Genomic DNA, 57,671 nt, shown 5'->3' on the forward strand with positions numbered 1-57,671 from the left:
GCGCAGCGGCACGGGCGCGGCTGGGCGTGGCGCGGCTCGCGGAGCCGAAGGCACGGAACGCGCGGCGGGCTCGCGCGGCAGCGCAGGCGCGGCTGAGCGTGCCCCGGCCGCAGGCGCTAGCGGCGCAAAGCGCGCGAGCGCCGGTTCTGGCGCGGCCGCCGCAAGCGAAGGTGCGACCAGCGCCAACGGCGCCAAGCTAGCCGGCGGCGGTGCGAGCGCGGGCGAGCGCACCAGCGCCGCAGGCACGGCGCTGCGCGAAGTCGTCGCGGCATGCCCGCGCCCCGGTTGCGGCGGCGACATCATCGTCGGCCACAAGGGCTATGGCTGCTCCCGCTTTCGCGAAGGCTGCAAGTTCGTCATCTGGAAAGAAAGTTTAGGCAAGTCCTTAACACCTACGATGGCGCGTAGCCTAATCCAGAAAGGTCAGACGAGCAAGCTGAAGCTGACAGACGGTTCGGGCCAGCCCATTGAAGGAAGGATCATACTGAAGGATTCCACATCAGGAGCATTAGCGATTGAGCCCAGTTAGCACCGGAATGTCCTCAGTTGCTCTTCCGGGAGCCTAGCTACACGGAGCGCACATGAACATTTGATCCAATCGTCTAAATTCGTAACCTTGTTTGCGGGCATAATCAATGATTTCCCCCATCGCTTCTGCATTGTCCTTGGATACGGAATGCAACAGGATAACGGCTCCCGGATGGAGCTGGCTGACTACTTGATCGTATGCATATTTCCAGCCATTTTGCTTTTTCGTATCCCAGTCGAGATAAGCGATTGACCAAAAAGCGTTAATATAGCCGAGTTGCTCGCTAACGGCCAAGGTGCGTTTGTTAAAAATCCCCTGAGGCGGACGCAAGAAAAGCATTTCCTTTTGTCCCGTCACCGTTGAAATTTTCTCTTTTACCTGATTCAGTTCGTCGATCATGCGCTCGTCGGAAATCTGCGTAAGATTCGGGTGACTCCACGTATGGTTGCCGATTATATGCCCTTCACGAACCATTCGCTTCAAAAGTTCCGGCTGATCTTGAATGTAATGTCCCGTAACAAAAAAGACGGCCGGTACCCTCTTCTCTTTCAATACATCCAATATTTTCGCGGTGTGCCCATTCTCGTATCCGTTGTCGAAAGTCAGATATAGTTCCTTCCGTGACCCGTCCCCGATAAAAATGGCATGATGCTTTTCCAAAATGTCTTTAAAGCCCTCCTCGTTAATGGAGGCTGCCAAACCGTTCTTGCTTTTCTTAAAACCAAAATGGAACGGTCGGTCATCGAAAGCCATGGCGGATAGCAGGATCAAACTCGCTAGAAGTGTCAAAAACACCGCTATATGGATACCTTTATTCTTGAAACGCATCGTTTCAAACAAGCTCCTTCCAACTACGTATTGGTTTATGTAGTATCCTACCTATTTTTCCTTATCGTACACTTCTTAATCCTGTAATCATTTCCCTCGTTTGGTGCTGGAACGTTGTGCAAAGGATATACATTATTGCCAACTCAGGAAGAGGGTATCACGATGGGAATCAAAATAAAGCTTCTCTGTATATGCACAATTACTGTGCTTTTCCAGTTCTCGACACTCCCTATCTTCGCGTACGATGAAACCGAGTTCCGTGACCGAAGAGCGGCGATTGTGATCGACGATTTTGGCAATAATATGGCAGGTACGGAAGCGATGATGAACTTGCCTTTTCAAATAACGGTCGCCGTCATGCCGTTTTTGCGGACAACGAAGAAAGATGCGGACACGGCGCATCGGAACGGACACGATGTAATCGTACATCTGCCAATGGAACCTTTGAAAAGCAAAAGAAGCTGGTTGGGGCCGGGAACGATCACTTGCGATTTGCCTGACGATGAAATCCGCAGACGGGTGAATGCCGCGATCGAGGATGTCCCGCATGCGATTGGGATTAATAATCATATGGGATCGAAAGCGACTGTCGACGAGCGAGTGATGCGAGTTGTACTGGAAGTTTGTCGGGAGAGAGGAATGTTTTTTTTGGACAGCCATACGAACTATAGGAGCATCGTTTCGAAGATTGCTAAAGAAGTCGGGGTCCCATCCATCGAAAATCATATTTTTTTGGATGACATCAAAAGCAAAATGCATGTGTGGAATCAGATCAAATTGTTGCAGACGCATTTGAACGAGCACGAAACGTGCGTGGTCATTGGCCATGTCGGCGGGGGTGGTAAGATAACTGCGGAGGTACTAAGACAGTTACCTGCCACGACTAGTGGAATCCGCTTCGTCGGCGTTTCGAAGCTTCTGCCTTGATCCCAACCCCCATGAGGCTCCCAGGAACGATCAGATCTGTTTTCTTATTTCTCTGACTTTAATAACGAGGTAACACACGCCGGCACAATAAACGATAGCCATTTGAATGATTTCCCACAACCTCCCTGATCCAAACCATGCACCTAAAGTATGAATTGAATAATGAACGATGATCAGACACACCAACAATTGCGTGGTTTCAATTAAGGTTTGTATGGGTGGAACTGTGATACGGTGTGCCTTTGTCAGCATAATCGAGTTCCACAAAGCGGCAATCAACTCTAAGCTTAGAATACCAATAACTGCCCCGGCGTAGCCGAATCCCGGAATCGCAATCAACATATAGTTGCATAATACCGATCCGATGATTGCCAATACCAGCCCTTGAAGAGGCCTAATCTTGTCTCCTCCTGACCACAGGATGATAGTGGTTACCTCCCGGAGCCCGGCTAAAATCGGAATGAAGGCCATATAACGGATCGCATTCGCAGCTGAACTATTGTAGAAAAATAGCGAGGATAATGGTTCGGCGTATGTATACAAAAACCATGCCGAGGCGCAGCCCCATAACCAACTGAAGCGAAGTGCGAATTCAGAGCGAACCCTAAACGTATGGTGCCTAAGAGCGATCCGATCTGCAACCAGTTTCGTCGACAACGTATAGGCAAGAGCCGAAGTAATCAATGTAGGCATATAAACGACCAGCGCCCCCATTCCTGCAAGCTCCCCGAATATGGAGACCGCTTCGGACAAACTGTATCCTGAGGCTTGCAACCGGTTCGGAACGATGTAGGCGTCGAGAAAATCCGAGAGCGGAACGATGTACCGGGTTGCGGATACGGTCAATGAGGAATATAAGAATAACGCGATCTCTCTCTGTGCCTTGATCCCCGGCATTTCCGGCAATTTCCCGGATTCGACAAAGGCAAACACACGGGTCGATGCAAGCAGAAATACGACCGCACCGACCGCACCCGCAAACGCCCCGATCATAGCCCCTCCAATTGCATGGGATAGTCCCAAAGGGAGCCACGCGAATACAAGTAAAATCATGAAGGTTAACCGGACTGTCTGCTCGACAAGTTCAGATATGGCAATCGAACCGTGGCTGTTCCTGCCTTGCAAATATCCTCGTACGAGGCCGAGCAGCGGCACGATGACGATCGCCGGTGCGACACAACGAATGGGAAAAGCCAGTTGATCGTTGCCTAGCGACCTCGCCAAGCTGTCGGAAAACCGATAACAAAACCACCCTGCCCCCAATCCCAAAATAAGAAGAAGGACAGCCAATCGCTTAAACAACCGACGGCCTAGTGAAAGATCTTCCGCCGTGGTCAGAGCAAGCGAAGTAGGGAGCCCTCCTGAAATAACCGTTAAGCTGAATCCGTAAAATGCATAAGCCATTTGGTACAGTCCAATCCCTTCCGGCCCCAGGATCCGGATAAGTGGGATTCTTGCAACGATTCCCAGCAACTTCACCAGAAACAGAATACCCGATCGTGTAATCATATGTTTCATTAGCGAACCGGAACTCACACCTTCACCCCATTGCTGGTCTTGTCCTTTTCCTCCTTTCATTGTATTAGTTTTTGTTCTCCATTATGAACGAGTTTCGATTTTTCAGTTATTTGATGTGGATCAGCCAATACCGTGTTGTTTTGTCCCAGCCCAAATCGAATGGGGCACGGAAGCGGTCAACCGTATGGCAGTTAACGAGAGGATAGCCGTTGTTGTCAAAACCCATGAATATGGCGAAATGGTCGATGTCTCCCGCCAATTCGTAGGCAATCAAATCGCCGGGAAGCAATCCATTAAAAGCCCCTTGCGGATTGTGTTCCATCGGTTTCATGATTTCGGAATAAGTTCCCTTAGCGACGAGACGGCCGTACCCGCTGTACAAGATGAATTGTTTGAACTTATCGGTTCGTACCCAATGTACGCTTCCACTACCTTTCAAATACCGCCAACCATGCGTCATCGGTATTCCCCCGCCTTCCGGGTCTCCGAGGACCTGTGAAACGAAGTTGGTGCAGTCCCCCCCCGAACCGGTGTAATCACGGTATTTGCGGTTATACCGATTCTCATTGCCGGCCCCCCAGGCTGCGCCGGCATAATTGTTGGCATAATCGATCGCTTGTTCCCGGTTGAAATGTCGCACAGATTTTTTTCCTAATGAGGGTACGTCGGGGGAACGTAGTGCGCTGGTATCCGGGTCGTTAGACTTCCGTTCTTGGGCCGGGATAAGATCTGGATTTTCGTCGAATGGGTCCAAATACCATTCGTTCAGAACGAACCATCCGTCACCGTTTTTTTGCAGTTTCAGCGAATGCCGGGTTCCAACTCCAAAGTGCTGCGGTGCAACTCCTGATTCGTTGTACTGGTACGTCAGCTTCAAGGATTGGACTACCGATGCCCGAACGAAGCCTCCTTCCTTTTTGATGCGGCTGATGCGGATCGAAGGTTCCGCTGCAATGAATTTCAGATTTCTTCGTTCCGCCCACATGCGAACATATTTGCTTCGATGCAGTTCAAGGCCTTTGGCGTATTGGCTTGTCCTTCCTTGTTCCAGGTAATACCCGGATAATAATCGTTCATCCCCGTTCAGCAAAAAATCAGCTCTAACGTCATACAATTTTTGCAGAAAACTGCGGATTTCCTGTTCTTCGTCTGATTGTTTTGCAAAAACCGAAGAAGAGCTACAAATCATTAAAAGAACAAAAATGATCCCTATTGCCTTGGCCTTCAAACGTATCACTCCAAATACCTAAGTAATTTTCTACAAATACAGGGGTAATGTTTCCCTTAAGGGCGTTTTTTATGTATGTGTTTAAAAGCGATGGTTTCTTGGAAATCTTAACAACGAGGTGACAAAATGAAACGAAATAAATTATGGATAAAAGTATTGATTCTGTGTTTAAGCAGTGGTTTCCTTGCCAAATCCCCTGCAACTGCAATGCAAACTAACCAACCGGAACAATCAAATCTAATGAAGCTAATCACTGATGAAGCTTCAAAAAGAAAAATCGCCCCTATAGATGCGAGAACGGATAAGGTATGGGGTGGGATTCCTGGGTATAATGGAATTGAGGTTGACGTTAATAAGACTTATGAATTGAATAAAGGACTTACAGATCTAAACTCCATTCAATACGAGTATCAGGAAATTCAACCGAAAATTCATTTGGAGGATCTAGGGGCTCAACCTATTTTTATGGGAAATCCTTCAAAACCAATGGTTTCTTTGATGATCAATGTTGCTTGGGGTAACGAGTATATTCCCCAGATGCTTGACATATTAAAGAAGCATCATATAAAAACGACCTTTTTCTTTGATGGTTCTTGGCTTAGTAAAAATGGCGATTTGGCCAATCAAATAGCCGAACAAGGACATGAGTTATCCAATCACGCCTATTCCCATAAAAACATGAGTAGACTAAGTAAAAGTCAAGCCGTTCAGGAAATAACCAAAACCGAACATCTGCTCAGTTCCACTTTTCGTATCCAAAATACGTTGTTTGCTCCTCCTTCTGGCGATTATGACATGACAACTGTGAATATCGCAAAGGAATTGCATTTAAAAACCATACTTTGGACGTTGGATACCGTAGATTGGAAAAACCCTCCCCCTCAAGCTATTATTGAAAAAATGGACAGGAAAGTTAAGGCAGGTTATCTAATTCTAATGCATCCAACCAAATCATCAAGTCAAGCTCTCGATGGAATGATTCAAGTTATTGAACGAAAAGGATTGAAGGTTGGAACCGTAAGTGAGGTTATATCGGAAAAGCGGGTTAAGAACGAAGACCAATCGGGTCGATAATACATATTCGCCTTGATCGAGCCGGAACAACAAACAGGCTGCCCTTCTAACGACCGAAGTCGCTGGAAGGGCAGCCTTCTACTACAAATGGCTTATGATACACCCACTGGCATCATGTTGCGGGCTAGTCATTATTTCTTCGTTGCAGCATAGATGGCGTTGGCTTCTGCTGTTGCTTTTTCCAGACCAATCTTATTCATCTCAGCAACGAAGCTGTCGAAACCCTTATCAAGATCGACTTCGCCGACAATGAATTTAAGTTCGAATTCTTTCAGCATTTTCGTCAGTGCGTCTTTGTTCGCATCAAAGCTTGGGATAATGCGCAATTGCATAGCATCCGTTATATTCGTAATGCCTTTATCATTGATCTTCTCTTTGAAAGCTTGCTTCTCTGTCGGATACTCAAGCTTCAACAATGCAGGGTTGCCCTGGATCATGAAGAAATTGGAACCAATTGAGGAAGCAGCTTTGATCGGATCTATATATTCCGCCTTCCGCACCGGACCACCGTCAACGATATCGTAATGCGTACCCTTCTCACCAAACAGAGTCATCATGTAAGGCTCTTGATCCGTCGCTATTGCGTCAACCATTTTCAGAATCGCTTCCACCTTCTTCTCATCCTTGACGGCATCCGCACCAATCGCGAATGGTGACTGCTTGAAGCCTTGGGCGATACCCATCATTTTACCCGCAGGGCCGACAACCGGCTTGCCAACGACCAACTTCATGTTCGCTTTGGCAGCGTCTGCACCGACTTGCCCCGAGATGTGGTTGTGATACCATGCCGCCTGATCTAGCATCCCCATCTTGCCATTAACGAACTTGGCGCGATAGGAATTCCAATCATCGGTAACAAATTCAGGATCGATGATGCCCGCTTTGTACCATTTGTTAAGCACTTTTAGCGCAGTGCGCGATTGCTCGCTCGTGAAGCCAAATTGAACCTTGCCGTCCACAATAATCCAAGCAGAAGGATGCACGCCGTGAGCAGCAAATACCGTGTTGAATATTTGATTGCTGCCCAGTGTGTCCTTGCCGCGTGCGGAAATGCCGTACGTGTCCTTCTTACCGTTGCCATCGGGATCGTCGTTGCGGAACTTCGTCATCACATCTTCCAGCTCTGCAAACGTTTTCGGAGGTTCGTTGTAGCCAATCTTCTTCAGCCATGCCTCGTTATAAGCTGGAATGAACGGAGAGCCGCCCTCACCGAAAAACTTCGGTATCCCATAATTTTTACCGTCAACGACACCTACATCCCATGCTGTCTTATCTGTCTCGTCAACCATCTTGGAATAGTTCGGCGCATACTTACGGATCTTCTCCACCGGAATCTCGCCGACTACCCCTTGCTTGACATAGTTCAAGAAGTCACCAAATCCACCGTCTACGGTCGCGAAGAAATCCGGTTTCTCGCCGGAGGCCAGCTTAATGTTAACCTGCTGCTGCCAATTGGAGCGATCGATGCCGATTGGTTTGAGCTTGACATTGAACTTCTTTTCCAAATATTTCTGAATAATCGTGTCCGTACCAGGCACGTAACCGCTCATCCACGAAAATTCAATCGGTTTCGCAGGTGTAATGGGTGCTGCCGTTGCGCCGTTCGGTGATGCCGCAGGTGCTGTTGTTGCACCTTTTGTTTCTTCTTTAGCGCCACCGCAACCAGCAAGTACGATCGTAAGCGCAAGAGCTGAGGCTGAAGCTTTGAACATTTTCCCCTTCATTGTAGAATCCTCCCTATTGTGATCTATTATATCAAACGGGCGTATGTTGCCTCCGTCCAATAACGAAGTTGGTGCGCCGAATCAGCCTTTGACCGAACCGACCAATATGCCTTTGGTAAAATGCTTCTGCAGGAACGGGTACACAACCAGAATCGGAAATGTAGTGAAGACGAGCACGGCGGCCTTGAGCGATTCCTTCGGTGGCGCAATCGTACTCATCATCGCAGTCGCAATCATCGATTCGTCCTGACTAATAATCAACCGCCGCAAATACATCTGCAGTACGATCAAATCCTGTTTCTGCGCATACATCAGGGCATCGAACCATGCGTTCCAATGCATCACCGCACAGAACAATGCCATCGTCGCCATAATCGGTTTCGACACCGGCAACACAATTTGAGCAAAAATGCGGATATCGTTTGCGCCATCGATTCGAGCCGACTCCTCGATTTCCTCGGACAACTCCATGAAGAAATTACGGATGATGATCAGCCAGAACGTATTGATCATACTCGGAATAATGAGCGCCCAGCGCGTATCGAACAGACCTATACTCTTGATTAACATGTAGCTGGGAAGTAACCCTCCGCTGAAAAACATCGTAATGATGATGAACATCGTAATTGTGGTTCGGTGCGGCAACCCTTTCTTGGACAACGCATACGCTGCCGAAGACATGATCGTAAGCATCAGAACCGTGCCTACAACGGTGCGAAATACAGAGTTGCCAAGTGCTCTCCAAATTTCCTTCGTCTTGAATAGTTCCGTATAGGACCCCGTACTGAAGTCTCTCGGAATAAGGCTTACACCCAGACTTGGTGCGCCAGCGCTCAGCGACAGCGTGATTTGATGCAAGAATGGATACGTCATGGTCACGCACATAAGCAATAGTACGAGCAGCAAGAACACTTGAAACAATTTCTCAGGTAACGTCAATTTCATAAGGGCGCCACCTCCCTAAAGCTGACAATCCTCATACCAGCCCCTCCTGTCCCGCACGCTTCACGATATAATTCGTGAACAGTACAAGTATCAAGGCGATGACATTCTTGAACAGACCGACCGCCGTTGCGAAGCTGAATTGCATTTGCTCCAGACCTACACGGTACACATAGGTATCGAGAATATCGGCAACCTTATAAGTGGCCGGCGAGTACATGTTCAGTACCTGATCGAAGCCAGCGTCAAGCACGTGGCCGATCCGCAGAATGAACATGATCGAGATTACCGGGATGAGTGAAGGCAGCGTAATGTACAGCATCTGCTTGAACCGTCCAGCGCCGTCGACAACGGCAGCCTCATACATTTGAGGATTGATCCCTGCAAGCGCTGCCAAATAAATAATCGCTCCCCAGCCAATTTCTTTCCAGATCGCAGTGGAGATGAGGGTGAACCGGAAGTATTCGGACTTGCCGACAAAATAGATCGGTTCAAAGCCAAACCAGCCGATTATAGAATTGACGATCCCGCTAGATGGCGATAGTACCGTGAACATGAATCCTGCTACGACTACCCAGGACAAGAAATGAGGTAGATATGAAAGCGTTTGCGCAAATCGTTTAAAAAATTCAACACGAACCTCATTAATCAGTAGAGCTAGCACAATGGGTGCCGGAAACCCGAATACAATGTGGTAGAAGCTAATCACGAGTGTATTGCGGATGATCAAGTGAAAATCCTGCGCCCCGTTGATCATGCTATGGAAATGTTTGAGCCCAACCCAGGGGCTTCCGTTAATTCCCTTGGAGATGACAAAATCTTTGAACGCAAGTTGGATTCCGTATAGCGGACCGTATGAGAAGATGATGTACCATACGATCGCGGGGGCAAGCAGCAGGAACATGTACTTGTATCGTTTGTACAATCTCCACCTTCGCTGCCAACTCGACGGTTCCTTTAATGCGGCAGGCGTTATTCGGCTGCTTCCCGGCTTCTGATCCGTTGTTTGATTTCCAGTAGATGTCACATGCTGCATTGGGCACTTCTTCCTTTCGTTATTATGATTGACATGATTCAAATTTATTATGGGAGACTCGTCCACGTCCATTCCAATTCTCTCGAAACCGTTGCGATAATTTCCGATTGGAACTCGATTCGAGAAATTTGTAAGAAAAAGAAAACCCGTAGCACCTAGGCAGGCGTTTCGGGTTGTCAGGTAATACTTATTATTCGGCTAATCGTTCCCGCATCTTCTCGGAATTCCGGTACTGCAGCGGGGTAATGCCGAACTTCACTTTGAATTTGGTACAGAAATATTGCGAGTTTCGGTACCCAACGGATGTAGCAATTTCGGCTACGGCTAACCTTGGTCTAGAAACCAGCATCAGTGCTGCGTGCTCCAAGCGAATTCGGTTCAAATATTCGGTGAACGACTCGCCCGTAATCGTGCCGAATAGCGTGGAGACATAGTTGGGCGATAGATTGACGCGTGCGGCTAGTTCGTCCAACGACAGATCCTCGGCCATATGGTCCGTGATGAACGATTTCAGCCGGCTGATTTTCTCCAGATGAACATCATTCCGGCTTTCGTGAATATGCTTAGCCACTTCGATAGCCTGTTCCTTAAGTAATGCCAACGTCTCTTCCATTGTGCTTTGCTTAATTTTGTCGTGCGCGCTAAACACGGGAAACATCTCATGCAACTTCTGTTCGACGACGACCTGCGATAGCACCGTACCCAGCCTCAGACAGATGAGCTCGATTGTCTCCACGCTCAACGGCTCCGCGCGCAGCCGCGCGGCTAGATTATCCATCCATTGCTCCGCTTCGTTCGCGGTGCCCGCCTGTACTTTATGCTGCAACAAATCGTAACTGATGTCCGGGGTAAGCAGCGTTTGCCGATAGCTGGAAATATCCTCATACATGATGATAGCATCCTTGCCACGAACGAACGAATATTTATACGCTTGCATCGCTTCCTGGTACGAACGGTGAATCGCCTCTACGGAATCGACTACCGTGCCAACGCCTGCGCCAAATGGCAGATCGCTCGTGGAAGGTGGTATCGAAGCAAACGCTTTGGCAATCATGCTGGCGGCTTCTTCCGGGTTGCCGTAAATGAAAATAAGCACAACCAATTCATGCGGACTCAGACTGACGATTTCTGCGGCTAGACCCAAGTGTTCGCTCACATTTCGGCTCAACTGCTCGATACCGTCCGGTTCCACTGACAGATAAGCAACCGCGTACCGGCACTCGAGCGGGATGGTCGGCAAATCGCCGAACCCCGCATCCGTCTGCTGCCCTGTAATAAGTCCGGTTATCTGCTTGATCCTTACCTGATCCTTCATCCTCAACATACTTAAGTCGATGAACATCAGCATGTGGTTAATGGCGGCGTATTCGGTTCCCTCCGTGACCTGCACCGGCCCCGTGTACAGATTACGGATCGAATACAGCAGCTTCTTGAGCGGCATATAGAAATGCCGTGACATCAGGAAGGATACGATAATGCCACCGAGCAGCGCTAACAAGCTGGCGGTCCACACTTGCCGTTTCATCTTGTCTGCAGCTAGCAGGAACGACTCCATCGGACGAACGATGACGTACGTCCATTTGTTGGAGGATTCTGTAGCTGGCAGCAAGGAAATGACGTTATGGCCTAATCGCAAAGAGACATCAGACGCCGTCACATTGCTGCTGGAAGATGAGAAGCTCTTGACGAGGCCGCCCACTGTCTCCATTTCTTCCGGACTGGCCTTCTCGCCACCCAACAGCAATTTCCCATTCTCGTCAAACAAATACAAGTTGGACTCGGGAAAATTAAGCGCATTACGCATTGTCTTGTTCAAATAGTCTATATTAATGTCCAGATACAGGAACCCGGAAGCTTTTGACGGTTCGGCCCTATAGGGGAGCGTATACACATACGTCATGACTTTGTGGTCAGTCGTTCCTGGCTTCTCTCGCATAAACCAGTGGTGAGCAGGGGTCGATTCGAGCGAGCGTATGAAGGCGGCGTCTGAGGAATTGCCAGGCTTCTCGTAATAACGCTCATCATCAATCACATATTGCCCCTTGCCAAAATAAATGGTGATGCCGTCTATTCCTTTGGTCATCTCCTTGATGATCCCGATATCTTTTCGGAACGTGACAATCTTATACATGTTGCCGCTGGCAGGCTGGTCGAGCAAATAATTGATCGCCTCCGCGCTGTCCGGGCTTAGAGTGGAAAGCACCTTATTAAAGAAAGCGTCTTCATATAATCGCAAAAAACTATTTTCCACGACATCCCTTACATTCAACAAGCCGTACCGGGCATCCTTGGACACTTCGCTCGTCACCATACGGTTCGCATTGGTTAGCAAATAGCCGCCCGTGATCCCGATTAAGACAAGCGCCAGAATCGTATACGAGAGCACCAATCGATAGTAATAACTGCTTCGCCATTTCGTAATCACCGAAGAACCCCCTTCCCCGTTGATCCGTTTCTCGCCTATCGTCTCTCTATTATACTTGGAATTCACCAAGCGACAAGCCACAGATCCATCCATTCTTCGCGGCCCCAAATAAATGCAAATAGGCCGGAGTGATACGAATAATCGTACCTCTCCGACACAAGGGATTGCCATTATAAATTTCACGAATGCTTTATAAATATTTCGAACAGCCTGAATCGGACTAGATGCCGAGCACGGTCTCGCGATACGATTCCATCCCTATCAGTACTCATCTTCCTGTCTCTGTTAGCTCCGTCTTCCAAGTCAGCTCTTCACCCGCCTGCAGAGGACCTGATACGAGCAGCGACAGGCTGGCCGAAACACCGGAAACAGAGTGGAACGAACGCTCATACGACAGATTATTCTGAACCGAGTAGACGGCATCCGGCGTGCGGATCACATTGTCACAGGCATCGCAGTCGATCTTATACGACCTGCCGGCATACGACAGCTCCCACCCATGCTCCATCCGGCGCTCGATTCGAGTTCCATGGCGCCCGTCGGTCATCAGCAGCGGTAATATATGTTCGCAGGAGACGAATGCTTGTTTCGCCTGAAGCGCGTATGTCCATTCTACACCCGATCCGGTGAGGCGGATGGACTTACGGCATACGAGCTTCTCAGTCTCCACGGTCATCACAATCCCATTGTCCACCCATTCCACGGCTGCCGTTTCTGTCATGTCGGGATAGACAGCCTGGCCCTCGGCATCGCGAAGCAAGAAGCCTTCCCATGCGCCCAGATCATACCCTTGATAATAAGGCTGCGCAGCCACCCGGCTCGGGTTAAGCCGTGGCTCGGCCAGTGGAAGCTGGTTGCCGCCAATCCGGTAATGGAACCCGCATAGAGCAGGGGAGTATTTGCCATGATGCATCCGCAGACTGACTGCGAAGAAGTCGTCACCGTTGCGCACGAACGCATATCCGCTGCGCGTGTCGACGTAGCTGTTGCGAACAGGCAGCGGCTTGCGTTCATTGGCGCGCGGCATGTGCAGCTTCCGATTGATAATGCGCTCTGCAACAGAAATGCCGGTCATGCCGAGAATGCCGTAGCAGTTCACTAGCGTGTACCATTCATAGCCGGTGCGGAGCTCATGCGGCAAGTAGTTCGGTGTCAAGCTGTAAGTACCGTCTTCTTTTTTATACGGCAGCCACGCTTGAAACGCTTTGGCGAACAAGTCGGCGTCAGCCATCCCCGCATACGCCTGATAGGCAACAAACGAGCCCCATGTGAACTTTTGGTGCCGGCTGCGCTCTGTCATAGCGAATGTGCCATCGAACGATGTCGCATGGTTGAACCATTGCTGCCCTTTCTCCAGCAAAGTCTCCACCCGCTCGCGCATAGCGGCATGTTCTGGCTTCCACTGCTCGATCGCGGACATGACACTGGTTAAGATCAGCATGATGAAAGCCGAATAGGCGATCGGCATCCCGTCGTGTTCGCGGAAATTAACCTGGTCTTTGAGATCGAATGCATCGTTCAAAAATCCGTCGTGTTCGCGTTCTTCCATCAGTTGCATCAATTTCTCCATAAAGGCCACATCTGCAGCACGGTAGCCCAACTGCTCAAGGAATAGCTCATTGCCAAGCTGCAGCGCGGCGCAGTTCAAATTGATCGTGCCGCAATCTTGCGGCTCGCCATGCAGGAACTCGTCGGCAAATTCACCCTTATACTTGTTCCGCTCCTCTTCCGGTAGCATCAGTAGTGCCATCATCCCATAATGATAGATGAACATTCGGGCGAACGGCGCGACCTTCATGTCTTTAATCCGTACCGTTGCGCGGCGGACAAGCTTCAGGGCAGCGTCGAGAAACTCCTGCTTGCCAGAGAAATTGTAGCCGTTGGCAAAAATAACAGCGGCCGTGCCAGCGGTATAATTCTCGCTGTAAATCGTATCACAGCGGTCCTCGATCGCCCCGGTTTCTTCATCCATCCAAGTGGTGATTACTTTCATATAATCGTTCAGCACCTGCTGCATCTGAGCATGTACGTTTTCACGTTGTTGTGTAAACATGGAAGTTCCTCTCCTTCATGATGAACAATTGTTAAGCTTCGTCTTCGTCGTATTCGCGATAGGCGCCGAATACGAACAAGTCATCTTCCCCAAGCGACGCAGGAACGGCGGTATCGTCTTCACCGAGCGCCTTGGCTGCCCGCTTCCACAGCCGGGTTCGCGCATAGCGCTGATGAATGAGCTGGAACGGTGTCGTTTCAAGCAGCCGCTTCGCTTCAGTGTAATTGCCCTTATCCGCAGCAAGTGCGGCCCGGCGCTCTATCAGCCACTCATCCTGCAGCGCCGCTGTCTCGGTGAGCCAACGCTCACGCTCCGCAAGCGTCTCCGTCCCGAGCATCGCAAGCGCTACATCGCGCTCGAAGACGACCTGCGGATGCAAGGCGAATGCCCGCGAGGCAATACGGCGATAGCAAGCCACCGCAGTGCGGGCTTCTCCCTTGACGCGCCGGTACAGCCGCGCCGCAAGTGCGGCAGCGCGATCGTCGGCGGATACGGTGAGCACGGCTAGCGATTCATCGATGCGGTCATTGCCTGCGTACCAGGAGCCGAGCTGGAACAGCCAGCGGTCCCGCTCCTGCCCCGTGGAGCCTGCGGAAGCCCAGCGCAGAGCCGCCTCCAACTCCTCCATGCCGCTTGGCGCCCAGCGATTGTCGCCTTCGTCTGGCGGCGCCGGCAAGGACGACCGATCTTCGCGCCTGTAAGCGTCGACCACTTGCAACCATACATCCCCCTCCGCGTCGCGGTAAGAAAACAGCGGCACCTGCTCCAGCGGAATCAATTCCGGCGCCGGAAGCGCGATGTCATAAATCGATAGACGCCGATCGGTCGGAATCCAGTACTCGGTGTGGGACCGTTGTTGCTGCGGCTGCAGCTCCTGCTTGATCGATTGATCCACGATCGGCCCCGCCTGGATTTCCAAACACTGCTCGCCGTCCAGCGTATACTGCGTAATGAACGCTTCGTGAGGCCCGATGCCGTCGGTCCACAGCTTCATGCCCGGCACTTCGTCCAGCTTAGCCGCATGATATAGACCGCTGCCAAGGCTTGGCGTATACGCGCCGAATGCCCCGCAATCCGGCTCCCGCCAGAAAAAACCGGCCATCCGTGGCATGTCCGACTGCCGCTTCGGTCCGTCTTGCTCCCAATCGATCATATCCATCTTCTCGCCGTGATACAGCACCTGGCCGCGTGGATAATGAAATTCGGTATCTTCTCGCGCAGGGACACCGGCGTTCGACCAAGACATCCACGGATGCGCCGCCGATGTAGGATTGTAGAAGACGGTTCGCTGCGTCAAGAAGTCATCGTGTTCCCCTAGCGAATATTCCACCGTCCACTGCATGCCGAAGCGCAGCTCACGCTCCCCGCACCAGACGTAGCAGCGGTCACCGATTCGTTCCGTACGGACATAGAGCGGTACAATCTGCACCGGTGTATGCGAGATCGGGAAGCTGACCTCGATGCCTCCGCCAATGAAGAAGTGTCGTGGCAGTACTCGAATGGGTCTAACGATCGGGGCATGATGCAGCACCTCACGGCCGGAAGGCCGGTGCTGCAGCGAGTACACCTTGCCGCCAAGATCGGGACAGATTACCGCCTGAACATGATCGTTAGCAAGCGATACGAACCGATAGCTCCGCAACGTGGCGCGACGGCTCGTCTCAACAAAGCTTTCGTATGGATAGACACCGTCGGGATCCTGCGCCGTCGGGATCGGTCCCGCAGGTGTCAGTTGATGCTCCAACATAGTGCTCGTGTAAGATTTCAGTTCCAGCATCTTGCCAGCTCCTTTATTTTCACAAGGTTATTGAATGGGTGGTGCTGCGGAACAAGCCCGCTACTTCTCGCCGCCCTGATCATCATCGGCTGCCGGATGCATCAACAAATCATGGTATTCCGCCGTCAAACCAGCCTTCGCTTCCACTTCTTCCGGAAATTCGGCATAATTGGCGATCACATTGTCGCCGGTACGGTGCAGATGAATATCCTCCGGCGTCGAGTAGCGACTGTAGTTGCCGCTGATGCGGAAGCCTGCGCTGCCTTCATCCAAGTAAATCGCCGATACCGGGAACGAACCGGCCCACTTGGAACGCTTGATATCGACAATCAGATTGCCGCTGATCTCCGAATCCGGTTGTTTCGATAACGTATAAATCCCGGCCCCGTCGCATAGCAAATTCATGGAGCGAACGATGCGATTGTGCACGATCCGGTTGTTCGCCGCAGCCGAATCGACATGCAGCCAGCCCCATCCAAGGCTGATGCCGGAATAAGGCAAATCGCGCAAATCGTTGTTTTCGATAGTGATGTGGCGCACATACCCAGCAGCAATGCCGATGCTCCCGTAATAATCTTGCCCTATACGGCGGACAACGTTGCTCGCAATGCGATCGCCAGTCGACACCTCACGAGAGTCGAGCGGTAGATAGGGCTCATGAAATTCGACATCTGGCGCAGAAAAGGTCCCGACTGAGATCCCGTTGCCCGCAACGTCGGTAATGATGTTCCCCTCTGCCTCACACTCGAGCGTGCCGTAATGAAAATCAAGCGCAGTTGCGCCCATATGCCGAAACTCGTTGCGCTCGAATCGGACATGCTGCGCGCAAGCGACGTACACACCTGCGGGCGGACGGTCAACACGCTGGTTGTTCTGCTCGTCCGCGAACACGTTGTACTGTCCCGCCTGCGCGGTCAAATTGCCCTGCTCGCTTGGCCGCAGCCAGTTCGTATGGGCGAAGCTGATGCCGCGGAACGTCAGATTGCGCACCGGGCGGTCAAGCGTGCCCACAATGCTCACAAGCGTCTCCGCGACAGGCGCTATCGTCTCCGCAGTCATCATGTCCTCGCCCGGTCTCGGGATGTAGTGCAATTCCCCAGCCGCACGATCCGCATACCATTCTCCTTCGGCATCGACGAACTCATGTGCGTTCTCGAAGTGGTAGTATTGACCGTCCTTCTTCGGAGCGAAGGGACGCGCGAACAGCATCGACCCCTCAGGCTCCTGTAGCTTGATGCGAGCCTCGTCGCCATCCAAGGTATAGCGTTCCAGCCGGACCGTCGATTCACCCCAATATTGCTGTATGATCATTTCCACATCGCGAAACTGCCGCCAATCGGCAATTTCTTCGCGGTTTACTACGATTTCCTTCGTTTCGTTGTCCCAACTTAACAGGCTGAAGTACAGCCCCTTGTCCGGTCTCCGCGCACGGATCGCGCGTTGTCCATTCACATACAATTGACGGAATTGTCGTCCGCCTAGGTCGCATTTGTACATCAAGTTTCCGCTCTTGCTCCAGCCTGTAAGCGGCACACCGCCACTGAAGACTGGCTTCTCGCCGGGATAGGCACAATAGATGATGCGGAAACCGTTCGTCCCAGAATCACGCTCTTCGAATGTGGTCGCTTCCGTTACCCGGTATGTTCCACCGCGCAAATACACGATGATGTCTCCGCTCATGGCTTGATTCAGCCCTCGCACCGCGTCTCTTGCTCGCGCAAGCGTACGGAACGGACTTGCCCCCGTTCCGTCTCCTCCATCGTCGCCTTCAGGCGAGACATAGAGGATGCGGTCGTCCGAACGCTGACTCTCCTTTTGCATGAAAGCACCTCATATCGATTGTCATATAAGCCATAACCATCGCATTGCGACAATGTAATTGTAAGGGCTCGCGGTCAATCCGTTCAATTTCAATTTTTATCAAAACGTTACAATTACTTCTCGATGGTACCCACAACGAAAGTGACCTCGGATACTACCCGTGCTTCAGGGGTTCTCGCCGTAAGGAGGACACGGTATACCGTCTTCACCGCACCTGTGATCGTTTGGATGCGCTGCGGATCGATCGTCGCCTCATAGGCGTCACCATCAAACGTCATATCGACCGTCTCGAGCCGGATCAGCCCAGGAGCGACTGCATGGGGTTCGACTGCACTGACGAATACTTCGACGAACGAACGCGGTATCTCGCCGAATAAGGCCTCATCGCGGACCGTCAGCTTATAACCGCCGCTAACAGGCCGATCCCACAAGAATTCGCGAGTCAAGTTGGTCAACTTGGCGCACCCGTATGCAGCAGTCAAATCGAGCGTGAACCTCACCTGCTCCGGTGTCGCATCATAAGCAAGCACGCTGGCGCGGTAATCGCGGCCGACACTTTGCCTACATCCGTCCACGATCGGCACCGAGTGGCCGTGCGACCCGGCCTGCAGCATCTCGTAGCGGGTGTCCCGCTGAAAATACTGGCGCGTATACATCCCCGCTCCCAAGTCGGCGAGTACCGTTGTACCGTTGACATGCAGCAGGAAGTGACCCAAATCGTTATGATTGTGCGGCTCCTCATTGTGCCCGCCCTTCGCTGCAAAGGCGACGAGGCCGTCACGGGTACGGCTTTTGGCAATGGCCCACTGGTGACCGGCGAAATAGAAATCGCCGTGATCGCTGTGTCCTTTCCTTGTTCCGCTCCCGGCTGCAGCGGCCATGCTTCCAGCAGCCGCTCTTTCCCCGCTCGCGCCTCCCTCCGCCCACAGCAGCAGGCGGCTTGTATTAGCCCAGTTGCGAAACAGCTGCCCGTCCGGTTGCGGCTGCCCATCCGGTACGATCACCTCGGGGAATCGACGCTGCAGCCGACCGAACAACCCGATGTTGAAATCAATTTCGTCGGGAGCGTCAGAGAAATTGATGACCTTGCCTCCGGATAAGAGGCAGACATTCGGGAATCGGGCAATTGCCGCGGTTCGTTCCCCTTCCAGTAGGTCGACTCGCCCTCCCGTACGCTCCCGCAGCAGCTCGGAGAAATAGACGTAGAAGCCAAAGCCGAACTGCCAATAGGCAATTCCTTCTGAAGTCGCGCCTTCCTCGTCGAACCCGCTGAGATGACTGCGCATAGCAGCGATGATCCGCCAGAGCATGCCGGCCAGACGCTCGCTGTTCTTCTCTTCATAGATCGCCGCTGCACCGATACCCGCTGCGCAGACGGCTGGCCAATTGTTCGTCTTCATCTCCCAGTTTTGCGGAGACGGATCCTCGAAGAATACTTGAAATACGCGTCGTTCCAGTTCCTTACGCACGCGGTCCGCTATCCAAGGATGCAGCGTATCGCCCGCGAGGCTGATAATCTCAGCAAGCGCGTGGGCAGTAATCGCCGAGAAGAGATCGACCGTTTCCCGCGGAGGGAGCAATCGATCCCAGATGCCCTCCGGATATTCGTTAACGTACAATCCAACGTGCGCGGGCAATACCCAGGTTGCTTCATCGCATATGGCCCAGATGGTATCTTCCAGTGCGCCCCGCCATTTCTCTCCGCCTTCCGTCAAATGCAGCAACGCCAGCACCGACAATCGCGTCCGTCGGTCAAAATATTTAGCCTCATAGGCCTGTCTGTCACCAGTTGCGCCGAATAGGATAAATTCACTGAACGGCAACGTTGTAAGCAGCGAGGAGCCGTACTGCTCGCCCTGCTTATGTACTTCTTCCCATAACCCGGCGAATCGCGGGGCTGCAAGCGGATTGCTCCATCCGTCCGCCTCCCTTGCTTCCGGGAATAGCGTATATCCATCCCGCTCGGCATCTTCCAGAGCCGTCTTCAATTGCCGTAGCGTAAGCTTCTCGATACAGATCCCCATTCCGCTCATCCCTCCGTTTGGATTTCCTTGTTATCAGTCACGATATTCGTCTCGATACAAGCCGATCCGTTTGAACGGGATGGCCTCGAAGTCCGGTATTTCCCGATATACAGGCGAATCCTTACACAACGTGAAGTCTCCACCCGCTTCGTCAGCGAACTTCAAATCTTCGTTGGTTACGAAATTGTCCCGGATCGTCCCGAACTCTCTACCAGTCGAATCGATCCACATCGTGTCCCCATGCTCCGACATCACGCCTCCGTGGTACCAGGTCGTCCCCGTCTGGTAAAGCACATTGCGCTCCACCGTATTGTATTTCGGGTACGACGGCACATCGTCCCACAGCGTCAGCAGCGCCGGATACTTGCTGGGCCACGGCTCATCCCGATACGGCATCGCCTGCAGCCGCACGTGCATGACCTGACCTTCCATGGAGTGCCGCTCTGCCCATTCTCCCGGCTTGGAGCGGGCGTCGAGCTGCAGCGATCGGCTGCAATTCAGGATCAGGTTGTCGCGCAGAACATTGCTCCGTCCACCGCCGATCATAACCGCCAAGTCGATGTCGTGCAGCACATTGCCGTACATTTCCAAGCCAGACGCCATATCGTCCAAATAAATGCCTATATGCAGTTGTGACACGTCGTTATGAATCTTGTGAATATAGTTATAGCGAATGACATTCCCTTGCTCCGTCCAATCACGTCCGATATAGATAGCACCGGCATCACCTGTCTCCGTGAGCACGTTGTGAATGTCGTTGTATTCGATGAGATGGTCGTTTCCGTAGATCAGAATGCCGACATGAGGCGCGTCGTGAATATAGTTGTTCGCCACTATCTGGTTGACACCGCAGAGCTGCACGGCGGCGCTGTAAGTCAGCTTCAACCGACTGTAGCGGCTGATGTCGTTATTGCTTGCATAGTTACCTCCAGGCGTCAGCGTACGACGATTCCCGCCGGCGAGCAGCACACCGCCAATCCCCGTGTCGTAAATATCACAGCTGACGACGCCGTTTCGCACGCCTCCCTCCACGAATGGATCCTCACGCCCGCCATCTGCCGACGATCCTTCGGTAATGCTGATTTCTTTCCCAATGAGGACGCCATAGCCGGCGAGTCTGCGCAGCGTGCAGCCTATAACCAGATTGTCCGCGCCGCCAACGATCTGTACCCCCGTCCCGCGGGATACTTCGAAGGTGAGCTTGCGGAACGTCACATGTGCGGTGTTCTGCAGCAGCGCCAGCGGACCGCCCAGAAGTGACAGCTGTACGCTGCCAGGCCCGAGCTGACCCGGCGGGTAGAAGTAAAGTACGCCCTTCGCCCGATCCAGATACCATTCACCTGGTACGTCGAGCTCCTCCAGCACGTTGTAGTAATAATAGCGCTGCCCGTCGCGTATGGAATAGAAGCTGGCGGTATCTGTGACAATCCGGCCGCCAGCCGTGTCGATCGAAGCGATGCGCACATTACCGTCCGCCCAATCCCAGTACCAATAACCGTACATCCAAAGATCGCCGCTGTTGTGCCATCCGGCAGGACGATCGTCTGCAAACTCGAACGTCGCTCCCTTAGCGAGCTCCTCCGCTGCTCCCGCACTGTCACCGTCATACTCACGCGGATTTCCGCCTGGATCAACTACATGCTTGATCTGGACATAGCCTTCGTTCGGATACCGAGCGAGCGTCATGGTGTTGCCCTCATAGAACAGTTCCGGCGGTGATACGTGATTCGCCGATGACGGCAGCCCAAAGCCTGTCTGCGTGATCGAGCCGTATTCGTTCATGCCGAGCGCCCGCATGTCGAGCTGCAGGACATGATCGCGAACCCCGTCCTGCAACCGCTTTCGAATCGACTCATCTGTAACGGGTGTGAATCGGTCCACCGGCAGATCGATACCGCCGCTCAGCCGAACATCCTCGCCTTCCCAGGCGGTATATAAGATCGGCGCATCCGCCTCTCCCGAATCGCGCTCGTCCAGCAGGAAGGATTCCGCCAACCGGTAAGTGCCGCCGCGCAAACGCACCGTTACGCCTCCTGGCGGCAATCTGCCCGCCTGCTTCAGCTGGCGTATCGCGTCCCGCGCTCCGGCAAGCGTGGCCATCGGCGCCTCTACCGTCCCTGGGTTGCGATCGTCTCCCGCAGTATCAACAACAATTGAATAGTTTTCACTCATCATGGGGCTCTCCCTTTGAACCGTTCGCAATAGCAGCGGTTATAGTTGTTGTATCATGACAGTGCGATTATAGAGGATGGCCGCCGAGCGTTCAATTTCAATTTCAATCAAATCGTTATAATTATTTCTCCCCGGATGAAATCGCGCTCTTTATCACTAGCCCTAGGGTCGCGATTAACGCGGAATAAGAGGCTGTCCCTGCGGCGTAGCCCTAACAATCCGAATATGTTCATTAACTGAAGTTTCCAACTTCAGTATCGTTCCTTCCACCACTTGCTCACCTGTCGATCGAATGATCTTGGCTCCCTCGCTCCAAGGACTATATATACATAAAGTCGTCCCCGCTTCGCTTCTCACTTCGATCCACTGCACGTCTCCGTCTTCTGAAGCAGCACTCACGAGAAAACCACCCACTGCACGCAGTGTATGGAACTGGGCACGCTTCTCCATAGGCCAGTTGGGAAACAGTCGGATGACTCCGTTGTAGCTCTGCATCAAGCACTCGTTGACCACGACGGGAAGGGCAAAGTTCTCGAACCAGATCCCCAATCCTCCCATATAATCGTATTTCGTTGTGTCCGAATATCTCCCGCCCGTCTGCAGCACTTTATCCGTACATGTGCCATTCGGGAGCATACAGTATTCAATCTGCCGCTTGAATCGTTCCAGATCGAGCAGTCCCAGACGAGCCCCGGCCAGATTAAGGAAGACAAGCTCATTGCCGCCCTCATTCCGATGATTGCGATAAGAATTGGCCGCGATTTCATATTCCTCCGCCGGTGAGTGCAAACCGTGATCCTCACCTGGGAATATGGTCGTAATCCCATTCGGAACGTTGTACACGACCTCCGGGTCTTCACCTGGCACCGATACGAACACTGTACCGCGCTGTGACATGGCGGTTGGATATGCTGGGAAGCGGTGCAATATGTCCTGCACGCTCTGAAGCAGCTCCTCCTCCACTCCCGTTGTTTCCAGCACATCGCATGCCTGTATAAATGCGTTAAAGAGGAATTTCGTCAATGTTAAATCGACCAGACAGTCGTAATTTTTATCGAAACCCGGCGTCAATTGGTAGAGCTCAGGCGGGACTGTAGGGAATATATGGTATTTGTCATCTCCCCACTGTTCACCGTGCGCCTCTGGACGTTGCATATAATCGACCATGAACAGCACCGCTTCTTTCATCAGCGGGTAGGCGTGATCGTTCAGGAATTTCTTGTCCAACGTATAAGTATAGTGCCACCAAAGACTTTGCACAGCCCAAGGCGTTTCACATACCTCCCAGCCCCAATGCGGAACGGGATACGGATTCATATTCATTTCCACCGGATATGCAGTATGCGGATAGAACGCTCCACGTAACCCGTAATACTGCTCAGCCCACTTCTTGCTCATCGGCAGGATGTGGTGAATCATGTTCACGTAGGCGATATGCTTATCTACATGATTACTGGAGAAGGACAGCCAGAACGGCTGCTGCGTATTGTAATTCATATGGTAGTCGCCATGCCAAGAGGATCCGATGGATTGATAGCTCCAGTTGGCATACAACCCTGGACATGTGCTGTCAGGGCTAATCGAGCAGTTAAAGAAATATAGATTCCGGTACCATATTCGTTCCAACAACTCATCTTCCAACACTACACCAGAACAATCCCAATAAGCTTTCCAGCGCTCTCTTGTTTCCCTCAAATCATGTTCTGCTGCCTCCACAACAGGGATGGGCAGTTCTGCAGGAAGTTCGGAGACTACCGATTGCAGCCCTTCCTCCAGCTGAACACATGCGATAAAGGGCGCCCCGGTTGATAACCTGGCCTCCAAAGCTCGAGACATTTCTTGAATGTCGATATGGTCTGTAATTCGGACTGTCACCCGAAAAGCTTTATTGCGCGAATCAGGCTCTAGCGGTCTATCATGACGAAATGGAAGAGTCTGCTGGAAAAACAACTGACGAAGCTCGGGATCAATCCCGTGCTCGAACGGCGGTATGTCCTTCGGTGTATCCGAGTCAGGCAACAGCCTGATCCGCTCGAAGAATGAGGGGAAATCCCCTTTATGATACGTATCGATCAAGTTCATCCATACGGTATCGCAGCGAAGATCTACGAATAGCTGAAGAGTCGCATAGGAATCTCCGACCTGGAAATACACTTCACATAATCCATCTGCAATGTGTAACGTATGGCCCAACAACTCCGCCTTGCGCCGATCAAATGCGAGTATCAACGAGCCACAAGGCATGGGTCGAGGATAAGGTTTCGCATAATTTTCACGTGTCATAGTGAGATAATCGCGATACCAAGCATCTTCCTTTAATGAATCGTAATCCGTTGGAATCGCTTTTACTTTCTCGAATACTTCCGCGAATGTCCCGATCTTCTCTTGATTGTCTTCCGCCACACGGACATCCCATACGTTGTTATGGCCAAAATGGAGGACGACCGAATCCGGGCGGGTTGTGACGACAACACCCATGCCACCATTCCCAAGCAATGCCCCTTCAAAAAAATTAGGGGCCGGTTTCGGATACTCTAAGGCATGCTTGCGAGCTTGCTCCACTACATTCATCGACAGTTAACACCTCTACTCTAGTTTCATTTGTCTTCACGCTCAACCAGGTGTTGCCAATGTTCGGGGTTGCGATATTTCACGGTCTGCAGATGTTCACAATATAAGACAAGCTCCCCTTCGTTCTTATACACCTCATAACTAACCTTAACTAGTCCCATTTCCTTGTACTTCGGCCTTTTCTCCATATGTGTCCGTACTGTATAGATCGTATCTCCGATAAATACGGGTTTGATAAAGCGCAGTCGATCATAGCCGTAACTAAATGTATGGATGTTGTTATGAGCCATCAGCCCTAATCCCATACTGAATACGAGTGCCCCGGCAACTAGTCTGCGCCCAAACAACCCTTCTTCTTGTGCAAAAATCTCATCAGCAACATAGGGATGCATATCCATGACCAGTGCATTAAACTGCATGCTTTCGCCTTCCGATATCGTACGACGAATGGAGCGCATCTTCTGCCCCACTTCAAACTCTTCATACATCCAGGTCTCAGTGTTGAATTGCCGAATATCTTGGTGCGGACGAGTTGGTTGTCCATTGTCGCTTACCATTATGACACCTCTATTCCTGGTACTACCAGAGTACCATAACCTACACTTACTTTAGCAGATGATCATGTACGGATCAACGAATTATTTCTATATCCCCGACATCAGTCGAACCTCCACCAGCGTCCCTACTCCTTCCTCCGATTAATGGAAGTGAACGGTGCTTATGCGCGGTTGTACAATGTGCAGAACCTATGAGCCTTTCGCCACCAAAAACGAAACAGCGGAGCCATGGACAAGAAAATAATGTCCTAGACTACCGCTGTTTGATTGAACTATCGTGGTAAGTACCTATAAGAGCTTTGAACTGATAGGACCGATTAGACTCACCACCGTGGCAACTTGTGCAACGTTGTTCAAACTATCAAAAAAAGCGCCGCCACCTGCCACCCCATCGAGTTCGTCATCCGATAGCTCTCTTCCGGACGCCAAAAACTGCCGTGCGAATTCCTCCGGGTTATTCTTGATCCATTCGAGAAATGCCGGGTCTTGCTCGGACTTGGAACGAATGTATTGCTCCAATTGCGCCTTTTGCTCTTCTGTCATGAGAGGAATACCTCCTTTAGAGTTTGAAGTCAATCGTCTGGATGTATCGTCTACACCTATTGTAACTGTCAAAGTCGCGTCCTGTATAGTGAAAAAATGAGCTGCTGCAGCTTGCTTCCGCCGGCAAAGGCCATGGAGAAGGCAGAAAACATAGAGGTCCCTTATACTGCAGGTCGAACGCTATGAGTAATTGTCATTTCCGGCTAACGATACAAGTTGTTGTCCTTCGGTTTGGTAAAATGTCGAAATAGCGGAATGTCGTTCTCTTTCGTCCCTCTTTTTGTACAAATATGCTAATATAGCGGACTCAGGTTCACCAAAGCCAAGTCAAACCGTCCGGTTCCCAAAAAAACCTCCTCTGGCGCAGACATTTCATTAGGAGCGTGGGGACCGCTGGCTATGGATTCCATCGGCTCTACATCCGGCTATTCCAAGCCTCGGTCAGCAGCTCGGTATTCATGCCCATGCCGGCCAATGCTCCCAACGAAGCGGCTGTTATCGCCTGATACAGTTCTGTTGCAGCGTCTCCGGCACTGTATACACCTGGTACATTCGTCTTACCGAAGGCATCTACGATAACGGTTCCTGCTCCAGTCATCTTACAGCCTAGTGCTTGAGGCAAGTCTGATCCTGCAGCCAGCTTCGGGGCAAAGAACATCCCGGTGCACGGAATGATGGAGCCGTCTTGCAGAACAACTTGCTCCACCATACCTTCGCTGGAATCGATACGCTCAATTGGGGAATCGAACACAGGAATGTGATGCTGCTTAAGCTCCTCGCGCTGTTCATCCGTCATTTCATCAGGCCCATCGGTGCAGATTGTATAATGACTCGTCCATCCGGACAGCATCTTGGCCATATGCAGCGCTCTTGCACCCTTGGCGATCAAGACAAGGGCTTGGTCTCTTAGTTCCCAGCCATCGCAATAAGGGCATACGAAGGCGCTTGTCCCATATACTTCGGTCAACCCGTTAATATCTAGAGGGAGGTCCTTCATCCCGACTGCAAAGAGTAGCTTCTTACACCGATAGGACTTGCCCTGTGCGGTCGTAATACGAAAATCACCATCCGTCCCGATCACCGTCACGGCTGTATCCGCCACAAACCGGACAGAGGGGTACGCGCTGATCTCCTCCACCGCAATTGTACGAAATTCGCCCGGAGCGATGCCGTCTCTGGTCAGAAAACCGTGTGACTCCCGAGTAACTCGGTTACGCGGACGCCCTTCGTCAAGTACCACTACGCTTTTCCTTGCTCTGCCTAGCACTAGCGCTGCATTCATACCCGCAGGCCCGCCGCCAATTATTCCTACATCACTCAGTTGTTCCACTATGATCACTCTCCTTGATTGTTAAAGGAAGCTGCATCCAGCACCGATTGGATCGTGTGCTGCTGTAAGTATTGATTCATCTGCAGCTCCGCCTCACACATGACCTTCTTAACCAGGCATTCCTTGCCACTCTGGTCAGGGGGATTCGACTCCACAGCTTCTGCTTCATAAAATAACTGATGCTTCTGCGTGTTCATATTGAAGCATTCATACAGCTGCTGTCGACCTTCGACAACCTGGATGACCTCTAAGAACGAAATTTGATCCGCCGCACGTGCAAGCTCGTAACCGCCACTCGCTCCCGTCACTGCACGTACGATGCCATCCTGACGCAGCTTCGACATGATTTTGGACAAGTAGCTCTCTGAAACTCCGAGCAGCGCGGATAATTCCTTAATTCCTACGTTGTGCCCGCGCTCCGAATGCGCTAAGTGAATTAAAGCATGTAGAGCATAACCCGTGCTCTTGGAAAATTGCATGAGATTCTTCTCCTCTCAGTACGTTATAATTAACATTATGGATCTGTAATATCCATTATAGACAAGTAGACTCCATAATTCAACCTGATTGTGCGCAAAATGACGATCTGAACGTCAAATACCCATGCAACAGACTAGACGTTAGTCTGCTCTATTGCATGGGTATGGCAGTAACAACTTGCTATTATCCGTTTAATGAATCGTGATTTGCCCTTGCTCGCCTACAGTCGCTTTAGCCTGCAAGATGTCGGTGAAGAATGTCAACGGCACGTACATCGTGCCTTCCTTATTAATCGCGGAGCCTTTCAGTGTAACAGCATCCTTCTTATTCAGGATATTGTCTTTCCCCTCGAATACCGTAAAGACCTGATCGCCCTGGATCAGTTCCACCGAACGGGTAGTCTCGTGCCACGTAAGGTTGAAGCCCAATCTCTCGCTCACGAAGCGCAGCGGAACCATAGTGAAGCCGTCCTGCTTATACGATTGGTCCGCATTCAAAACAATCGGCGGCACTGCAGGCTTCGTCTCATTACTCCCTCCATCGATCGGCGACAGGGCAATTCGGAATTCCGGCGTTCCTGTCGAGCCTGGTGCAATCGCATATTTGGGGAACACGATTACAACGTCGTCTCCTTCAACGTAGAACGATTGGGTTTCGGTAATGCCTTTGAAATCTCCCTTGAAATATTGATCCGGATTCGCGTTGATCTTGTCATTCACTTCCTTGTCCACGATCGCCTTGTAGTTGTCTCCCAACAAATCCTTCAGCGTAATACGTTTGGCTTCGGCCGTATCGAGGAAGCTATAGTTGTCGATCCGCGGACCCATTGTACCGCCTGTCGCGAGGTAGGTCACGATTGATAGGGACACCCGGTCCGCATTGGCCGCTCCTCCATTCGACTTCAACTCACCCTTGATGATCAGCTCGTAAGGACGAACCTCGAAGCCGCCTTTCTTCGCCACATCCGCAGCATCTAGTGCATTTTTCTTGGCGTTGTCCAGATCTTCCATCGCATGGCGTTCGATGATGTCGTTCAACTGTGCCTCATATTTGGCATCCTTCATGCCTTCCACGACCGGAATGCTCATTTTCACAAGCAATTCAGCACTCGTGGTGTTGATTTCTTTGGAAGAGAGCTTTACCGTACTTGATGGCTTAACCGCATTAGGAAGCGCGATCCGGAATTCAGGCGTTCCAGTCGAACCTGGAGCAATCGCATACTTGGGGAACACTACGACTACTTCATTGCCTTGCACATAGAACGACTGCGTTTCACTAATGCCCTTGAACTCGTCTTTGAAGTATTTGTCCGCGTTGGCCGCGATCTGGGTCTTCACTTCTTGGTCTACTATCGCTTTATAGTCTGCACCGAGTATATCCTGCAACGTAACTTGTTTCGCTTCGGCGTTGTCCAACACGTTGTACGTATCCACACGCGGATTACCCGTTCCGCCTGTCATCAAGTAAGTCGTAATCGTGAAGGAGATGCGGTCTGCATTCGACGTACCTCCATCCGCTTTCACATCCGCCTTCACGATCAGCTCGTAAGGACGAAAGGTGAAGCCGGCTGCTTTCGCATGGTCTGCTGCCTCCTTGGCTTCCTTCTTGGCGTTATCCAATTCTTCCATGGCGTGACGTTCGATACTATCATTCAATTGCGCTTCATACTTCGCATCCTTCATTCCGGACACGACCGGTATCCCCATCTTCACAATCAGCTCTGCACTCTCTGACTTGACTTCCTTATTCACGATCTTGATAGCGGTACTATGGTTAGAAATAGCAGCAGAGATGGGAACAGCGGTTACGGGTCCAGGTGCTACATCCGCGTAAGCAAGCTGTGCGCTGAAAACGAATCCTGCCATACCTAGCGTTAACATTTTGAACGATTTTCTCATGATTGCCTCCTTGACTAGTTGTGTGTCGAATATACTGCGCATGCCGCAAGCTATGTATCTCTAGTTCTTCCTCATTGTAGCAATGCCTGTCCAGTATTTGGTTACAAAGGGGTTACAGTCTGAATACAAAGCCGTCTCCCCCTACTGGTTGAAAAATCAAAGGTTGTTTATACTGGGAGTGATACATATTTCGGGGAGGCGATTGTAGTGATAACCAGGACCGTTGGACGATTAGGCCACAATAGCACGGTGCTTATGTTCGGAGCAGCAAGCCTTGGAGCCGTTACGCAGGAGGAAGCAGACCGTTCTATTCAATTCGCATTGGACAACGGGCTCAACCATTTCGACACAGCGGCTAGCTACGGAGAAGCAGAGTTGAGGATGGGGCCATGGATGCCGAAGATTCGGAATAGCATCTTCCTGGCAACCAAGACCGGCGAACGTTCCAAGGAGCTAGCGAAGGCCCAGCTCTACCGCTCACTGGAGAAGCTGCAGACCGACCGAATTGACCTCATCCAATTGCACGCTGTTGGAGACATGGATAATCTGAATCTCTGTACGGGTAAAAGCGGTGCGTTGGAAGCCCTGATTGAGGCCAAGGACGAAGGGATTGTCGGAGGAATCGGGATTACAGGACACGGCCACCTCGCGCCAGTCATACATAGGGAAGCACTGAAACGGTTTCCGTTCGATACCGTGCTGCTTCCGCTGAACTATTACTTGTACTCGCTACCGGAGTACCGTCATGAATTCGATCTATTCATGGAGGAGGCTGCGACACAAGGGGCTGCGGTGCGGATTATCAAGGCTGTTGCCAAAGGTCCCTGGGCAGAAAATCAATCCCGTCCGTACGCCACATGGTATGAACCGTTCGACCAACAGCAAGTGATTGACGCTTGTGTGCATTTCGTCCTCTCTTTCCCAGGTGTCACGGGATTCGCCAGCGCGGGTGATGTGCATTTGTTCCCGAAGATCGTCGACGCCACGAACCGTTATGGCAGCATGAACAAGGAGGAAGCAGACCGAATATTGCAGGGTATCAGCGGTTATGCGAGTCCTTTCGAAGCACCGACCTCCATTTGACCGAACAATTGAAACTATTTGAACTTTTTCACGAAACCTCCAGTCTAATTGGACAAGGAGGTTTCCGCATTTTCCCGAAAAGTTGTCTTGCTTGGGACTGTAGAGTCTTGTGGCTCCAACCCTTCTGCCGAACATGAATAAACTCGCAGCCGTTGATAGGAATATAATCCCATGAAGTAGACCGAAAGTATGAATTCCTTTAAGAGGGTGGTCAATTCGTTGACCACCCTTTATAATTTCATCAAGGCCTGTTTGATTACAACTTACATACATGTCTTGTACTCAATATCCATGCAATCAGGAGGTGAACCTTCGAGCGGAGCATAACCAGAAACGAAGAATATGGAGGAAAGGGATTGATTCATTTGAATCGTAAAGCGCTTTCATTATTTCTGAGTATTGTACTGGTCTTGTCCTTCTTGCAACCTGTCTTGTTGAATACAACCTCCGCTTCGGCGGAAGGAGTGGGAGATCCGTTCGTGATGCCGGATACGACAGTGTATTCGTTCAGCACGCAACCTGGCAATCGGATCGTTTCACCCATAGGCGACCTTAATGCAGCTCCGAGGGTCACGAAGGCGACGTATGGCCTGACCATTCAGACGACGACGGTCAATCCGTCCCGTTCGTTCGAGTTCACGGTAGCCGAATCCGGAACCTATATCGTCAAGCTGGGCGGCATGACCGCGACGAACTGCGGCACGGCAAAAGTCAGCGTCGATGACGCGGTTTATTCGGACTATAGCTTCTATAGCATTAACGGACAGTACCCGCGTGCGGATCTCTATGTAGAGCAGCTTCCACTAACGGCGGGACGGCATACGCTCACCTTGACCCTGAAGAGTCCCGGGAACGGCGCGGGCAACGGAACTGGCACGACATTGCTGCCGAATCGGCTTACATTGACGAATACGTCGGCCGTCATGAACAGCAAGACGCGGGCCACCTACTATACCCCGGCCAAGGTAGCGGCAGCGAGACAGAACGTTCAACAGTACGACTGGGCAGCTACCTTGAAGAATGGTGTCGTGGCGAAGGCCGACGAATATGTCACCTTGGGCTATGAAGGGATTTGGAATCTCGTGCCGACGCAGGCCATACCCCGAAGCTACAATACGAATCAGCTGACGGGCAATCTTAGTCCGGTCTCAGGTGATTTGAAGACATTCGGCAATTATCCTTGGAAGGCCGACCCGCTGAAAACCCCCTGGAAAATCGAAGACCCGGCGAGCGGCTATAAATTCCCAACGAACGATTTCCCCGCCTACTACAGGAGCGGGCTCGATACTCACGGGAATTTCAACCCAGCGCTGGCGGATCGCAGCCTATTGGTGAACACGCTCTACCCAGAGAAAGGCCCGACATGGGGCGTGGATGACGGGTATGGGTGGGTCGATCCTGTAACGAATATGCGGTATACGTTCGTAGCATATTACGCCCACTGGTTCGCCTGGTACAGCACCGGGGTCATCAACAACGCGATCAATGTGCTGCAAAACGCTTATATTTATACCGGCGAGGAGAAGTATGCTCGTACTGGAGCCGTGCTGCTGGATCGGATCGCCGACGTATACCCGGCTATGGATACCGCGCAGTTCGATCGCAACGTCTATGTGAACTCGCACGGCGGAACGGGCGATGGCAAGGTGGTAGGCTCGATCTGGGAGACGGGGCTCGTCAAAGGGTTCATTAGCGCATACGATGCCTTCTTCCAGACGTATGACAATCCCGAAGTCATCGCCTTCCTGGTATCCAAGGGCGCCCAATACGACTTGCCTCTGAAGACGTCCGGCTCACAGATTCGCCGGAATATTGAAGATGGCATCCTGCGTCAAGTGATGCCTGGCATGTACTGGGATCAGATTCGCGGCAACAATGGCTTCCACCAGAGTGCGCTGGCCATGGCAGCGGTCGTGCACGACACGATGCCGGAGACCAAATCTTGGCTCGATTACACGTTCCAGCCAGGATCGTTCATCAACTCCATCCCGCGTCGGATTACCGGCGGCAACATCCTGTTCAGCATGGTGAACGACGTCGACCGGGACGGCAACGGGAACGAAGCGGGTCCGGGCTACAATCGCTTATGGCTGAACACGTATTCCGTCGTAGCCGATGTCTTGGAGGGCTATGACAAGTACCCAGCCGCCGATCTATACAACAATGTGAAGTTCCGCTCGATGTATCAGGCGATCTATCCGCTCGTCATGCTCGGTAAGTATACGCCCTCCATCGGCGACAGTGGGACGACCGGACAGCCGGGCGTGCTCGTCGACTTGGCCCAGTCGGTCAAGGCGTTCGAGAAGTACGGAGACGCCATCTACGCACAACTGGCCTACGTTCTGAATGGCAATAAGACAGATGGGCTCCATTCCACCGTCTTCACGGCGAATCCGGAGCAGGTAGCGGACGATATCGAGGCGGTCATTCGGGACCATGGACCACTCGACCTAAGCAGCGTGAACATGACAGGTTATGGCTTCGCTGGCTTGCGAGACGGCTTACCGTCGACCCCAGCACTAGGAACCCCTGATACGCGCCGGGGCACCTGGATGTACTATGGCCGTACGAGTGGACATGGTCACCGAGATATGCTGAATCTGGGCTTTTACAGCTTCGGCCTCGACCTTCTGCCGGACCTAGGATATCCGGAGCAAGCGAACGCCACCGACGTGAACCGATTCGAGTGGGTGAGCAATACGATCAGCCACAACACGGTCATGGTGGACAAGAAGAAGCAGCTTCCGATCTGGGACGGCAAGCCCAAGCATTACGACGATAGCTCCATGGTGAAGCTGATCGATGTGAATGCGCCGGAAGCGTACGGGAACACCCAACTCTACAATCGCACTTCGGCGATGGTGCGAGTGGACGATGTCAATTCTTACGTGGTCGATTTCTTCCGCGTTCAAGGCGGTAACGATCATCACTTCAGCTTCCATGCCACTGAGGGACCTGTCACCGCGGAAGGACTGACGTTAACGCCGCAGCCGACAGGTACGTATGCGGGGCCGGATGTGGAGTTCGGCAGGCGTCCGATGAATGACAGCGTGACCGGCAGCGGGTATATGGGCTCCGGGTTCCATTGGCTGAAGAACGTGGAGCGGGACAACGACCCCGGCACCAAATTCAGCGTGAACTGGGATGTCGTCGATACTTGGCATGCGCTGCCGATGCCGCAAGACATTCATGTGAAGCTGACGATGCTGGGCGATGTCGACGATGTGGCGCTCGCGGACGGGGTACCGCCTCAGAACAAGCCGGGCAATCCGGAGAGCGTCAAATACATGATCGCCCATCGGGCGGGGACGAATTTGTCCAGCACGTTCACTTCCATCATGGAGCCGTACAAGGACAATCCGCTCATCCGCAACATCTCTGAAGCAGCTGTTACCTCTGCCAACCAAAGTGCGATCGATGCGAATCGAGTTCGCGCGGTTAAGGTGGAGCTCATGAATGGACGTACGGATTATATCGTAAGCTCCCAGGATCCGATGGTACCTTACATCGTAGACGGACTGATCCGTTTCCAGGGTGCTTTCGGGGTCTTCTCGGAGAAGGATGGTCAGCCGGTCTACACGTATGCACATGACAGCGCTTATATCGGCAAGATTGGGAGCACCTACCGGAATGAGGGGGTCGACCGTCTGCAAGGGACGGTAGAGAGCTTCACTCAGGGGCTATCCCTAGACAACAAGCTAACGGTCCAGATGGATCTGCAAGGGATCGCACCTCATAGCCTGGTAGGAACGATGGTCGATGTGCAAAATGACGGCAAACGCAATGCGGCCTATACGATCGAAGGCGTTCGGGAGATCAGGAGTGGAGTGTACGAGCTTGATCTGGGTGACACTACCTTGATTCGTTCCTACGCTAGCACCACGGATTTGAACCAAGGATTCATCTATGACGTGGCCGTCGGAGCAGCCGTCACGATACCGCTGACGCGGCAGCAGCAATGGCTGGCCGAGGTGAGGATCGTCTCGCCCAAGACGGAGTTCACGAAGAACGAGACCGCCGATTTGGTAGTCCAAGGCTATTATGCCGATGGTACGCCTGTCGATCTGAGTGGGAATGATTACAAGATCGAGAGCAATTATCCGAACATCGCCAATGTGAATGAACAGGATCGCCTGAAAGCGCACAATAAGGGAACGGCCACGCTATCGGTGAGCATCACATTGAATGGCATTAGTCGAGAAGGGCGACTTCCGATTACTGTGAAATAATGAAATACGGGAGTATAGTGAGACCTGGGCTGCTTATGATAAGCCCAGGTCTCTTTATACTCACAAAGGGGTTACAGTCCGAGACACAGCGGCTAGCTACGGGGAAGCAGAATTGAGGATAGGGCCATAGATGCCAAGGGTTCAGAGCGGCTGTTGCCAAAGGTCCCTGGGCAGAAAATCAATCCCGTCCGTACCCCACCTGGTATGAACCGTTTGACCAACAGCAACCGAATTCGGTGTATCGACCCAATCCTGGTAATACCGACTGCAAAAAATGTATACGCTGCGGAAATCGTCAGTTTCCATCCATCCAGAACAAGCTATACTTGGAGTAAACCATCGACAACAAGCTGATCTACGAAAGGGGTCATCCTTATGGAATTGCAATACTTCGACTGTCATGCACAGGTAGGGAAATTCGGATACAAACATCCGGCGCACCTTTGGAGAACGGAAGACATTCTGATGGAAATGGAGCGCTGCGGGATAGCAGGAGCATTGGTCTACCATGGAATGGCCAAATCGCATTCCCCGGTCTACGGCAATCGCCTGCTCACGCATGAAGTGGGCAAAAGCCCCCGTCTATTCGGGTGCCATGTCGTACTTCCCCATCATCTCGGCGATTTCCCTTCTCCGCAAGAAACGGTACAACAGATGAGAGATCAGGGAATTCGCGCCGCCAAGATGTTCCCGATTACCCACAAGTTTGATCCCAATGAACGAACGCTTGGCCCTTTGCTTACTGCTCTGGAAGAGGCGGGGATCCCGCTCTTGATTGACGGGGCTGAGATAACATTCGACCAACTCGGCGGGATCCTGTTGCATCATCCTAAGTTAGCCACGGTGCTAACAGGGCAACCATGGAGTCAGGAACGCCGGTTATTCCCACTCATGGATGAGTTCGAAGGGCTGCATATCGAGTTGTCAACGTTGCAGGCTAACGCCTTCATCGAGGTGGCCTACGAGCGATACGGGGCCCGGCGTCTCTTGTTCGGAAGTGGGATGCCGTACAAAAGTGTTGGGGCGGCAAGGGCATTCGTCGACTACGCACAAATTCCGCTTGATGCGAAACAGTTGACAGCTAGCGGTAATCTGAAGCGGCTGCTTCAGCTCGAGCTTCCTGCAGTCGCGCCGCCGGATTGTGACGAAATCGTCATCCAAGCCTCACAAGGCAAGCCCATTACAGCGGTCCAAGTGCTTGACTCCCACACCCATCTGATCGAAGATGGCGGGGCTACTGGCAGCGGGATGCCGATGCTGCGTGCCGATATTGATTCGATGATTGCCACATACCGCTCTCTCGGTATCCGCCGAATGACGATTGCTCCCTGGGTCGGAATAAACGGAGGGGATGCGGAGGCTGGAAATGAGGTCGCAGAGGAGACGATCCGGCGCTATCCGGAAGAGGTAATCGGATTCGTCCGAATCGATCCCAACTATACGACACATATTGAGGCAGAAGCACGTAAGTGGCATGTGGACAAGCGATTTAAAGGCATGAAGCCGTATTACTTCAGCTCGCGCACGGACTACACCGCCCCAGTCTACGAGCCGTGGTGGCGTCTGGGCAATGAGTTGCGATTGTTCGCGTTGGTCGACCCAGGGCTGGTAGCGGATCAAGAGTACTTAAGGCAAATCGACGAACTCGCGCAGCGCTATCCGGAAGTTAACCTGTTCATGGATCATGCCGGTCGAAGCTACGAAATTGCCGAACAATACGCCGGGATCGCCAAAAAGCATAACAATGTTACCCTTCAACTAACCTACACGACCGTAACGTTGGGCGTAATTGAATATTTGGTCCAGCAAGTTGGTGCTGATAAAATCTTGTTCGGCACCGATTCGCCGATGAGGGACCCTCGTCCGCAAGTTGGCTGGCTCGCTTATGCGAATATTACATTCGAGGAGAAGCAAAAAATATTCGGAGGAAACTTCCAGCGAATCTTGGACAGATGCTTAATCTAAGACATATGATCAGAACGAGCTGGTACAATCGTCTGCTTCTTTCCTATTTGCCGGTATTCCTGGCCATTTCCGTTAGCTTGAGCACCATTGCTTTTCTTGTGATCAGCGAAATATCCAAGAAAGCGACGTTAAGTTCCAATGAAGTGCTGACACGCAATATTATGCAGCATCTCGATAACTCGTTGAGTAATGTGGAGTCTGTTCTGCAGAGTGCCATCAACAAAAACAAAGTATTGACCGAGTTCTTCACACAAACCGATACGACTTCCCATACCGAGCAGTTGCACGCTGCGCTTGAACTTATACAATTGATGGCGAACACCCCTCTGATCGATTCCATTTATTTGTACAGACCCATGGATGACGCCATTGTTACTCCTACTACAACAACCCAACTACCCTCGTTTGGAGATGCCGACTATCTTCGGAAAGCCAAGACAAGTCTGGATCCATTCGTATGGGAAGGGCCAAGAATGTACCGGGAGTGCACCGACGGATGTGAGAATCGGAATGTGGTCTCTTTGGTAAGAGCCGCTTACTTAAGTTCAAAGGTATTGATGGTCGTTAATGTCCGAACTACCTCCTTACAGCAGTTGGTCTTACAAATGACCGCTCTGGACCCGAGCCGGATCCAACTCACAGATGCAATCGGCCGACCCATCTTAACTGATGCTGTAATGGGAAGCGGTACTTATCACCCACTTGATACCGGTGGCAAGTTAACATCGAGTTATACGGGTTGGACACTTTACTCGAACATTTACCCCAATCAATTGTTCTACTTTGTATCCAATTTGTTTTATTTCTGGGTCGTGCTGGCCGTTGCGGTGATTATTATTGGCATTGTTTGGATCGTGCATATTTCCAGAAGACAGTACCAGCCTGTGGAAACGATCCTGAAGGAAATTGGCCGTGAGTTTCCGCGCGTTCAGGAAGACCAACCGGATTCAACCCGTGATGATTTCATGTACATCCAATCTACTTTACGTCACTTGGTAGCTAGCTCCCAGCAGCTTCAGACTGAGAATAAAGAGAATTACGTCTTTCGCAAGCAGTTTTTATTCCAAGAACTGATGAATGGCCACTACTCCCTCTATCACAACAACACCCGAGTGGAATTGGAACGTCTCCGTCTGAACGAAGATAACGTAGGGTTTCTTGTTGTTCTTATTGAGATCGATGACTATGGACAATTCGAGGACACGTTCCCGCCACGGGATCAGGAGTTATTCAAATTGGCACTTAAAAGTGTGGTTGTGGATATCGCCGATCAGAATCATACCCCTGTCTGGGTGGAATGGCTGGATCGGCACCGGCTTGGCGTGCTATATCCATCCTTCGCGGGAACCGTTGAACTGCAGACGGAACAATTGTGCGAGAAGATTCGTTCATGGGTCGAGCAGCAGCTAAAGTTTACGGTGACGATTGGAATAGGGAGTACCGTGTACCAAGTTGAGCAAATTGCCGAATCCTATCTTTCAGCATGCAAATCGGTGAACTATAAAGCATCCTTGGGTAACAACCGCATCATTGAGTTCACGGAGTTGAATCACCCGGAAGGTGAAATGTTTCGTCAACTGAACCGCGTTCGCTTAGTCGCTCAATTGTTCCGCCAAGGGAATTCCGAATGGGAGAGCCACTCCCGCGAGGTGTATGAGGAATTGCGAAAGCAGTTATTTTCCAAAGACGACTTACACAACCTGTTCCATTATTTGATCTACCACCTTCACAAGGAAACGACCGAGCTGGCGCCAAATTTGCAAGAGATATGGACCCAACATGCGTATCCGGGTCTACATGACGTCATTCGAACAGTCGATACGCTTGAAGACATGTATCCACGATTCGAGGAGATATTGAAAGAAGCTTCGTCCCGAATGCAGGCAATCCGTCAGGATGATAACCACTTTCAATTCATTCAAAAGGTAAAGCGGTATATCGAAGAACATTATGCGGATCCGGACCTCTCGCTTACCCAGATTAGCGCGGCATTCGAACTAAGTCCGAGTTATCTGAGCCGCTTGTTCAAGGAAGAACTGGGAGAGAAGTTTATCGATTATGTCACGCAAGTGCGTATCGATCGCTCTGTTCGCCTGTTGAAACAAACGAGCGATTCCATACAGGACATCGCTGGCAAGGTCGGCTATGTAAATTCGGTTACCTTTATCCGCGTGTTCAAGAAAGTCATGGGCGACACTCCGGGGAATTATAGAAAGAAGTGACCTCATGCTCTTTTACTACGAAGCAGCCCCAGAATTACGATTCGTCGTAATACTGGGGCTGCTGTCGGTTATAGTGCTCCGTTACTTGATAATGCCGGCTTCCCGCATTTGTGATTCATAAGCATCGAAGATGAGCTGCCCTTTATATTTGGTCATGATTTCATCGCGATACTGCGGCCAATTTTTGCCGGATTTGTCTTCGAAAATCATTTTCACTTGAAGTTCTTTTTGTCGGGTCCGGAATGCGCCGAGATCCACGTTAGCCGGTGGAGTGAGACCAGCACCAACATTCGGCCGTACAGGAATACTGGTGACGAATTTGTAAATTTCGCGGTCACGATCGGATTCGCGAGAATCGATCAATTGCAGACCGAACACTTCCGCCGTATCCGGGGTGAAGAAACTCCAGATGTCTAGGAAGTTCCCACGCTTGCCAATGTCCGCGTCGCGTGCCTCCAGGTTGAGGGTAATCGTATTATTCCCTTTGCGCGTATAATGTTTACCCGCAACCCCGTAATGCGTAAGCAGGAATCCTTCCTCGCTGGATAACCAATCGAGAATCTGCACGGCGCGTTTCAGCTTCTCTGGATTTTTATCGGCCGCATTCTTCGAGAACAGGAAAGGAGAACCTGCAGAGGGAGCAGTCCGCAAAGCCGCTTGACCGAGTGGGTTGAAGGGTACCCAATTTGCTTTCGGATCAATGGACTTGCTCATGTTCTGCAAGCTTTGAGGATTGGAATCGTAAGCGAAATCTTTGCTGTCCGATAGAACGACGCCGACTTTTCCGCGAGACGCCTTGTCGTAATGCGAAGTGCCTTTATTCAGGAACCAGTCCGGATCAACCACCCCTTCATTGATCACCTTGAGGATATCATCTGCCACCTGCTGTATCCGGATGTCAGTTTGCATATCAATATACTTGTTATTTTCCATAAAAGAAGGGAACGTCAGACCGTTCTTGATATATTCCGGCCAATCAAGCGTAATGGAAGTGCCCGCAGCCGCCGTTGAGAATCCATAAGTATCTTTCTTGCCGTTGCCGTCCGGATCCTCATTCGTGAAAGCCCGAAGGGCGTTGAAATATTCACCGTAGTTGGTAGGCACCTTTAGCCCCAACTTGTCCAACCAGTCCTTGCGGATATAGTAGGAACGATATACATTGCGATTGTACGGCAACGGGGCCCGGATGAATTTATTCTGGATTTGATATAGCTTTAATTCGTCCTGCGTAATCCAATATTTAAAATAATTCGGCATCGTTGTCGGAGAAACATAGGACGTCATATCCGCCAAAATACCGTCTAAAGCATATTTGTTTCCACCGTCCCCATTGTAGTCCCTCCACATATCCGGTAAATCGTTAGCGCCAATTAACGCATTAATCTTGTTCACATAATCGTTGCCAGGCGCCATATAAGTGACTTTCAAATCGACATTGAACTTATCTTCGATCGCCTTGCGGACGAAGTCCTGCGAAGAATCCTGAGGCAGATTGGAACTGGCCGAACTGGCGTTGATGAACATGGAGAGCGACAGTCTTTCCTGCTTCGCCCCCTTACTATCGTCAGACGAGCTTGGATCAGCCTTCTTCGTGTCATTCGAGCAAGCGGTTACAACTAGTACCATAACGATCCATACGGCAAGCATCATTTTAGCATGCTTCAATTTAGAAACCCCTCCAGTTTAGTAAATCTTCTCGGGTGCACCCTTGCCATCAGTATGAGGCTGGTCTACCCTATTGGAAATAGTTCATTTTGCACCGGTATACAAATTCCACACAGCCTCCAAAACAATGAAAATCACAAAATCCGTAAGTAGGAAAGTTAATTCAAGTAGGCTCCAATATCATCGACCCAGAGTGTTCCACCGATTACAGACGAATTGTCGTGCGTGATACCGTTAGGAACAATAAATCCAGCGAAATAACAAGAAAAGATTACCGGACAAAAAAGAGAATGTGCACGGGATACTTACCATTGATTGGCCAGTATAAACGCCAAAAAGGCAGCCTAGGCTGCCTTTTTGGCGTTACTTTGTTACGTTACTACTTCGAAACTATACAGGGAACCCTACACCGCCTCAAGTTGCAGGAAAGCGGACTGCAGCGTACTTACTTCGCCCCAGACTGTGCACTACTGTCGCTTGCACGCGTTCACGAAGGCCGCGAACAGGCTGGTGCTTAATGCGTCAGCGGCCACCATCTTCTCTGGATGCCACTGTACACCGAGTACGAAGCGGTGTGTTGTCGACTCTACCGCTTCAACAATGTTGTCCGTGGATCGGGCTGTGATCTGGAATCCCGGTGCCGCCTCCTTCACCGCCTGATGATGGAAGCTGTTCACGCGCTGATGTATGCTGCCCGCTATCCCAGCTAATATTGTATTCTCTGCAATAACAATCCGGTGCGTGGCGTAGCTGGTCGGCGCTTTCTGACTGTGCTGCAAGGTGTCGCACTGCGTCAGAATGTCCTGATAGAGCGTTCCACCCATCGCCACGTTCAATACTTGAATGCCTCGGCATATGCCGAGTACCGGTTTATCTCGCTTCACGAATTCCTGAATGAGCGCCAGTTCTCCGCGATCACGATCCGGTGTTATTTGTCCGAGACCGATAATCGGTTCTTCACCGAAGTAATGCGGATCCACATCCGCGCCGCCGGACAGAAGCAGACCGTCCAACCCATCTGCCAGCTGTACAGCATCTCCTGCGTGGTCCGTGTAAGGAAGCACGACAGGCAGACCGCCCGATCGTGTAACCCATTCCATGTAATCATGCTGGAGAATCGCTTGCTTTTCTATACTGGAGGGGGTAATCCCGATTAATGGTTTGGTCATGGTCATAGTGGATAAGTCCTTTCCACCGATTATTTCAATTTCAGTACCTGCAAAATGGCAATAACCGCTTCCGCGAATACAGCTGGTTCGTTCGGGGCAAGACGGTTGCCGTCGCGAGCGTCGAGGATACCCTGCTGGGCGGCTACCTTCGCGTATCCTTGAGCCCATACGGGAATACTGGCTTCGTCGGCGAATGAGGAGCCTCCGGCAGTATTAACGGACAATCCTAGCGATCGAACCGTCATGGCTAGCATTTCTACACGGCTTACGCTACGATTCGGATCGAAGCTCCCGTCGTCGTTGCCGTTAACGATGCCCTCTCTTACAGCAAGTGCCACCGCTTTGCGCGCCCTTTCGTCGATGTTGTTGGCATCTGTGAAAGAGCTCTTCGCGACATCACCCTGTAGACCCAATGCCTGGGTCAGCATATAGACGAACTCAGCGCGGCTAACTTCGCGATTCGGCTGGAAGGCTGATCCTTCGTAGCCTGTGATGAAGTTCAGTCCAGCCGTTTCCTTACCAGAATCACGTTGTCTGTCATATACAATATAGCCCGGCTGACCGGGATCTCTCCGGTACTTGCCAAGTCGTTCCCATTGATAGGAAGACCGCTCTCCCTGCACTTGCCATATATCGTAGTTCGAATATTGCCGGTCACCGGATGGGTCAAGAACCATCCAGCCGGTCGCTCCAGCGTAGGCAGCAGACAGTTGTACCAATTTGCCTTTCAGTTCTTTCGCATCTCCCGGGGTATCCATCTTCTGGAATACGGTAGCAAGCATCCACGGAATATCATAAGCGAATATTGCATCAGGAATGACCACGGATGTAGATTGTTGCTCGAGAACAGCCTTCACTTCTCTATACATGGGCGTATCGCTGCTACCGAAGGTAACGCCGGTCAGGTAGACAGCAGAAGCGACCGTAGCCGCCTTCTCATCACTGAGCAGGGATGGACTGAGCGTCAGCGTGTCCGACCCGAACCAGCGTATGTCTTGTAAGGAAGTGGCCTGTGCGAGCAACTGGTTTGCTTCGTCGAACGAGATCAGCACAATCCCTGTCGCCGAACGAGCGATACCGGATGCGTTCAAGCGCTCCTGGATCTGTGCGATGACCGACTTGAAATCCGTCGTATTCGGTTCATAGACGACAGGTGAGGACGCCTTGCCAGCAGCTTGTCCGAATTCCGAGACTAGCAAGTCCGACAATTCTTTGCCATATACGTCGTTGCGATACACGGGAATGATCTGTCTGATTCCTTCCTGGTCCAACAACGTGGCGAGCGCCTTCGCCTGCTGGCGGTCGTTCGGCACTACCCGGAATATCCCGTCATCGGCAATGCCGAGGGATGGAGCCGTGCTGCTGTAACTAATCACGACAGTGCCGTGCTCTTCCGACCACTTGTTCAGTTTGGCAATCTCTGCGCTGGAACCCGCTATGAAGATACTCGTCCCCTCCTTGCGCAGTTGTTCCGCCTGCCGTAACGCCTGATCTGGATCACTGCCGCTATCCTTAACCATAAGCTCTAGCCGGTAATTCAAGCCCGCTTTGGACAAATAGTTGTTCGCCTCGTTTGTTGCTATTGTAATCGCCTTTTCTCTGATCCTGCCCTTCGACGATAGCTCCCCGCTTAGGGGAAGAATAGCGCCTATCCGGATAGATGCCGTTTTCATCCCGTCAACGGAACTAGAACCATTATTGTCCGCGGACGCAAAGGCAGGCAGCAGCAACAAGCATAGGGTAAGCATCGTTAGCATGTATACGATTTTTTTCATGATATACTCCTTGTATCGATTGTGTTATGTAGACTTACCTCATATTCCCTATAATTGAGGAACGAGTTTCTTGCATCTTCTTAACGAAATTCGTCATCACATCGAAAGCTTCATTACGTTTATTGGTAAGTGATTGCAACCTGAGCATATCCATTTGCTGACTATTGGATAATGCATCGATCGAAGCTTGCAATTTGGTTTCGGCTGCTTTGTCACCTTTGCTACGGGCTTTATTAAGCTCCTCGTTCAGCCTCGCTATCTCTGTATTACGATTCTGCACCTCCTGTATCTGCGATTTCAACTGGGCATCCAACAATTTAGTCCTTTCCTGTTGCACAGCCATCAGCGCGGTTTCCAAGTCCATAGATTGTATATTGATGCTGCCAACGCCCGTGGATCCTGACATCTGACCTAATACGGCTTGATTCTGATTGTATTGGGCTTGCAATTGAGACGCCAGCACTTCGTTGCCGCTGCTTCTCGCGCTGGTGATTTGAGCGGTCAGCTGCGTTTGATTCCCTTGTATACTGGACGTCGTTTGAATCATTTGGTTCATCTCGCTGTTATACGTATCCGCCGCAGAGGCTGAGGCAAGAGCTGTCGTTGTTGCAACAGTCGTCACCAGCGCGATCAACAGCATTTTCGGGGCGTATTTCATAATAGGTCCTCCTTCAGATGTTATGGCGAAGAAAATTATACCACTTACTGGTTCTACTGTCAGTCCGCCAACCTACTTATTTTTGGAGATATTTGTGAAAATGTAAGGTGGAAATGGAGACTGTCCTATCATTCTTTATTGAATCGACAGTTTCATAAGTCGCCCTAAGCCTAAGGAAAATCCGGCCTACAAAAGAAAACCGCCTTCTCAAAAGGCGGTAATTCATCTATCGAACTTTCGTTAACGGATGAAGACTGAACCAGTTAGCTGTTTTTATTTCCTGAACCAAAACCGATTACATATCCATCCAAATCACGAACGGAAAAATCCTTCCATGCTCCCCAGTCATATTCCGTTACTTTCGGTTCTGATACGATAAATGCACCGTTGGTTTTCAATTCATCATATAAAGCGTCAAGCTCATTGTGGGTCTTTACATATGCGTATGTATTCCAAGTACCTTTATTAGGTCTCACATCTTCCAAATCTTTTGCTTGTACCAATTTAAATCCTAGTCCAAAATCATCCCGAACTGCCCAGTGCTCATTCACTTCGCACCCTAAGGCGTCTTCGTAGTATTTCTTTGACTTGTCAAAGTCTGAAACCAGCAGTACCGTGAGGGAATTTTCAATTTTCGCTTTTATGTTTTCCATAGTATTGGAGTCTCCCCTTTTATGAAAGTTACTCAAATAATTCTTTATGCTAATTGGAAAATCCTTCTTTCTCATTTTGCAATGGGGACAAACAAGCCCATCTTTATACGCATTATTTTATCGACAAGATCTTGATTTCGCCTGAACTACAGCTAAAAAGCTGCACTTTCGCAACACTATTGAACTTTCGGATGCAAACGGATCAAAAATCATGTACTTTTGCAGGATTCGTACGAATGAGCTCCACAACAATCGCTTGCTGCCTAGTACCAGCTTCCCGAATCATACTGAACACCATTTTTTCGACGCCTTCGGTCTGCCACAACATAAGAATAACCCGGCATTTGGCCAGGCCCTAGGTGGTTGTGTTCAGTTTGGCGCGTGGGGAGGAGTGAACAGGAGGTTCCACCCGCTGTTGAAATCGATTCCTTGGATTGAAATGTTGTCGTGGTTAGGAATCGGTTTCAAAGGCGGACGCTTCGCTTCTCCACTCTCCTGCTCACTCCCTTTTTGTTCTGCTTTCCCTCAAGGAGTTTCCTTTGTCCGTACGCTCCGCGTCCGGTTTTTCCGGATGGAATCTTCTGATACGGTCCCAAGATGATCCCACGTAATCACAGGACATCCAATATGTTGTAATCAGAATCAATAATTTGAAATTAACATACAGGCTGTTTGTCGATTCTATCGACGAGTTAACCCATCCAACCTACCGTTTCTGACTCCTTCCCAGCCAAGATAACCGAACTCCTTGCTCCTAGACCATATCAGTTGAAAAAGGATGAACCCCAAAAACTTATAAATTCTTATATGTTAAAAAAAGAGCCCCGAAAAGGGCTCTCACATTCGAATCAGCAAGCTAAGCTTGTCCGCTCTTCAACATCTGGGCTACGTTTACCATCCGCTTGGCTTGATGCTTGGCCGAGGCCAACACGGCATCGTCGATCTCCCCGTTGTCCTTGGCTGTTACGCTTGTGCCATACGGATTACCGCCGCTCTGGTAGATGATCGGGTCGGTATAACCCGGCGCAACGACAATCGCTCCCCAATGGTACATCGTCGTGTAGAGCGAGAGAATCGTCGCCTCTTGACCGCCGTGTGCATTGCTTGCCGAAGTCATGCCGGATACGACTTTATTCGTCAGCTTGCCTTGGAACCAGAGGCCGCCTGTCGTATCGAGGAACTGCTTCATCTGTGCGGCCATATTGCCGAATCGGGTCGGTGTGCTGATCAGGATGGCATCTGCCCAATCCAGATCATCCAACGTGACGACAGGGACATCCTTCGTAGCTTCTACATGGGCTTTCCAAGCCGGATTGGAAGCAATGGCTGCTTCCGGTGCCAACTCGGCCACCCTGGCTAGACGAACCTCTGCTCCAGCAGCCTTCGCCCCTTCGGCGGCAGCTTGGCACAGCTTATAGTTCGTTCCGGTGGAGCTGTAATACACAATCGCCATTTTTACGCCACTCATCGAGAATTCCTCCTAGGACAACAGTAATAACTGCAATTCCAACAAACTTTGCAACGTACAATAGCATGTCCTCAACACCTAAGTTTCATTCAGCAGCAACGTCAAAAAAGGCTTCCATCCAAGAAAGTCGCAATCATGCTACTCTCCAATGAAAGCCCTGCTATTCGTAACCATTGACTCGCTCCCAGCAACCGCTGCCTATGAACGACCGTCATATTTTATGAAAATCCGTTACTTCATATTGGGGGTATGCCCGCGGCGCTTCATATTCGCAACCTGATATTTCCACGCTGGCCATCTCCCGGACTACTGCGGCATATGTGCCGGATACAGTCTGATCGGAAGAATTATAATCAATTCGAACCTTCACGGTTCCATCGGATTGAGGATGGGAAACGCCTGATCGCTCATAAGTGGTCCAGCTCCACCCTTCCAGTGCCATAATCTCACGCTCCACCAGCTGTTCAGGAGAGGTAAGGCCTCCCCACCCGCGAATATACGGCTTCAGAACATCGGTCGGTCCTTGTCGGCCAACAATCGCTTGAATTACTTCGGAAGTGAGATGCCCCCAGTACCTGCCCTCGGGAAAATCAATTAGCGTAGGCGCCAGCCGATGTCCACCGATGTGACTGACTCTCCAGGCTCGAAGTTTCCCATCGGAACGCGCTGCATGCAGTTGATCAAGCTCATGATAGGCCGCATAACCGAATTTGCCGCAGCAAGCGTCATGGCTGCCATGCGTGCAAACGAACATGTCCCTGACATTGGGACCCTCATATGCAGCGTATCGTTCAAAGTCATGAAGCGTTCTTTCCAATTGTGGATCTTGCCCTACTGCAGGGACTGCAGGATAGACACTCGCCAATACAGCCTGGATTAAACCACCGATGTCTTCGGTTGGCACAACATACTCCAACTTGTCGAAGCGGGCGAATGAGGATGAAGGTTTGTTATAGAACATGACCCGGCAAAAGCCCAACGGGGAGTGAAACGTATCCGATGTATAGGCAAGCGTCTTGAATTTGTACCCTTGTGCCGCCAGTCGATTCAGATCCGCTCCAAGCCCTTCCGGGAAGTGCGCCGACAATACCACGTCCGATTTCCAAGGTAGTGCCACTTCAAGGAACACATAACAGCTAATCGCAGCGGCCGTCCCGCCAGGATCTTCATTAGCTGCCTGGGAGACAAGGGAACACATCGAGATATCGGGTTGTTGCACAGCAATCACCTCTTATGTGAAGTAGCGATAATAAGAATCATTGTCAACGATGCTTCTATCCCCCCATAATAGCGTTATCGACCTGCGAGAGTCAATCGGCAAACAACGGTTTGTCCTGAAAACAAACCGCTGTCCCTGCCCAACATCAACTCCACTCATTGCCGTAACGACTGCCCTTGCACAGGAGCAGGTTGCTGGAGCAGCCTTCCCTTCAGCATCACATAAGCAAGTATCGCGGTAATGCAGCCGAGTAGTCCGACGATAACGAACCCTTCCTGCAATGTAAGCCAGTCTCCCGCTAGCCCCATGAACAAAGGCCCCGCGAACATACCAAGCCCATATATCGCTTGATAAAATCCCATAGCTGTCGCTCGCTTGCCGCTATCCATATGCTTGATGCAAAGCGACATAAGAACCGGCGATGTAAACCCCCGTCCAAATCCGGCAATCGATTGCGTTACGATGAGCAGCCATAAAGAATGCGTGAAAGGGATTGCGATTGTGAATACGCCGCTAAGGATGAAGCCGACAATAATAATATTACGTTCCCCCAGCTTGCGGGATAAGTACTTTCCACCGAACCATGCAGCCAATGCCGTCGGAAACGTCGAACAAAAGGTCAATAATCCCATGTCCAACTTCGTCGCTCCGAGCGACTGGGCGAACACAGGTGTGAATCCGAAGACGGTAGCGAAGGTCAGCACTTGAAATAAGATCGACAGGAACGACACGGTCAACAAGATACGATCGCGCGCAACTTCTACTACGCCTTGTAATGTTATTTTCTGCTGGTTGTCCTCGAACTTCTCCACGATAAACAGAGCCCCGATCATGCCGAACACCCCGACCACCGCTCCGATCAGAAAAGCAGACTCCCAACCGAACGTATCCGCGAACCAACCGCCGCATAAGATCCCGAGCATTTGCCCGATGGAGTTATAAAAGGATATCGTGCCCATTGCCTGTGTCGTTTCGTTCCTCGGGTAGTAGCTGGCGAACAGGATCGTGAAATCAACCCATGTCGCTGCAGCCGCTCCCGCAATAACGCGAAGCAGCAAGATCCAGGTCAAGTCCTGTGTCATCAGGATGCCCGCTCCCGCAAACACAGAGAACACCATGCCGAGAATGATGAACATTTTCCGTTTATGGATACGGTCCGAGACGACGCCTACGGGAATACGCAGCAACATTTGACTCAAGCCGTACATCCCGACAATGAGTCCGGCCATCTTGTTGGATGCGCCCAGGTCCATCGTGTAAGCAGTCAGTATCGGCACACATGTATACATGGAAAACCAGAATAGCATAGTCACGCCGCAGAATAGAGGGATTCGATAGTTCGTTTGTCCAAGACTTGCTTGCAAGGGGCCACCGCCTTATCTGGATCGAATCGTCGTGCCCACTTTCTGCACAGCCTCATCTTACAACCCTGACGCCCAGCAAACAAGCAAAATATGTTTATGGCCTAGTATGGCTATATTAGCTTCGTCTTCTCCGCTTGTTCGGCCATATGTCGGGTGAACCGCCCGAGCGGCTTCTTCAACAACAGCGCCACAACGTAACATACGACAATACTCGCGCACAGGAATAAGACGTCCTTCACGACTACCCCAACTAGAATGCCACCAACCGCTTCGCGCATCGCCTCGACCGCATATGTGAATGGAACGAACGGGTTCAGCTTTTGGAAAAATGCAGATGCCGTGCTAACTGGAAACGTCCCGCCTGAGCTGGAAAACTGCAGCACGAGGAAAATAATCGCCACGCCTTTACCGATGTTGCCGAATACGGATACGAGCGTATATGTAATCGTCACGAACACGATGCTCGTCAAGAGGACGAATAGCAGAAACCATCCTTTGTGCACCACATAAGTGCCAAGCAAGTAATAATTACCTAATGTCACAATCAGACCTTGCAGCAGCCCTACAGTCAGGAAAATCCCCATTCGGCCAAAGTACACCTGATAGCTCTTGTAACCCGCTCCGCCTACTCCTGCCCCGTCAACATCTACTTTCAGCAAAGATACGAGCAGCATCGCGCCTACCCATAGGGAAAGTGTGGTATAGAACGGGGACATCGCCGAACCATAGTTCGGAATCGGGTATATTACTTCTTCCTTCAGCACGACTGGACTCGCCAGGAACTCACTTTCCTGTTGAATATCCCGATGCAGGAAGGTGAGCAGTTCCCCCAGCGAATTGCTCCCTTGGAACCGCCTGATCTCCTCCGCGGCCTTGTGGACCGCAGCTTCGAACGACGGAAAATCATTTCGTACAAAATCAGCCGCTTGATGAACAGCGTTCTCCACAACGGGGAACTTCGTCTTGTACATGTCCGAGATTAAGCGGAGCTCATTCTCCGCCTGTGGCAAATCATTCCTTACGAAATCGGCTGCCTGATGAACTTTCTGCCCCACCTTCGGCAAGTCGTTCTGTATGAACGGGGCCGCTTCCGCAATAGCGTTCGAGAATTCGCCCAGCTTCCCTTGCATAATCCCAACGGTATCGTGGATTTTACTTCGGATTTGCGGCAATTCCGTCTGCAGAGCAGCGAAGCGCGAAGCGGCGTAGTCGACACCCGTCTTGGCATCTTGCAGAATGCCCTTGAGATCGGGCAGCTTCGGTTTCACTTGCTGCAGCACATCCGAGGCTCCGGCAACCGTGGCTTGCACCGAGCGGAGCGCGCCGACCATAGCGGGACCCAATTCCGCATCGTACCCGGTCAGCAACAGAGAGACCGCGTCGCCAGCCTCCGATGACCGTGTGTTTAACCGTTTCACCACATCACCTGCGGGCTTACCTCCGCTCTGTATCACAGTCGCCGCGGCGCGAGCCGCTTCTGCCTGCTCGCCCAGCCTGGTCTGGGCGCTTCCCAAGCGGCTGATCGGCTGATCCAGCCGACCGCTGGGCGCATACGCCGCCAGCTTCGCCATCAGCTCCTTCGCTCCGCCTAATGCAGCGGCGGCGGCAGTGAGCCGATCAGCAGCAGCCGTAAGCTCGCTGGTCATCGAGGCCGCTTCCCAATCTCCCGCCTGCAATCGATTAGCGAGAATAGGAACTGCCGCGGATGCTTGCTGCGCAAGCAGCAGGTTCTGATGAACGACAGGAGGGATCGCCTGGAAAGCAGCCTCGTTTTTGGTTACAAACTGCTGAAGCTGGTCGGCGAAAGCCCCGCCGTTCACAGCGATTGTTTCGAGCTTGGGCAGGATGTCCAAGGCATCTCTGATCATCGCGTCCGCTTTCCTAGCGTTGTCTACAGACTGGAGCAGCGCTTGCTCTACTGTGCTGACATTTTGATCCAACTCCACTGCATAGTTGGCTACCCGTTGAATATCCGGCAGCCGTTCACGGATGGCCAACACTTCATCGGCTGCCGCCTGGATTCGAGGCCATCGCTCTTCCAGCTTCAGAATGGTATCCCCGGCCTGCTCGATTCGGGGAAGTTGCGATTCCAATTCGACAATTCGATTGCCCTTGTCCTTGAGCTCAGGCAAGCGCTGCTCCATCTCTAACGTCTTGTTCCCAACGGCCCCTAGCTCGGTCAGATGCTGCTCCAAGTCCAGCACCTTGCTCTCCAGCTTACGAATCGTGGGCAGCTGTTGTTCGAATTCGATACCCAGCTCCTTCAATCGGCCAAGAACAGTCTCGCTCACGGTCTTAATGAAGTTGTCACTGATCGTCTCGGTAACAGTTGTGGCGCCCTTCGCAGTGATCTTGGGGGCTACTGCATTCAGTTTTTCATTCACGGTATAGATGATTTCCGGTTTCTGCGGTTTCCCCTCAAGCACGGTCGTGATTTTGCTAGAGAAATCGGAAGGTATGAGCAGACTGGCAAAGTAATCCCCATGAATAACTCCCCGTAAAGCTTCCGCTTCATCGACGAATGTCCAGCCCAACTGACGGTTGTCCTTCAAGCTGCGAACAACTTCTTCTCCGATATTGAACGTTGTACCCTTAATGGTTGCACCCTTGTCATTGCTGGTGAGCGCAATCTTAATGCCGGACGTATTACTGTACGGATCCCACATCGCTTTCAGATTGATCCAGGCGTACACCGACGGCAGCGCAGCGAGTGCTAACATAAGCAGAATGCCTGTAGGTACTCTCGCAATATTCCGCAAGTCTGTCTTGTATATATGTAGGATGTTCTTCATGTCCAACCCGCCTGACGTCTGTCATTTGGGCTTACTTTTCCCGGTTTTACCATATTTCATTCGGTTGCCGATTGGTTGCCTATGAAACCGTACTCATCACCACTTTTTATAACCCCATAACAATACTTGATCGGGAAACCCCACTTTCTAATGGTATGATACAAAGGGTAAATACAAGGCAAGGAAGTGCTTGAATTGGCTTTTTCGTGGAAACGCAACTTATTTGTCTTATGGGTCGGAACATTTCTCGTGAGCATGGCTTATTCGGTATCGATTCCCTTCATGTCGATCTTCTTGGAGCAAGACTTGGGGGTAACGAGCCACTTGGAAGCTTGGACTGGTGTCATCTTCGCTGTTACGTTCCTGTCCGGAGCGCTAATCGCGCCATTCTGGGGTTCTATGGCCGACAAGTATGGCCGTAAACCAATGATGCTGCGAGCAGGTATATGTTTGTCACTCTCCTATTTTCTCTATTTTATTGTAGATAGCCCCTATGAACTGTTGGGTGCACGGGTTCTGGAAGGCCTGCTTGCTGGCTATATCCCATCGGCAATCGCATTAATTGCTACCAATACACCGGACAAGCAGGTTGGGTATGCACTTGGCATCATCTCTACATCCAGCGCGGCAGCCGCTATTATTGGACCGTTGATCGGCGGGATCGTGAGTCATGTAATCGGGCCTCGCGAAACGTTCTTCCTGGCCAGCGCCATGGTGTTCGCCGCGTTCCTCATCTGCCTGTTCTGGGTCAAGGAGCCTTCTTTCAACAAGTCCACCGCCAAACGATCATCTGTCCTGAAGGATCTTAAGGTAGCCGGAGCCAACCGAAGCTTAATGATCGCCTTCGGCGTCGTGTTCGTTACGACCACATCCGTCATGGTGCTGGAGCCGTTGCTCACGATCTATGTGCAGAAGCTTGGCTCCAATCAATCGTCCGCTTCCTTGTACGCCGGCATCATCTTCTCGTCCGTCGGGATTGCCACCTTAATCGCCGCTCCTTGGTGGGGCAAGTACGGGCAAAAGATCGGCTATGAGAAGGTGTTATTCATTGGGCTGCTGGGCGGCGGAATCGGGAATATCCTGCAAGTGCTGTTCCACAGCCTGATCGGCTTCGGTTCGTTGCGGTTCGGGTATGGCCTATTCTTCGCAGGAGTGTACCCTGCACTGAACGCTTTCATCGCTGAGCGAACGGATCCGTCCTTCCGCAGCCGTGCTTTCAGCTTGAACCAGTCTTCGAATCAGATGGGCCTGATGTTCGGCCCGCTGATCGGCGGGTTCGCGGCTACGAAGGTACCGATTCCGATCGTGTTCGCCTGCACGGGAGTCATGCTTCTTGCTGTTGCCATCATGCTGAAGACACCCCGATTCTCGATTACGCAGTCCGGTGTTGCCGGGAAAGAAGAACTTGCACAATAGCTCGCGCTTATCGACATCCCGTTCAGCTTCGTTAAGAAGCAGGGCGGGATGTTGTCCGTTCTGCCTGCCAATTGTTCATACCAATATCAACCAGATTCTATTACAATGTAGATGGAACATGGACGATACAAGACGTGGCATTCAGGGGATATACATTGGATAAGCGTGCATCACGCCAGGAAGAGCGATTTACCGATTATCGGATTCGCGACGGATTGAATAGGACCGCACAGAAGCTAAACGGCGGTCAGCCGGTAACAGTCGCCTTTATCGGAGGATCGGTTACGGTTGGTGCCGGCTCTTCGGATCCAAGTCAGACGAGTTATCTAGCACTAACCTGCCGTTATTTGGAACTGCGGTACCCCAAGTAGCTTTCAAGTTCATCCTAGCAGCTATTGGCGGAACCAATTCCACTTACGGCGCATTCCGGCTTCAGGAGCATGTATTCAAGCAAGGCCCCAGCCCCATCGATATGCTGTTTGTCGAGTATGCGGTGAATGATAAGGGGAACCGGGACAATTCGATTAAGGCGATGGAAGGAATCGTCAGGCAGGCCAAGCGATTGAATCCAGAGATCGACGTTTGTTTTCTATATATGGCCAATAAGTCTAGTGTTGAACTTTTCACTAAGAACGGCATAGGGCAGGTCAATATCGCCCATCACGAAGAAGTAGCCGAGCATTATCGTATACCGTCCGTACATATCGCATGCGAAATCTACCGGCTGATTGCATCCGGATCGTTGCAGTGGGAACAGTTCAGCACCGATGAGGTACATCCGAACGATTACGGGTACTCCCTCTATGCCCGATTCCTCGAGGATTTCTTGGAGGGAGAGTTGCTCCCAGTCGATGAGCGACCGACACACACGCCAGAGCTGCCTGCGCCACTGGACCCTTTGTGCTACGAAACGGCACGCTTGGTTGCTCCACAGACGGTCAGCCATGCATCAAGCTGGCAGTCGGTTCCCGATTGGACGACCGAACGGACGTGCAACTGGACGCCGCCGGCTGACGTGTTCATGGCAGACACTCCAGGAGCTGGATTTCGGATGCAATTCACTGGTACAACAGCAGGGTTATCGATGCTTGCTGGAATGGACACCGGCGATATCGAAGTTTCGATTGATGGTGGAGAGTGGCAATATGTCTCCCTGTTCGACCTCAATTGTCCTAAGTTTCACCGGCCCAAAATCGTCCTGTTGGCACATAATCTCCATTCTGGGCCGCACACGGTCGATGTCAGAATTTCCGCGGAGAAGCATGAAGACAGCACAGGTCACGCTGTTCGTCTATTACATTTACTGTTTAATTGAGGAGAAGCGAAGACATGGGACAATCAACCACCAAGCTATGGTACTCGCAACCCGCCAAACAATGGGTTCAGGCGTTGCCATTCGGTAACGGCCGTCTAGGCGGCATGGTATTCGGTCAAGTTCAAGCAGAACGAATTCAACTTAATGAAGACTCCATCTGGTATGGTGGCCCGAGAAAGCGTGACAATCCCGAGGCGATCCAACATCTGGACGAAATTCGCCGACTCTTGGCAGAAGGACGGCCACAGGAAGCAGAACGTCTTTCGAAATTCGCCATGACTTCGATTCCCCAGCATTTCGCCCCTTACCAGACGCTCGGCGATCTGCACTTGCAGTTCGAAGATTTGGGTGGAGACCGCAGCCACTATACGCGTGAGCTTGATCTGGAGACAGGTGTAGTAGGGATTGCCTTCACATCCGACGGAACGGAATATCGCCGGGAGGTGTTTGCGAGCAACGTTGATCAAGCCATTGTCATTCGTCTAAGCGCTAACGCTGTTGGAAGTTTAACATTCAGCGCCAACTTGAGTCGTCGACCGTTCGAAGGAACGCTCGAGATGATTGGCACTGACACATTGGTAATGAGTGGTCAATGCGGCCCGGATGGTGTAGCCTACTGCACCGTATTAAAGGCCGTCGTGGAAGGTGGAACTTTACGTACAATCGGAGGATACCTTTCCGTGGAACGAGCGGATGCGGTCACCTTGATTTTGACGGCCCACACCACATTCCGTCACGATGACCCGCGGCGTGTAAGTTTGGCACAAGCGGAGGCGGCTACTACTGGCCGGCGGAAGTTGCCAACCTGGCAGAGTGTCACGAGCCGCTGTTCGGGCTGCTGGACCGACTGCGCGTGAACGGCCGGCATACCGCGAAGACGCTCTATGGAGCAAGAGGATTCGTCGCTCATCATGCGACTGACTTGTGGGCGGATTCCGCCGTTCAAGGTACATATACACCAGCTGTACTATGGCCGATGGGTGGCGCATGGCTCGCCCTGCATCTGTGGGAGCATTATCAGTTCGGGTTGGATCCTGTATTCCTGGCTGAACGTGCTTATCCGGTCATGAAGGAAGCAGCCGAGTTTTTCCTTGATTATCTAGTGGAGGACGAGCAGGGGCAGCTTGTAACATCGCCTTGCCTGTCACCGGAGAACAGCTATAGGCTGCCGAATGGCAATATCGGTCATCTGTGCGCAGGACCTTCCATGGATACGCAAATCATATTCGCCCTGTTCGGCGGATGTGTGGAAGCAAGTGAACGGCTAGGCGTGGACGACGACTTTCGTGAAAAGCTGGCAGCCGCGATCCGCAAGCTGCCTGAGCCGAGAATCGGGAAACACGGCCAGTTGATGGAGTGGTCGGTCGATTATGACGAACCAGAGCCCGGACACCGCCATATTTCGCATCTGTTCGCCCTCTATCCCGGAGAACAAGTATCGGTGGAAGGCACGCCGGAACTGGCCGAAGCGGCTAGGGTAACACTGAACCGTCGTCTGCAGCACGGCGGAGGGCATACCGGCTGGAGCCGGGCTTGGATCATTTTATTCTGGTCCAGACTCCAGGAGGGTGAACAAGCGTATAGCAATCTACATGCGTTGTTGCAACGAGCGGTGCATCCGAACTTGTTCGGCGACCATCCTCCGTTCCAGATCGACGCCAACTTCGGTGGAGCGGCCGGTGTCGCCGAGATGCTGCTGCAATCGCACGGCGGAATACTCCGATTGCTGCCGGCACTGCCGAAGGCTTGGCCAGAAGGCCGAGTGAAGGGGCTTCGTGCCCGCGGCGGCTACGAGGTTGCGATCGAATGGCGCGATGGCATTCTTCTGTCAGCCGAGCTTCTTACCCTAGCAACGGGTGTATGCCGAATTCAATCCACCGTTCCTCTGGTGGTGCGTCATGGCGGGATAGACGTTCCGTCTGTCAGCACTAACAATGTGATTGAATTTCACGTACAAGCGGATCAAACCTACTTTGTTTCCCCAGCTTCTCATTAACTTCGCACGACAATAAGAGCGGCTGTCCCGGTATTGGGATACGCCGCTCTTAGCATTCTCATCATCATTTGGGGCGTCCAACAAGTTCAACTTCGCTGCAATTGTTATGGCCTTGACGCGATCCGCAGGCAATTTCCTACCACTACAGCCCCGCAGCTAACTGCTTCAACACTTCCACTTCCCCTTCCGTTAACGGGGTTCGACCGACAAGAAGAAGTGGACCAGAACAAGCCAAGTTCCCCTTTCCCATCAGAGTGATCGACTTCAGCACACCAGAGATTATAGATTTCCTGCAATCTCGAATTCGTTCATCAGCTTGGCGTTTTCAATGATGGCGTGTTGACTATCCTTGATTATCTTAATCAGCACTTGTGTTCCATCGGGTCGGTCATTGCGTGGCAAACCACTCAAGTATCAAACCCCTCTCGGTCTTTCCATAACAACTGGAAATGTCTCCGTTGAGTGATTACATGATAAGGTTGTTTCATCACGCTAATTTCTATAAATGAGATAATCCGTCCGAATAAGATTTTTTCATCACTCTACTCGGCCCGAATTCATGGAATCGAGAGAAATCAATCCATTTAAGATGATCAAACAGCGTTATTGTGCAGATTCGCTTCATCATGGAGTAATAAGGTGAAACAACGCTACCGAGTCTAGACCATCTCTTCCTGCTTCATATTCCTCCCGATTCTTCTTAACGATCTGTTCAAAATAAAAAGGACGGGTTGCCCCGTCCCTCTCCCTCACTGCTATTTCACCAATCCATGTGGATCGATTACGAACTTCTTGGATGCGCCTTTATCGAACTCCCTGTAGGCACCCGCTGCCTGATCCAGCGAAATGACCGTAGCATTAACCGCCTTGGCGATTTGTGCTTTGCCGTTCAAGATCGACATCATCAGGTCACGGTGATACTGCATGACTGGTGTTTGACCGGTAACGAACGTATGGGACTTGGCCCATCCCAACCCGAAGCGAATCTTGAGCGTTCCGATCTTCGCATCCTGATCAATCGCTCCCGGATCGCCCGTGACATATAGTCCGGGAATACCGAGCCTTCCTCCGGCACGTGTAACTTCCATAATCGAGTTCAACACGGTAGCTGGTGCTTCCCCATGCGCGTGACCATGACCATGAGCTTCGAAGCCGACGCAGTCAATCGCGCAATCGACTTCTGGAACTCCTAGAATCTGCTCGATCTGTTCACCCAGATTCGGAT

41 protein-coding genes (1 of these 41 running past the window's edge) are annotated in these 57,671 nt (G+C 51.4%); 12 read left to right on the forward strand and 29 right to left on the reverse strand.

Annotated features, from left to right (window positions below):
* Positions 1–529: topoisomerase C-terminal repeat-containing protein (locus AC1DWB_RS01895; RefSeq protein WP_477539328.1), on the forward strand; the 529-nt coding region annotated here is incomplete at its 5' end.
* Between the two features lie 33 nt (positions 530–562).
* Here the strand turns inward: AC1DWB_RS01895 and pdaA are convergent.
* Complete coding sequence (gene pdaA, locus AC1DWB_RS01900; RefSeq protein WP_477539329.1) at positions 563–1,357, reverse strand: delta-lactam-biosynthetic de-N-acetylase; 795 nt, start codon at positions 1,355–1,357, stop codon at positions 563–565.
* Positions 1,358–1,519: 162 nt separating this feature from the next.
* On the opposite strand from pdaA, the gene AC1DWB_RS01905 reads away from it, so the two are divergent.
* Complete coding sequence (locus AC1DWB_RS01905; RefSeq protein ID WP_477539330.1) at positions 1,520–2,284, forward strand: divergent polysaccharide deacetylase family protein; 765 nt, start codon at positions 1,520–1,522, stop codon at positions 2,282–2,284.
* Positions 2,285–2,314: 30 nt separating this feature from the next.
* Here AC1DWB_RS01905 and AC1DWB_RS01910 read toward each other — a convergent pair whose 3' ends face one another.
* Together AC1DWB_RS01910 and AC1DWB_RS01915 are read right to left on the reverse strand one after the other, a co-directional pair.
* Complete coding sequence (locus tag AC1DWB_RS01910; RefSeq protein WP_477539331.1) at positions 2,315–3,820, reverse strand: oligosaccharide flippase family protein; 1,506 nt, start codon at positions 3,818–3,820, stop codon at positions 2,315–2,317.
* An 88-nt stretch (positions 3,821–3,908) separates the two neighbouring features.
* Positions 3,909–4,892 (reverse strand): amidase domain-containing protein, encoded by a 984-nt coding sequence (locus AC1DWB_RS01915; RefSeq protein ID WP_477539332.1) that lies wholly within the window; start codon positions 4,890–4,892, stop codon positions 3,909–3,911.
* 264 nt (positions 4,893–5,156) lie between these two features.
* Between AC1DWB_RS01915 and AC1DWB_RS01920 the strand changes: the two genes are divergently transcribed.
* Positions 5,157–6,104 (forward strand): polysaccharide deacetylase family protein, encoded by a 948-nt coding sequence (locus AC1DWB_RS01920; RefSeq protein ID WP_477539333.1) that lies wholly within the window; start codon positions 5,157–5,159, stop codon positions 6,102–6,104.
* A gap of 131 nt (positions 6,105–6,235) precedes the next feature.
* On the opposite strand, the gene AC1DWB_RS01925 is transcribed toward AC1DWB_RS01920, so the two are convergent.
* The 15 genes from AC1DWB_RS01925 to AC1DWB_RS01995 form a co-directional block, all read right to left on the reverse strand.
* Positions 6,236–7,828: a type 2 periplasmic-binding domain-containing protein gene (locus AC1DWB_RS01925; protein WP_477539334.1), complete on the reverse strand. Its 1,593-nt coding sequence runs from the start codon at positions 7,826–7,828 to the stop codon at positions 6,236–6,238.
* A gap of 81 nt (positions 7,829–7,909) precedes the next feature.
* Positions 7,910–8,773 (reverse strand): carbohydrate ABC transporter permease, encoded by an 864-nt coding sequence (locus AC1DWB_RS01930; protein ID WP_477539335.1) that lies wholly within the window; start codon positions 8,771–8,773, stop codon positions 7,910–7,912.
* 31 nt (positions 8,774–8,804) lie between these two features.
* Positions 8,805–9,806: an ABC transporter permease gene (locus tag AC1DWB_RS01935; protein WP_477539336.1), complete on the reverse strand. Its 1,002-nt coding sequence runs from the start codon at positions 9,804–9,806 to the stop codon at positions 8,805–8,807.
* 190 nt (positions 9,807–9,996) lie between these two features.
* Complete coding sequence (locus tag AC1DWB_RS01940) at positions 9,997–12,231, reverse strand: helix-turn-helix domain-containing protein (RefSeq protein WP_477539337.1); 2,235 nt, start codon at positions 12,229–12,231, stop codon at positions 9,997–9,999.
* Between the two features lie 268 nt (positions 12,232–12,499).
* Entirely contained in the window at positions 12,500–14,284 is a 1,785-nt protein-coding gene (locus AC1DWB_RS01945) for a hypothetical protein (protein WP_477539338.1), read from the reverse strand.
* Positions 14,285–14,315: 31 nt separating this feature from the next.
* Complete coding sequence (locus tag AC1DWB_RS01950) at positions 14,316–16,061, reverse strand: DUF5107 domain-containing protein (protein WP_477539339.1); 1,746 nt, start codon at positions 16,059–16,061, stop codon at positions 14,316–14,318.
* Between the two features lie 60 nt (positions 16,062–16,121).
* Positions 16,122–17,882: a right-handed parallel beta-helix repeat-containing protein gene (locus tag AC1DWB_RS01955; protein ID WP_477539340.1), complete on the reverse strand. Its 1,761-nt coding sequence runs from the start codon at positions 17,880–17,882 to the stop codon at positions 16,122–16,124.
* A gap of 113 nt (positions 17,883–17,995) precedes the next feature.
* Positions 17,996–19,906 carry a hypothetical protein gene (locus AC1DWB_RS01960; RefSeq protein WP_477539341.1) on the reverse strand — a complete coding sequence of 637 codons (1,911 nt, stop codon included), beginning with the start codon at positions 19,904–19,906 and terminating at the stop codon, positions 17,996–17,998.
* Between the two features lie 33 nt (positions 19,907–19,939).
* A complete protein-coding gene (locus AC1DWB_RS01965; protein ID WP_477539342.1) occupies positions 19,940–22,081 on the reverse strand; it encodes a right-handed parallel beta-helix repeat-containing protein in 2,142 nt (713 codons plus the stop codon).
* A 171-nt stretch (positions 22,082–22,252) separates the two neighbouring features.
* Positions 22,253–24,649, reverse strand: a complete 2,397-nt coding sequence (locus tag AC1DWB_RS01970) for a glycosyl hydrolase family 95 catalytic domain-containing protein (protein WP_477539343.1) — start codon at positions 24,647–24,649, stop codon at positions 22,253–22,255.
* Positions 24,650–24,675: 26 nt separating this feature from the next.
* The gene (locus tag AC1DWB_RS01975) at positions 24,676–25,206 is read right to left on the reverse strand and encodes a MaoC family dehydratase (RefSeq protein ID WP_477539344.1); all 531 of its coding nucleotides are present in this window, start codon (positions 25,204–25,206) and stop codon (positions 24,676–24,678) included.
* Between the two features lie 288 nt (positions 25,207–25,494).
* Positions 25,495–25,749: a hypothetical protein gene (locus AC1DWB_RS01980; RefSeq protein WP_477539345.1), complete on the reverse strand. Its 255-nt coding sequence runs from the start codon at positions 25,747–25,749 to the stop codon at positions 25,495–25,497.
* Positions 25,750–26,164: 415 nt separating this feature from the next.
* Complete coding sequence (locus AC1DWB_RS01985; RefSeq protein WP_477539346.1) at positions 26,165–27,079, reverse strand: NAD(P)/FAD-dependent oxidoreductase; 915 nt, start codon at positions 27,077–27,079, stop codon at positions 26,165–26,167.
* Between the two features lie 5 nt (positions 27,080–27,084).
* Positions 27,085–27,558: an RrF2 family transcriptional regulator gene (locus tag AC1DWB_RS01990; RefSeq protein ID WP_477539347.1), complete on the reverse strand. Its 474-nt coding sequence runs from the start codon at positions 27,556–27,558 to the stop codon at positions 27,085–27,087.
* 192 nt (positions 27,559–27,750) lie between these two features.
* The gene (locus AC1DWB_RS01995; protein WP_477539348.1) at positions 27,751–29,457 is read right to left on the reverse strand and encodes a DUF3298 domain-containing protein; all 1,707 of its coding nucleotides are present in this window, start codon (positions 29,455–29,457) and stop codon (positions 27,751–27,753) included.
* Positions 29,458–29,664: 207 nt separating this feature from the next.
* On the opposite strand from AC1DWB_RS01995, the gene AC1DWB_RS02000 reads away from it, so the two are divergent.
* The 4 genes from AC1DWB_RS02000 (at position 29,665) to AC1DWB_RS02015 (ending at position 38,956) form a co-directional block, all read left to right on the forward strand.
* Complete coding sequence (locus AC1DWB_RS02000) at positions 29,665–30,540, forward strand: aldo/keto reductase (protein WP_477539349.1); 876 nt, start codon at positions 29,665–29,667, stop codon at positions 30,538–30,540.
* 356 nt (positions 30,541–30,896) lie between these two features.
* Entirely contained in the window at positions 30,897–34,769 is a 3,873-nt protein-coding gene (locus tag AC1DWB_RS02005) for a heparinase II/III domain-containing protein (protein WP_477539350.1), read from the forward strand.
* A 375-nt stretch (positions 34,770–35,144) separates the two neighbouring features.
* A complete protein-coding gene (locus AC1DWB_RS02010) occupies positions 35,145–36,734 on the forward strand; it encodes an amidohydrolase family protein (protein WP_477539351.1) in 1,590 nt (529 codons plus the stop codon).
* The gene (locus AC1DWB_RS02015) at positions 36,722–38,956 is read left to right on the forward strand and encodes a helix-turn-helix domain-containing protein (protein ID WP_477539352.1); all 2,235 of its coding nucleotides are present in this window, start codon (positions 36,722–36,724) and stop codon (positions 38,954–38,956) included. The genes AC1DWB_RS02010 and AC1DWB_RS02015 overlap by 13 nt, the downstream gene beginning before the upstream one ends.
* Positions 38,957–39,037: 81 nt before the next feature.
* Here AC1DWB_RS02015 and AC1DWB_RS02020 read toward each other — a convergent pair whose 3' ends face one another.
* The 9 genes from AC1DWB_RS02020 to AC1DWB_RS02060 form a co-directional block, all read right to left on the reverse strand.
* A complete protein-coding gene (locus tag AC1DWB_RS02020) occupies positions 39,038–40,621 on the reverse strand; it encodes a type 2 periplasmic-binding domain-containing protein (protein WP_477539353.1) in 1,584 nt (527 codons plus the stop codon).
* A gap of 467 nt (positions 40,622–41,088) precedes the next feature.
* Positions 41,089–41,796 (reverse strand): gamma-glutamyl-gamma-aminobutyrate hydrolase family protein, encoded by a 708-nt coding sequence (locus AC1DWB_RS02025; RefSeq protein WP_477539354.1) that lies wholly within the window; start codon positions 41,794–41,796, stop codon positions 41,089–41,091.
* A 23-nt stretch (positions 41,797–41,819) separates the two neighbouring features.
* Positions 41,820–43,565 carry an ABC transporter substrate-binding protein gene (locus AC1DWB_RS02030; protein ID WP_477539355.1) on the reverse strand — a complete coding sequence of 582 codons (1,746 nt, stop codon included), beginning with the start codon at positions 43,563–43,565 and terminating at the stop codon, positions 41,820–41,822.
* A gap of 34 nt (positions 43,566–43,599) precedes the next feature.
* Complete coding sequence (locus AC1DWB_RS02035; RefSeq protein WP_477539356.1) at positions 43,600–44,223, reverse strand: hypothetical protein; 624 nt, start codon at positions 44,221–44,223, stop codon at positions 43,600–43,602.
* Between the two features lie 263 nt (positions 44,224–44,486).
* Entirely contained in the window at positions 44,487–44,876 is a 390-nt protein-coding gene (locus tag AC1DWB_RS02040) for a VOC family protein (protein ID WP_477539357.1), read from the reverse strand.
* Between the two features lie 856 nt (positions 44,877–45,732).
* The gene (wrbA, locus tag AC1DWB_RS02045; RefSeq protein ID WP_477539358.1) at positions 45,733–46,344 is read right to left on the reverse strand and encodes an NAD(P)H:quinone oxidoreductase; all 612 of its coding nucleotides are present in this window, start codon (positions 46,342–46,344) and stop codon (positions 45,733–45,735) included.
* A gap of 211 nt (positions 46,345–46,555) precedes the next feature.
* Positions 46,556–47,563, reverse strand: a complete 1,008-nt coding sequence (locus AC1DWB_RS02050) for a sucrase ferredoxin (RefSeq protein ID WP_477539359.1) — start codon at positions 47,561–47,563, stop codon at positions 46,556–46,558.
* A 155-nt stretch (positions 47,564–47,718) separates the two neighbouring features.
* A complete protein-coding gene (locus AC1DWB_RS02055; protein WP_477539360.1) occupies positions 47,719–48,927 on the reverse strand; it encodes an MFS transporter in 1,209 nt (402 codons plus the stop codon).
* Positions 48,928–49,037: 110 nt separating this feature from the next.
* Positions 49,038–51,719 carry a YhgE/Pip domain-containing protein gene (locus AC1DWB_RS02060; protein WP_477539361.1) on the reverse strand — a complete coding sequence of 894 codons (2,682 nt, stop codon included), beginning with the start codon at positions 51,717–51,719 and terminating at the stop codon, positions 49,038–49,040.
* A gap of 195 nt (positions 51,720–51,914) precedes the next feature.
* Here AC1DWB_RS02060 and AC1DWB_RS02065 point away from each other — a divergent pair, with 195 nt between their 5' ends.
* The 5 genes from AC1DWB_RS02065 to AC1DWB_RS02085 all read left to right on the forward strand — a co-directional run bounded on the left by AC1DWB_RS02065 (position 51,915) and on the right by AC1DWB_RS02085 (position 56,446).
* On the forward strand, positions 51,915–53,135 hold the full coding sequence (locus tag AC1DWB_RS02065; protein WP_477539362.1) for an MFS transporter: 1,221 nt from the start codon (positions 51,915–51,917) through the stop codon (positions 53,133–53,135).
* A gap of 155 nt (positions 53,136–53,290) precedes the next feature.
* On the forward strand, positions 53,291–53,506 hold the full coding sequence (locus AC1DWB_RS02070; protein ID WP_477539363.1) for a hypothetical protein: 216 nt from the start codon (positions 53,291–53,293) through the stop codon (positions 53,504–53,506).
* An 11-nt stretch (positions 53,507–53,517) separates the two neighbouring features.
* Positions 53,518–54,450 carry an SGNH/GDSL hydrolase family protein gene (locus tag AC1DWB_RS02075; RefSeq protein WP_477539484.1) on the forward strand — a complete coding sequence of 311 codons (933 nt, stop codon included), beginning with the start codon at positions 53,518–53,520 and terminating at the stop codon, positions 54,448–54,450.
* Between the two features lie 14 nt (positions 54,451–54,464).
* Positions 54,465–55,307, forward strand: coding sequence for a glycoside hydrolase family 95 protein (locus tag AC1DWB_RS02080; RefSeq protein WP_477539364.1), 843 nt, complete (start codon positions 54,465–54,467; stop codon positions 55,305–55,307).
* On the forward strand, positions 55,289–56,446 hold the full coding sequence (locus AC1DWB_RS02085) for a glycosyl hydrolase family 95 catalytic domain-containing protein (protein ID WP_477539485.1): 1,158 nt from the start codon (positions 55,289–55,291) through the stop codon (positions 56,444–56,446). Before AC1DWB_RS02080 ends, AC1DWB_RS02085 begins: the two co-directional genes overlap by 19 nt.
* 279 nt (positions 56,447–56,725) lie before the next feature.
* On the opposite strand, the gene AC1DWB_RS02090 is transcribed toward AC1DWB_RS02085, so the two are convergent.
* Both AC1DWB_RS02090 and fdhA read right to left on the reverse strand, forming a co-directional pair.
* A complete protein-coding gene (locus AC1DWB_RS02090) occupies positions 56,726–56,857 on the reverse strand; it encodes a hypothetical protein (RefSeq protein WP_477539365.1) in 132 nt (43 codons plus the stop codon).
* Positions 56,858–57,201: 344 nt separating this feature from the next.
* On the reverse strand, positions 57,202–57,671 hold the 3' end of the coding sequence (fdhA, locus tag AC1DWB_RS02095; protein ID WP_477539366.1) for a formaldehyde dehydrogenase, glutathione-independent. The gene runs 745 nt beyond the window's last position; only the last 470 of its 1,215 coding nucleotides appear in the window; the start codon falls outside the window, past its right edge; it ends in the stop codon at positions 57,202–57,204.

It is taken from the genome of Paenibacillus sp. P4_E11, from assembly GCF_056401635.1.

Excerpts from the sequence above, each read along its gene's own strand:
- AC1DWB_RS01960 (WP_477539341.1), bottom strand. The coding sequence starts at position 19,906 with ATGGGGATCTGTATCGAGAAGCTTACGCTACGGCAATTGAAGACGGCT.
- AC1DWB_RS01935 (WP_477539336.1), bottom strand. The coding sequence starts at position 9,806 with ATGCAGCATGTGACATCTACTGGAAATCAAACAACGGATCAGAAGCCG.
- AC1DWB_RS02040 (WP_477539357.1), bottom strand. The coding sequence starts at position 44,876 with ATGGAAAACATAAAAGCGAAAATTGAAAATTCCCTCACGGTACTGCTG.
- AC1DWB_RS01995 (WP_477539348.1), bottom strand. The coding sequence starts at position 29,457 with ATGAGAAAATCGTTCAAAATGTTAACGCTAGGTATGGCAGGATTCGTT.
- AC1DWB_RS02015 (WP_477539352.1), top strand. The coding sequence starts at position 36,722 with ATGCTTAATCTAAGACATATGATCAGAACGAGCTGGTACAATCGTCTG.
- AC1DWB_RS01950 (WP_477539339.1), bottom strand. The coding sequence starts at position 16,061 with ATGCTGGAACTGAAATCTTACACGAGCACTATGTTGGAGCATCAACTG.
- AC1DWB_RS02035 (WP_477539356.1), bottom strand. The coding sequence starts at position 44,223 with ATGAAATACGCCCCGAAAATGCTGTTGATCGCGCTGGTGACGACTGTT.
- AC1DWB_RS01955 (WP_477539340.1), bottom strand. The coding sequence starts at position 17,882 with ATGCAAAAGGAGAGTCAGCGTTCGGACGACCGCATCCTCTATGTCTCG.
- AC1DWB_RS02010 (WP_477539351.1), top strand. The coding sequence starts at position 35,145 with ATGGAATTGCAATACTTCGACTGTCATGCACAGGTAGGGAAATTCGGA.
- wrbA (WP_477539358.1), bottom strand. The coding sequence starts at position 46,344 with ATGAGTGGCGTAAAAATGGCGATTGTGTATTACAGCTCCACCGGAACG.
- pdaA (WP_477539329.1), bottom strand. The coding sequence starts at position 1,357 with ATGCGTTTCAAGAATAAAGGTATCCATATAGCGGTGTTTTTGACACTT.
- AC1DWB_RS01930 (WP_477539335.1), bottom strand. The coding sequence starts at position 8,773 with ATGAAATTGACGTTACCTGAGAAATTGTTTCAAGTGTTCTTGCTGCTC.
- AC1DWB_RS02030 (WP_477539355.1), bottom strand. The coding sequence starts at position 43,565 with ATGAAAAAAATCGTATACATGCTAACGATGCTTACCCTATGCTTGTTG.
- AC1DWB_RS01945 (WP_477539338.1), bottom strand. The coding sequence starts at position 14,284 with ATGTTTACACAACAACGTGAAAACGTACATGCTCAGATGCAGCAGGTG.
- AC1DWB_RS01980 (WP_477539345.1), bottom strand. The coding sequence starts at position 25,749 with ATGACAGAAGAGCAAAAGGCGCAATTGGAGCAATACATTCGTTCCAAG.
- AC1DWB_RS01975 (WP_477539344.1), bottom strand. The coding sequence starts at position 25,206 with ATGGTAAGCGACAATGGACAACCAACTCGTCCGCACCAAGATATTCGG.
- AC1DWB_RS02080 (WP_477539364.1), top strand. The coding sequence starts at position 54,465 with ATGGGACAATCAACCACCAAGCTATGGTACTCGCAACCCGCCAAACAA.
- AC1DWB_RS01925 (WP_477539334.1), bottom strand. The coding sequence starts at position 7,828 with ATGAAGGGGAAAATGTTCAAAGCTTCAGCCTCAGCTCTTGCGCTTACG.
- AC1DWB_RS01905 (WP_477539330.1), top strand. The coding sequence starts at position 1,520 with ATGGGAATCAAAATAAAGCTTCTCTGTATATGCACAATTACTGTGCTT.
- AC1DWB_RS01965 (WP_477539342.1), bottom strand. The coding sequence starts at position 22,081 with ATGATGAGTGAAAACTATTCAATTGTTGTTGATACTGCGGGAGACGAT.
- AC1DWB_RS01970 (WP_477539343.1), bottom strand. The coding sequence starts at position 24,649 with ATGAATGTAGTGGAGCAAGCTCGCAAGCATGCCTTAGAGTATCCGAAA.
- AC1DWB_RS01920 (WP_477539333.1), top strand. The coding sequence starts at position 5,157 with ATGAAACGAAATAAATTATGGATAAAAGTATTGATTCTGTGTTTAAGC.
- AC1DWB_RS01990 (WP_477539347.1), bottom strand. The coding sequence starts at position 27,558 with ATGCAATTTTCCAAGAGCACGGGTTATGCTCTACATGCTTTAATTCAC.
- AC1DWB_RS02060 (WP_477539361.1), bottom strand. The coding sequence starts at position 51,719 with ATGAAGAACATCCTACATATATACAAGACAGACTTGCGGAATATTGCG.
- AC1DWB_RS02025 (WP_477539354.1), bottom strand. The coding sequence starts at position 41,796 with ATGACCATGACCAAACCATTAATCGGGATTACCCCCTCCAGTATAGAA.